Source organism: Nocardia sp. NPDC058480 (assembly GCF_042720495.1).
GTDB lineage: Bacteria > Actinomycetota > Actinomycetes > Mycobacteriales > Mycobacteriaceae > Nocardia.
This window is the reverse complement of record NZ_JBHXMN010000012.1, coordinates 55,715-111,614: the sequence shown is the minus strand read 5'-3', so window position 1 is coordinate 111,614 and position 55,900 is coordinate 55,715. Positions and strand designations below refer to the sequence as shown.

General features: G+C 67.3%; 53 protein-coding genes, 1 tRNA gene and 4 pseudogenes (2 of these 58 cut by a window edge). 28 read left to right on the top strand and 30 right to left on the bottom strand.

Going from position 1 to position 55,900, the window contains the following annotated elements; genetic code table 11:
- From ACFWO8_RS24985 to ACFWO8_RS24975, 3 genes are all read left to right on the top strand, one after another.
- On the top strand, positions 1-453 hold the final stretch of the coding sequence (locus ACFWO8_RS24985; protein WP_378963481.1) for an alkene reductase. Its footprint begins 621 nt before the window's first position; 453 of the gene's 1,074 nt are visible here — the last part of the coding sequence; the start codon falls outside the window, past its left edge; the stop codon is at positions 451-453.
- Positions 454-1,078: 625 nt separating this feature from the next.
- Positions 1,079-1,705, top strand: a complete 627-nt coding sequence (locus ACFWO8_RS24980) for a transglycosylase SLT domain-containing protein (protein WP_378963480.1) — start codon at positions 1,079-1,081, stop codon at positions 1,703-1,705.
- A 129-nt stretch (positions 1,706-1,834) separates the two neighbouring features.
- The gene (locus ACFWO8_RS24975; RefSeq protein ID WP_378963479.1) at positions 1,835-2,179 is read left to right on the top strand and encodes a hypothetical protein; all 345 of its coding nucleotides are present in this window, start codon (positions 1,835-1,837) and stop codon (positions 2,177-2,179) included.
- 10 nt (positions 2,180-2,189) lie between these two features.
- On the opposite strand, the gene ACFWO8_RS24970 is transcribed toward ACFWO8_RS24975, so the two are convergent.
- Complete coding sequence (locus tag ACFWO8_RS24970) at positions 2,190-2,810, bottom strand: LysE/ArgO family amino acid transporter (protein ID WP_378963478.1); 621 nt, start codon at positions 2,808-2,810, stop codon at positions 2,190-2,192.
- Between the two features lie 71 nt (positions 2,811-2,881).
- Here ACFWO8_RS24970 and ACFWO8_RS24965 point away from each other — a divergent pair, with 71 nt between their 5' ends.
- Positions 2,882-3,778 carry a LysR family transcriptional regulator ArgP gene (locus ACFWO8_RS24965; RefSeq protein WP_378963477.1) on the top strand — a complete coding sequence of 299 codons (897 nt, stop codon included), beginning with the start codon at positions 2,882-2,884 and terminating at the stop codon, positions 3,776-3,778.
- Here ACFWO8_RS24965 and ACFWO8_RS24960 read toward each other — a convergent pair whose 3' ends face one another.
- The 3 genes from ACFWO8_RS24960 to ACFWO8_RS24950 form a co-directional block, all read right to left on the bottom strand.
- Positions 3,779-3,916: a hypothetical protein gene (locus tag ACFWO8_RS24960; RefSeq protein ID WP_378963476.1), complete on the bottom strand. Its 138-nt coding sequence runs from the start codon at positions 3,914-3,916 to the stop codon at positions 3,779-3,781. It abuts the gene before it with no gap.
- A 23-nt stretch (positions 3,917-3,939) separates the two neighbouring features.
- A complete protein-coding gene (locus ACFWO8_RS24955) occupies positions 3,940-4,746 on the bottom strand; it encodes an alpha/beta fold hydrolase (RefSeq protein WP_378963475.1) in 807 nt (268 codons plus the stop codon).
- A gap of 113 nt (positions 4,747-4,859) precedes the next feature.
- Positions 4,860-5,324, bottom strand: coding sequence for a MarR family winged helix-turn-helix transcriptional regulator (locus ACFWO8_RS24950; protein ID WP_378963474.1), 465 nt, complete (start codon positions 5,322-5,324; stop codon positions 4,860-4,862).
- A gap of 66 nt (positions 5,325-5,390) precedes the next feature.
- Here ACFWO8_RS24950 and ACFWO8_RS24945 point away from each other — a divergent pair, with 66 nt between their 5' ends.
- Entirely contained in the window at positions 5,391-6,368 is a 978-nt protein-coding gene (locus ACFWO8_RS24945) for a pirin family protein (protein WP_378963473.1), read from the top strand.
- Positions 6,369-6,503: 135 nt separating this feature from the next.
- Entirely contained in the window at positions 6,504-6,800 is a 297-nt protein-coding gene (locus ACFWO8_RS24940; RefSeq protein WP_101464065.1) for an excalibur calcium-binding domain-containing protein, read from the top strand.
- Positions 6,801-6,867: 67 nt separating this feature from the next.
- Here ACFWO8_RS24940 and ACFWO8_RS24935 read toward each other — a convergent pair whose 3' ends face one another.
- Positions 6,868-7,101 (bottom strand): DUF3618 domain-containing protein, encoded by a 234-nt coding sequence (locus ACFWO8_RS24935; RefSeq protein WP_378963472.1) that lies wholly within the window; start codon positions 7,099-7,101, stop codon positions 6,868-6,870.
- Between the two features lie 75 nt (positions 7,102-7,176).
- Here ACFWO8_RS24935 and bcp point away from each other — a divergent pair, with 75 nt between their 5' ends.
- A complete protein-coding gene (bcp, locus tag ACFWO8_RS24930) occupies positions 7,177-7,650 on the top strand; it encodes a thioredoxin-dependent thiol peroxidase (RefSeq protein ID WP_378963471.1) in 474 nt (157 codons plus the stop codon).
- Here bcp and ACFWO8_RS24925 read toward each other — a convergent pair whose 3' ends face one another.
- The gene (locus tag ACFWO8_RS24925) at positions 7,651-8,379 is read right to left on the bottom strand and encodes a TetR/AcrR family transcriptional regulator (RefSeq protein WP_378963470.1); all 729 of its coding nucleotides are present in this window, start codon (positions 8,377-8,379) and stop codon (positions 7,651-7,653) included.
- A gap of 110 nt (positions 8,380-8,489) precedes the next feature.
- Between ACFWO8_RS24925 and ACFWO8_RS24920 the strand changes: the two genes are divergently transcribed.
- Both ACFWO8_RS24920 and ACFWO8_RS24915 read left to right on the top strand, forming a co-directional pair.
- Positions 8,490-9,452, top strand: coding sequence for an ATP-binding cassette domain-containing protein (locus tag ACFWO8_RS24920; protein WP_378963469.1), 963 nt, complete (start codon positions 8,490-8,492; stop codon positions 9,450-9,452).
- Complete coding sequence (locus tag ACFWO8_RS24915; RefSeq protein WP_378963468.1) at positions 9,449-10,216, top strand: ABC transporter permease; 768 nt, start codon at positions 9,449-9,451, stop codon at positions 10,214-10,216. The genes ACFWO8_RS24920 and ACFWO8_RS24915 overlap by 4 nt, the downstream gene beginning before the upstream one ends.
- A gap of 48 nt (positions 10,217-10,264) precedes the next feature.
- Here the strand turns inward: ACFWO8_RS24915 and ACFWO8_RS24910 are convergent, their stop codons facing one another.
- Positions 10,265-11,488 carry a hypothetical protein gene (locus ACFWO8_RS24910; protein WP_378963467.1) on the bottom strand — a complete coding sequence of 408 codons (1,224 nt, stop codon included), beginning with the start codon at positions 11,486-11,488 and terminating at the stop codon, positions 10,265-10,267.
- Between the two features lie 48 nt (positions 11,489-11,536).
- The gene (tnpB, locus tag ACFWO8_RS24905) at positions 11,537-12,973 is read right to left on the bottom strand and encodes an IS607 family element RNA-guided endonuclease TnpB (RefSeq protein WP_378963555.1); all 1,437 of its coding nucleotides are present in this window, start codon (positions 12,971-12,973) and stop codon (positions 11,537-11,539) included.
- 406 nt (positions 12,974-13,379) lie between these two features.
- On the opposite strand from tnpB, the gene ACFWO8_RS24900 reads away from it, so the two are divergent.
- Positions 13,380-14,000, top strand: a complete 621-nt coding sequence (locus tag ACFWO8_RS24900) for a TetR/AcrR family transcriptional regulator (RefSeq protein ID WP_082844012.1) — start codon at positions 13,380-13,382, stop codon at positions 13,998-14,000.
- A 13-nt stretch (positions 14,001-14,013) separates the two neighbouring features.
- Here ACFWO8_RS24900 and ACFWO8_RS24895 read toward each other — a convergent pair whose 3' ends face one another.
- Positions 14,014-14,442: a holo-ACP synthase gene (locus tag ACFWO8_RS24895; RefSeq protein ID WP_378963466.1), complete on the bottom strand. Its 429-nt coding sequence runs from the start codon at positions 14,440-14,442 to the stop codon at positions 14,014-14,016.
- An 11-nt stretch (positions 14,443-14,453) separates the two neighbouring features.
- Positions 14,454-23,777 carry a fatty acid synthase subunit beta domain-containing protein gene (locus ACFWO8_RS24890; protein WP_378963465.1) on the bottom strand — a complete coding sequence of 3,108 codons (9,324 nt, stop codon included), beginning with the start codon at positions 23,775-23,777 and terminating at the stop codon, positions 14,454-14,456.
- A gap of 373 nt (positions 23,778-24,150) precedes the next feature.
- Here ACFWO8_RS24890 and ACFWO8_RS24885 point away from each other — a divergent pair.
- A tRNA-Leu gene (locus ACFWO8_RS24885) sits at positions 24,151-24,232 on the top strand.
- Between the two features lie 483 nt (positions 24,233-24,715).
- Here the strand turns inward: ACFWO8_RS24885 and ACFWO8_RS24880 are convergent.
- Positions 24,716-25,183 carry a MarR family winged helix-turn-helix transcriptional regulator gene (locus ACFWO8_RS24880; protein WP_378963463.1) on the bottom strand — a complete coding sequence of 156 codons (468 nt, stop codon included), beginning with the start codon at positions 25,181-25,183 and terminating at the stop codon, positions 24,716-24,718.
- Between the two features lie 65 nt (positions 25,184-25,248).
- Here ACFWO8_RS24880 and ACFWO8_RS24875 point away from each other — a divergent pair, with 65 nt between their 5' ends.
- Positions 25,249-25,908, top strand: coding sequence for a class I SAM-dependent methyltransferase (locus ACFWO8_RS24875; protein WP_378963462.1), 660 nt, complete (start codon positions 25,249-25,251; stop codon positions 25,906-25,908).
- 152 nt (positions 25,909-26,060) lie between these two features.
- Here ACFWO8_RS24875 and ACFWO8_RS24870 read toward each other — a convergent pair whose 3' ends face one another.
- A complete protein-coding gene (locus ACFWO8_RS24870; protein ID WP_378963461.1) occupies positions 26,061-26,732 on the bottom strand; it encodes an ArsR/SmtB family transcription factor in 672 nt (223 codons plus the stop codon).
- 173 nt (positions 26,733-26,905) lie between these two features.
- Between ACFWO8_RS24870 and ACFWO8_RS24865 the strand changes: the two genes are divergently transcribed.
- The 4 genes from ACFWO8_RS24865 (at position 26,906) to ACFWO8_RS24850 (ending at position 30,428) form a co-directional block, all read left to right on the top strand.
- Positions 26,906-28,270, top strand: coding sequence for a rhodanese-like domain-containing protein (locus ACFWO8_RS24865; protein ID WP_378963460.1), 1,365 nt, complete (start codon positions 26,906-26,908; stop codon positions 28,268-28,270).
- On the top strand, positions 28,267-29,541 hold the full coding sequence (locus ACFWO8_RS24860; protein WP_378963459.1) for an MFS transporter: 1,275 nt from the start codon (positions 28,267-28,269) through the stop codon (positions 29,539-29,541). The genes ACFWO8_RS24865 and ACFWO8_RS24860 overlap by 4 nt, the downstream gene beginning before the upstream one ends.
- Before the next feature lie 69 nt (positions 29,542-29,610).
- Positions 29,611-29,946 (top strand): ArsR/SmtB family transcription factor, encoded by a 336-nt coding sequence (locus tag ACFWO8_RS24855; RefSeq protein WP_378963458.1) that lies wholly within the window; start codon positions 29,611-29,613, stop codon positions 29,944-29,946.
- 47 nt (positions 29,947-29,993) lie between these two features.
- Complete coding sequence (locus ACFWO8_RS24850; protein ID WP_378963457.1) at positions 29,994-30,428, top strand: SRPBCC family protein; 435 nt, start codon at positions 29,994-29,996, stop codon at positions 30,426-30,428.
- Between the two features lie 55 nt (positions 30,429-30,483).
- On the opposite strand, the pseudogene ACFWO8_RS24845 reads toward ACFWO8_RS24850, so the two are convergent.
- Together ACFWO8_RS24845 and ACFWO8_RS24840 are read right to left on the bottom strand one after the other, a co-directional pair.
- Positions 30,484-31,698: pseudogene (locus tag ACFWO8_RS24845) on the bottom strand (EF-Tu/IF-2/RF-3 family GTPase); the annotation flags it as partial.
- A pseudogene (locus ACFWO8_RS24840) lies at positions 31,695-31,856 on the bottom strand (MerR family DNA-binding transcriptional regulator); the annotation flags it as partial. The pseudogenes ACFWO8_RS24840 and ACFWO8_RS24845, both read right to left, overlap by 4 nt.
- A 166-nt stretch (positions 31,857-32,022) precedes the next feature.
- Here ACFWO8_RS24840 and ACFWO8_RS24835 point away from each other — a divergent pair.
- Positions 32,023-32,946, top strand: a pseudogene (locus tag ACFWO8_RS24835) (alpha/beta hydrolase family protein); the annotation flags it as partial.
- 149 nt (positions 32,947-33,095) lie between these two features.
- On the opposite strand, the gene ACFWO8_RS24830 reads toward ACFWO8_RS24835, so the two are convergent.
- Positions 33,096-33,293, bottom strand: coding sequence for a DUF1918 domain-containing protein (locus tag ACFWO8_RS24830; RefSeq protein WP_378963456.1), 198 nt, complete (start codon positions 33,291-33,293; stop codon positions 33,096-33,098).
- A 179-nt stretch (positions 33,294-33,472) separates the two neighbouring features.
- Complete coding sequence (locus ACFWO8_RS24825; RefSeq protein ID WP_378963455.1) at positions 33,473-34,141, bottom strand: DsbA family protein; 669 nt, start codon at positions 34,139-34,141, stop codon at positions 33,473-33,475.
- 137 nt (positions 34,142-34,278) lie between these two features.
- On the opposite strand from ACFWO8_RS24825, the gene ACFWO8_RS24820 reads away from it, so the two are divergent.
- Positions 34,279-34,623: a hypothetical protein gene (locus ACFWO8_RS24820; protein WP_378963454.1), complete on the top strand. Its 345-nt coding sequence runs from the start codon at positions 34,279-34,281 to the stop codon at positions 34,621-34,623.
- 262 nt (positions 34,624-34,885) lie between these two features.
- Here the strand turns inward: ACFWO8_RS24820 and ACFWO8_RS24815 are convergent, their stop codons facing one another.
- Genes ACFWO8_RS24815 through ACFWO8_RS24800 form a run of 4 tightly spaced genes read right to left on the bottom strand, consistent with a single transcriptional unit; the run spans position 34,886 to position 39,133 of the window.
- Complete coding sequence (locus ACFWO8_RS24815; RefSeq protein WP_378963453.1) at positions 34,886-35,665, bottom strand: acetoacetate decarboxylase family protein; 780 nt, start codon at positions 35,663-35,665, stop codon at positions 34,886-34,888.
- Between the two features lie 2 nt (positions 35,666-35,667).
- A complete protein-coding gene (locus tag ACFWO8_RS24810) occupies positions 35,668-36,468 on the bottom strand; it encodes an SDR family NAD(P)-dependent oxidoreductase (protein WP_378963452.1) in 801 nt (266 codons plus the stop codon).
- Between the two features lie 16 nt (positions 36,469-36,484).
- Complete coding sequence (locus ACFWO8_RS24805) at positions 36,485-37,729, bottom strand: NADH:flavin oxidoreductase/NADH oxidase family protein (RefSeq protein ID WP_378963451.1); 1,245 nt, start codon at positions 37,727-37,729, stop codon at positions 36,485-36,487.
- Between the two features lie 33 nt (positions 37,730-37,762).
- Complete coding sequence (locus tag ACFWO8_RS24800; protein ID WP_378963450.1) at positions 37,763-39,133, bottom strand: flavin-containing monooxygenase; 1,371 nt, start codon at positions 39,131-39,133, stop codon at positions 37,763-37,765.
- Between the two features lie 37 nt (positions 39,134-39,170).
- Between ACFWO8_RS24800 and ACFWO8_RS24795 the strand changes: the two genes are divergently transcribed.
- The 3 genes from ACFWO8_RS24795 (at position 39,171) to ACFWO8_RS24785 (ending at position 42,191) form a co-directional block, all read left to right on the top strand.
- Positions 39,171-39,872: a TetR/AcrR family transcriptional regulator gene (locus tag ACFWO8_RS24795; protein ID WP_378963449.1), complete on the top strand. Its 702-nt coding sequence runs from the start codon at positions 39,171-39,173 to the stop codon at positions 39,870-39,872.
- A gap of 235 nt (positions 39,873-40,107) precedes the next feature.
- The gene (locus ACFWO8_RS24790) at positions 40,108-41,334 is read left to right on the top strand and encodes a lipase family protein (RefSeq protein WP_378963448.1); all 1,227 of its coding nucleotides are present in this window, start codon (positions 40,108-40,110) and stop codon (positions 41,332-41,334) included.
- A 158-nt stretch (positions 41,335-41,492) separates the two neighbouring features.
- On the top strand, positions 41,493-42,191 hold the full coding sequence (locus tag ACFWO8_RS24785; RefSeq protein WP_378963446.1) for a lysoplasmalogenase: 699 nt from the start codon (positions 41,493-41,495) through the stop codon (positions 42,189-42,191).
- An 11-nt stretch (positions 42,192-42,202) separates the two neighbouring features.
- Here ACFWO8_RS24785 and ACFWO8_RS24780 read toward each other — a convergent pair whose 3' ends face one another.
- A complete protein-coding gene (locus tag ACFWO8_RS24780; protein ID WP_378963445.1) occupies positions 42,203-42,823 on the bottom strand; it encodes a TetR/AcrR family transcriptional regulator in 621 nt (206 codons plus the stop codon).
- 91 nt (positions 42,824-42,914) lie between these two features.
- Here ACFWO8_RS24780 and ACFWO8_RS24775 point away from each other — a divergent pair, with 91 nt between their 5' ends.
- Together ACFWO8_RS24775 and ACFWO8_RS24770 are read left to right on the top strand one after the other, a co-directional pair.
- Positions 42,915-43,748: an SGNH/GDSL hydrolase family protein gene (locus ACFWO8_RS24775; protein ID WP_378963444.1), complete on the top strand. Its 834-nt coding sequence runs from the start codon at positions 42,915-42,917 to the stop codon at positions 43,746-43,748.
- A 27-nt stretch (positions 43,749-43,775) separates the two neighbouring features.
- A complete protein-coding gene (locus ACFWO8_RS24770) occupies positions 43,776-44,576 on the top strand; it encodes an SGNH/GDSL hydrolase family protein (RefSeq protein ID WP_378963443.1) in 801 nt (266 codons plus the stop codon).
- 29 nt (positions 44,577-44,605) lie between these two features.
- Here ACFWO8_RS24770 and ACFWO8_RS24765 read toward each other — a convergent pair whose 3' ends face one another.
- The gene (locus ACFWO8_RS24765) at positions 44,606-46,036 is read right to left on the bottom strand and encodes an MFS transporter (protein WP_378963442.1); all 1,431 of its coding nucleotides are present in this window, start codon (positions 46,034-46,036) and stop codon (positions 44,606-44,608) included.
- 83 nt (positions 46,037-46,119) lie between these two features.
- Here ACFWO8_RS24765 and ACFWO8_RS24760 point away from each other — a divergent pair, with 83 nt between their 5' ends.
- The gene (locus tag ACFWO8_RS24760) at positions 46,120-46,890 is read left to right on the top strand and encodes a helix-turn-helix domain-containing protein (protein WP_378963441.1); all 771 of its coding nucleotides are present in this window, start codon (positions 46,120-46,122) and stop codon (positions 46,888-46,890) included.
- On the opposite strand, the gene ACFWO8_RS24755 is transcribed toward ACFWO8_RS24760, so the two are convergent.
- Positions 46,863-47,477, bottom strand: a complete 615-nt coding sequence (locus ACFWO8_RS24755; RefSeq protein ID WP_378963440.1) for a TetR/AcrR family transcriptional regulator — start codon at positions 47,475-47,477, stop codon at positions 46,863-46,865. The genes ACFWO8_RS24760 and ACFWO8_RS24755 overlap by 28 nt on opposite strands.
- A gap of 89 nt (positions 47,478-47,566) precedes the next feature.
- On the opposite strand from ACFWO8_RS24755, the gene ACFWO8_RS24750 reads away from it, so the two are divergent.
- On the top strand, positions 47,567-48,949 hold the full coding sequence (locus ACFWO8_RS24750; RefSeq protein ID WP_378963439.1) for an MFS transporter: 1,383 nt from the start codon (positions 47,567-47,569) through the stop codon (positions 48,947-48,949).
- Between the two features lie 103 nt (positions 48,950-49,052).
- On the opposite strand, the gene ACFWO8_RS24745 is transcribed toward ACFWO8_RS24750, so the two are convergent.
- The 4 genes from ACFWO8_RS24745 to ACFWO8_RS24730 form a co-directional block, all read right to left on the bottom strand.
- Entirely contained in the window at positions 49,053-49,529 is a 477-nt protein-coding gene (locus ACFWO8_RS24745; RefSeq protein ID WP_378963438.1) for a nitroreductase family deazaflavin-dependent oxidoreductase, read from the bottom strand.
- A 37-nt stretch (positions 49,530-49,566) separates the two neighbouring features.
- On the bottom strand, positions 49,567-50,295 hold the full coding sequence (locus ACFWO8_RS24740) for an alpha/beta hydrolase fold domain-containing protein (RefSeq protein ID WP_378963437.1): 729 nt from the start codon (positions 50,293-50,295) through the stop codon (positions 49,567-49,569).
- A gap of 146 nt (positions 50,296-50,441) precedes the next feature.
- Positions 50,442-50,888: an alpha/beta fold hydrolase gene (locus ACFWO8_RS24735; protein WP_378963436.1), complete on the bottom strand. Its 447-nt coding sequence runs from the start codon at positions 50,886-50,888 to the stop codon at positions 50,442-50,444.
- Positions 50,885-51,334: a hypothetical protein gene (locus tag ACFWO8_RS24730; RefSeq protein WP_378963435.1), complete on the bottom strand. Its 450-nt coding sequence runs from the start codon at positions 51,332-51,334 to the stop codon at positions 50,885-50,887. Before ACFWO8_RS24730 ends, ACFWO8_RS24735 begins: the two co-directional genes overlap by 4 nt.
- Positions 51,335-51,450: 116 nt before the next feature.
- Between ACFWO8_RS24730 and ACFWO8_RS24725 the strand changes: the two genes are divergently transcribed.
- From ACFWO8_RS24725 to ACFWO8_RS24715, 3 genes and pseudogenes are all read left to right on the top strand, one after another.
- Entirely contained in the window at positions 51,451-52,107 is a 657-nt protein-coding gene (locus ACFWO8_RS24725) for a TetR/AcrR family transcriptional regulator (RefSeq protein WP_378963434.1), read from the top strand.
- 100 nt (positions 52,108-52,207) lie between these two features.
- A complete protein-coding gene (locus tag ACFWO8_RS24720; protein ID WP_378963433.1) occupies positions 52,208-53,254 on the top strand; it encodes a catalase family peroxidase in 1,047 nt (348 codons plus the stop codon).
- Positions 53,251-53,778: pseudogene (locus ACFWO8_RS24715) on the top strand (cytochrome b); the annotation flags it as partial. The gene ACFWO8_RS24720 and the pseudogene ACFWO8_RS24715, both read left to right, overlap by 4 nt.
- 79 nt (positions 53,779-53,857) lie before the next feature.
- Here ACFWO8_RS24715 and ACFWO8_RS24710 read toward each other — a convergent pair.
- The 3 genes from ACFWO8_RS24710 to ACFWO8_RS24700 form a co-directional block, all read right to left on the bottom strand.
- Positions 53,858-54,880: a sensor histidine kinase gene (locus ACFWO8_RS24710; RefSeq protein WP_378963432.1), complete on the bottom strand. Its 1,023-nt coding sequence runs from the start codon at positions 54,878-54,880 to the stop codon at positions 53,858-53,860.
- The gene (locus ACFWO8_RS24705; protein ID WP_378963431.1) at positions 54,873-55,577 is read right to left on the bottom strand and encodes a response regulator transcription factor; all 705 of its coding nucleotides are present in this window, start codon (positions 55,575-55,577) and stop codon (positions 54,873-54,875) included. The genes ACFWO8_RS24710 and ACFWO8_RS24705 overlap by 8 nt, the downstream gene beginning before the upstream one ends.
- A 71-nt stretch (positions 55,578-55,648) precedes the next feature.
- A protein-coding gene (locus tag ACFWO8_RS24700; protein WP_378963430.1) for a TetR/AcrR family transcriptional regulator crosses the window boundary here: on the bottom strand, positions 55,649-55,900 show its end. The gene runs 393 nt beyond the window's last position; 252 of the gene's 645 nt are visible here — the last part of the coding sequence; the start codon falls outside the window, past its right edge — the gene reads right to left on this strand; it ends in the stop codon at positions 55,649-55,651.

The following is a 55,900-nucleotide window of genomic DNA, read 5'->3' as shown; positions in this document are numbered from 1 at the left end:
GCGGTCGCCGCCACCGTCGACGCCGTCGGTGCTGCCAGGACCGGCATCCGCCTGTCCCCGGGCGGGGAGTTCTGGGGTGTGGCCGAAACCGATGTCGCCGCGCTGTACAGCGAGTTGCTGACCGAACTCGCTCGCCTCGATCCGGCCTATATCCATCTGGAAGCGACCACCGACCACGAGGTGCTGCTGGAGTTGCGGCGGACGTGGCCGGGCGCGCTCATCATGAACCCGGTGCTGCCGATGGGACCGAAGCAGACCGGCCTCGACGAGGCCGAGCAGTGGCTGGGCCTGGGTGCGGACCTCATCAGTTTCGGTCGCGCGTTCCTGTCCAACCCGGATCTCGTCGAACGGTTGCGCAACCACTTGCCGCTGGCCCCGGTAGACGAATCGACCTACTACCAAGGCGGCGACAACGGTTACCTGACCTACCCGGCGCATCAGTACGCCGCCTGAACGTCCACACAGCCCGCATCCCGGCAGCTACCACAGCTGCCGGGATGCGTTCTTTTTGCTCAGGGTCGACTGCCAGGCACCGGTCACGATCTCGTTATCGAACCGCCATGGAAATCCCGCGCTCGAGCGCTCAGACCCCGATTCAGACTCCCCCGAGCTGCGCAAACCCTCACAAAACCAGATTCGGACGAACTTTTTTTGTGACGGCCGCCACGCAGATCGGAGTTCTAAACCTCCTGCATACATAACGATTCTGCAACTGCCCGGCAAGGAAACAAGATCGGCAACGTTTGCCGTTCAAGTTTCGTTTACCTTGCGTTAACCCTTCGTGACCATTCTGTCATCAGGTCACAAACGGACCTGCGGTTTGGTTAGCCCGGAAGTATCCAACCTCCGATAGCACCGAACAGCGCGTGGTCTCCCCGCAGCCAGCTGTGGAGCGCCGTGCGACGCCAGCGATGAACCGCCACCGAGCGTTCGTCCCCCGACAGTGTCGCACCTTCCCATACACAGACAGAAACAACGCATCGCCTGACCGGCGTGTACTCCCGTGCGCGCTGCGCGATCCATCGCGCCCTCCTCCAGGGCCTGCGTCGCCAGACAGAGATGAAGGAACAGAAAAACCATGCTCATCAAAGACAAGCTCAGCACCGTTGTCGGCCGTCGCTCGCGCCGTGAGGCGTTCACCGTGGCAGTCGCCGCGGTCGGCCTGGTCGCCGTAGCCGCGTCCTCCGCCGTCTCGTTCGCCGACGACAGCGTTCCCGAGCGTGCCGCCATCGTCGAGCAGGCGGAGAACATCCCCGCCGTCGGCGCCGCACCTGCTGTTCAGGCCATCCCGGCGCCCGCGCCGCAGGCCGCTCCCGCCCCCGCACCGGAGGCCGCTCCTGCTCCCGAGGCCGCCCCGGCGCCGATGCCCGAGGTGAAGTCCTACGAGGACAACCTGCACGGCTGGATCACCGAAGCTCTCGACATCATGGCCGCCAAGGGCATCCCCGGCAGCTACGAGGGCATCCACCGCAACATCATGCGTGAGTCGACCGGTAACCCCCAGGCGATCAACCTCTGGGACATCAACGCGATCAACGGCATCCCCTCCAAGGGCCTGCTCCAGGTGATCGACCCCACCTTCGCGGCCTACCACGTCGAGGGCACTCCCTTCGACGTCTGGAACCCGGTGTCCAACATCGTCGCGGCCTGCAACTACGCGGCCAACCGCTACGGCTCGATGGACAACGTCAACAGCGCGTACTGATCCAAACCGTCACCAGGCACGTACTGAACAAAACGTACGACAGCGCCTACTGATCCTTCTGACGGGTGAACGCCCCCACTCCGGTCATCGCCGACCGGAGTGGGGGCGTTCCGTCGTAGAATCGCCGTCGTGCCAGACAGCGCCGATCAGGCATCCGATCACGCGCATTCCGACGCGGCCACCGCCAGCCGGGTCGCCAAAGCCCGCCGCATGGCCGCCTACGCCTGGTCGCGTGACATTCGCAGCGCCGAGCTACTCGCCCTGCCCGCGGCCACCCTGCGCAAGTTGGCCCGCGCCGCCGACACCAACCCGCCGAGCACCGGCGAGACCTGGCAGGTGGTCGCCGACCTCCTCGACCAGAAGGACGCCTGGGCCGCCCGCAACCCCGACCACGCCGCCGCGGTGCGCACCAACGCCGACGAGAAGCTGCTGTGGGTGAAGCCCCCGGTGAAGCCGTGGACCGCGGAGTCCTAGCGATCCCGCCTCAGGCGAGCAGCAGCCCGACGGCCAACGCGAGCATGACCACCGCGATGAGCGAATCCAGGACCCGCCACGCCATCGGACGCGCGAAGAGCGGACCGAGCCGGCGAGCACCGTAGCCGAGGGCCACGAACCAGATGACGCTGGCGAGCATCGCGCCCGCGGCCAGGAACCAGCGGTCGGGCGAGGCGTAGGTGCTGGCGAAGGAGCCGAGCAGGACCAGCGTGTCGAGATACACATGCGGATTGAGCCAGGTCAGCGCCAGGCAGGTGAGCACGGACGCGCCGACGGCCACCGAGGCGCCCGCCGCTTCGGCGATCAAAGCCGACGAACCGAGGGCGCGTCGAGCCGCCAGCAGCGCGTAGCCGACCAGGAAGGCCGCCCCCGCGTACCGGGCAACGGTCAGCACCGCCGGAAACGACTCGACGACCGTCCCGAACCCGGCCACTCCCGCACCGATCAACACGATGTCGGACACCGCGCACACCGCGATCACCGGCAACACGTGCTGCCCACGCACCCCTTGGCGCAGCACGAACGCGTTCTGCGCGCCGATCGCCACGATGAGCGAGAGCCCGAAGCCCAATCCGGAGAGGGCGGCCAGCGCCGCCGATGATGCCGTCACCCCTTCGACGTTAAGAGAACGTCAATTTTCAGTCCAGCTAATGATTCTTCACAACCATTAGAGTTGCTTATGTGGATCTCCAGCTGGACCAGTTACGCGCGCTCAACGCCGTCCTCACCGAGGGCACCTTCGATGCGGCCGCGCGCAGGCTCAACCTCACACCGTCGGCGATCAGCCAGCGGATCAAGGCACTGGAGGAATCCGCCGGACGCGTGCTGGTGCAACGCTCGAAACCGGTGCGCCCCACCGAATCCGGACTCGCGGTGCTGCGTTTGGCCAGGCAGGTGGAGTTGCTCGCCGGCGACACCGCGCGCGAACTCGGCGATGCCGACCGCCCCGCCGACCGGCCGATCCGCATCCCGATCGCCGTCAACGCCGACTCACTCGAATCGTGGGTGATGCCCGCGCTCGCGAGCGTGCCCGCCGGGATCTCCTTCGACCTACACCGCGAAGACGAGGAACACACCACCCAGCTGTTGCGCGACGGCACGGTGACAGCCGCGATCACCGCGACCGCGACGCCGGTACAGGGCTGCACCGTGACCCCGCTGGGCGCGATGCGCTATCGCCCGACAGCGACACCCCGATTCGTCAGCACCTGGTTCCCCGACGGCCCGACCCCGGCCGCCTACACCCGCGCGCCTGTCGTGCACTTCGACCGCAAGGACGATCTGCAGTTCCGCCAGCTACGCCGCCGCACCCGTCGCCAGGTCGACCCGCCGGGTCATTACGTGCCGTCGTCGAGCGCGTTCGCCGATGCGGTGCGGCTCGGACTCGGCTGGGGCATGCTCCCCGACCTGCAAACCGGGAAAGACCGCACCGCAGGCACTTTGGTGAATATCGACGGCGACTCCCACATCGATGTCCCGCTGTACTGGCAGCAGTGGAAACTCCACTCCCCCGCCCTCACCGCCGTCGCCACCGCGATCGCCGCGGCCGCGGCATCCGCGCTCACGACGCCGGCTTAGCTACCGAACCGTCTCGTCGAGATCCGGAACCACGCTCAGCCCCCACTGATTGGCACAGCCGGTACACACCCACGTTCCGTTCATCTCCTGATAGGTGTACTCGTAGTCGCAGGCGGGGCAGTTCAGCGAATCACGCATGACAGATCCTTGTGAGTGGTGAGTTATCGAGCAGCGGAGAGGAATTCGATCAGGATGCGATTGACCTCATCGGGCCGCTCCAGATACCCGTAGTGCCCACACCGCTCGATCTCGGTATAGGTGGCCGTCGGGATCGCCTCGGCGACCTCCCGACAGAACCGCGGCGGCACCATCTGATCATCGGCGAACCCGACAACCAAGCTGGGCACCGAAATCCCCCGATATGCCTGCCGCCGATCCTGCGACCGATCCATCCCCGCCTGCGCCCGCGTCCCGGGAGTTCCCTTCCCCGAAGTGAATTCGAAGATATCGAGCCACTCCTGCGCCTTGGCCGGATCGGCCAGAGTGTGCGGCGACAGATTCTGCATCGCCTTCACCGCGGCCGCGTACTCCGGCGGCAACTGGATCCCCTTGTCGAACAACGCCTGCTCCCCCTTGCTGAGGGTGCTCGTCACCGGATGCGGACGCGCGGTAGCGGCGAACATCACCGCCTTGCGCAGCAACTCCGGCCGAACCAACGCCAGCTCGGCGACGATCCGCGACCCCATCGAGGTACCGACCACATGCGCCGGGGCACCGAGGTGCTCGATCAGCGCGGCGGTATCACCGACCAGTTGCGCCATGGTGATCCCGGACGCCGACTCCGACGACGGCGCGATCCCCCGATTATCGACAGTCGCGACGGTGAACCCCGCCTTGACCAGGGCAGGCACCTGATAGGTGCGCCAGACACGTCCAGGACTCCCACTACCCATCACGAGCAGGACAAGCGGTCCCGAACCGGTGACGTCGTAGTTGAGCTGAATGCCGTTGAGCGAGGCGATGGGCATATCTCAACTTACCGCCAGAGCAGGACGGGTCGGCAGCGAGGATGACCACGCAGCCGACTCAGCTCGTCGCGACGAGGGAGGCGGCGCGAACAGCGACTGTCGCGCCTGAATCGTTAACCGGCCGAATCGCTTCGGGCCTCGCCGGCCGCTGTCACCTTCGCGGCCAGCGAGCGGAGTGCCGCGCTTTCCGCGTCGGTCATCCGGTCGATGAACAACTCCCGCACCAACTCGACATGCTCGGGCGCGGCCTCGCGCAACACCGTGCGTCCGGCCTCGGTCAGCGAGACGACGATTCCGCGCGCGTCGTCCTCGGCGGGCACTCGATCGACGAGTCCGCGCGTGGCCATCCGGGCCAGTTGCTTCGATAGCCGGGACTTGTCCCAGCAGACCTCGGCAGCGAGCTCCTTGGCCCGCAGACACCCTTCGGGTGTCGCCGACAGCGGCACCAACAGCTCGTAGTCGGCCATCGACAGTCCGTGTTCGGCCAGGCCGGCGGCCAGGACGGCGTCGAGTCGCTGGCGCATCAGGATGTAGGACTGCCAGGTCTGCTGCTCTTCTTCGGACAACCATCGGGGCACGGGAATGATTCTAGAGCTTAGTTGGTTGACATGGAAACCAACTACGTAGCACCCAGGAGGCACCCCATGCCCGCTATCACCGTCGATGACATCATGGTGCTGCCCAGGCTGCCCCGTCCCGATGTCACCGAGACCCAGCGTCCGGTTCGCCAGATCGTCACCGCCGCGCGCCAGCGCGAAGGCGCCGGATTCGAGGTGACCCGGCCGTTCCCCAGCGTCGACCTGCGCTCGGCCGACCCGTTCATCCTGCTCGACCAGATGGGCCCGGTGGCCTACGAGCCGTACGAGGCCAAGGGCGCACCGTGGCATCCCCACCGCGGCTTCGAGACCGTCACCTACATGCTCGACGGCACCATGGTCCACCACGATTCCCAAGGTGGCGGCGGTGTGATCGGCGAGGGCGACACACAGTGGATGACCGCGGGCTCCGGCATGCTGCACGACGAACTGCCCGAGGAGAAGCTGGTCATCTCCGGCGGTACGTTCCACGGAATCCAGCTGTGGGTGAACCTGCCGCGATCGAACAAGTTCGCCACCCCGCGCTACCAGGACCTGCGCGCGAGTGAACTGACCCTGGTGAGCTCGCACGACGGCGGTGCGCTCGTGCGCGTCATCGCCGGTGAGTTCGCCGGATTCGCGGGCCCCGGGTCCACCTACACCCCGATCGCCTACGCCCACGCCTCGCTCGTCCCCGGCGCCCAGCTGGCGACGCCGTGGCCCAAGGACTTCACCGCGATGGCCTACGTGCTGTCGGGCAGCGGCACGGTCGGCGTCGATCGCAGGCCGATCAGCGCCGGGCAGCTGGTGGTCTTCGGCAAGGGCGATGCCATCACCCTGACCGCTGACCTCACCCAGCACAGCACCACCGGCGATCTCGAGGTACTGCTGCTCGGCGGAACCCCGTTGCGCGAACCGGTGATTCAGTACGGGCCGTTCGTGATGAATACCCGCGAAGAAATCATCGAGGCGATGGAGGATTTCAACGCGGGCCGAATGGGTACCATCCCGGCTGAACACCTGACCGGGCGCAGGCTGGGCGAATAACCGACCACGACTCGCGGCGAATCCCCCTCCGCGTGCGGTTGACAATCGGTCGCCCCGTCATCAAGGTGGACGGGGCCTACCGGCCATCATCGTGGCCGTGACCACACCCGAACCGCAGCAGACATAGAGGAATTCATGAACGTTCGCCGGCTCACCGTCAGCCTTGCCGCCGTAGGGCTCGCCCTGATCGCCGCACCCGTCGCCCACGCCAACCCGTTCGCGGGCTCGGCAGGCACCGGTTCGTCCAGCTTCGACTCCATTCTCGGCGCCACCGGCTCGGCCAATCTGGTCCAGTCCGGCTCGGCCGGTGGGGCGTTCCGTAGCTGCGACGATGCGATGGCAGCCGGCCGCGCGCCGTTGTTCCGTGGCGAGGCGGGCTACTCCCCGCACCTCGACCCGGACGGCGACGGCCTGGCCTGCCCCACGCAGTAAAAGCACAAAAAACACCCGATGTGGCTCGTTGGCACATCGGGTGTTTTTTGTTGTCCGGCCGGCTGATTCAGCGGCGGAAGATCTTGATCAGGACCAGGCCGGCCACGAGGGCGCCCGCTCCGATCAGCGTGTACTTGACCTTCGGCTCGTTGAACTTGGCGACCACCATATTTTTGGTGTCGTCCGCGATCCGTTGCGGATCGGCGCGCACCGCCAGTTCGTCGAGCGTGGTCGCCAACCGGGTACGCGCGATCTCGATCTCGCGCTCGATCCGGTCGGTGTCGTCCTTGGCCACCGTCACCTCCAGGTAAATGTCTGCTGCTCGTCACCGAGTCTATCCATGCGCCTCGCGGACCCGGTCGGTTACCGTGCGGTGGTGACCGACAACCATCGCCTCTCCCCCGGAGACACCGCCCCCGAATTCACGCTGCCCGACGCCGACGGCAACGACGTGTCGCTGTCGGACTACCGCGGCCGCAAGGTGATCGTCTATTTCTACCCGGCCGCCAGTACCCCCGGCTGCACCAAGCAGGCCTGCGATTTCCGCGACAGCCTGGCCGAGCTCGGCGGCGCGGGCCTCGAGGTCATCGGCATCTCGCCCGACAAACCCGCCAAGCTGGCGAAATTCCGCGACAACGAGGGCCTGACCTTCCCGTTGCTTTCCGATCCCGAACGCGAGGTGCTCAAGGAATGGGGCGCGTTCGGCGAGAAGATGATGTACGGCAAGACCGTGACCGGCGTGATCCGCTCGACCTTCGTGGTCGATGAGTTGGGCAAGATCGAAGTTGCCCAGTACAACGTTCGAGCCACCGGACACGTCGCTAAGTTGCGCCGCGATCTGTCGGTGTAGTCAGTCGCCGAAGGTGGCGATGAACACCTCGTAACCGTCGAGCAATCGGGCCAGGCCGAATTCGAAATCGGCCTGCTCCCACTCGATATCGCCATCATCATCGAACGCGGCGGAGGAGAGCGCGGCCGACACCGAGGGGAAGCGCTTCGGGTCGAGCACCCTGGCCATCACCGAGGGGAAGTCGGCGCCCTCTTCCTCCTGTAGGTCCCGCAGGAACCGCCGTTTGCCCACCACGAACATCGACACGTTCATCACCAGCTGGAGCTTGACCGGGTCCGGCACCGCCGTCTCGGCGAGCACGCCCAACGCCGTCTCGAGCCACGCCATATTGTTCGGTCCCATCGGTGGCCGACTCAGCGGAATGTCCATCCACCAGGGATGACGACCCAGCCGCGCGAACTCGGCCCGCGCCCACTGCTCCAGCCCCGACCGCCATGGCGTCCGCGGCGCGATGACGGGTGGCACACCGACGACCCGGTCCATCAGCAGGTCGACCAGCGTGTTCTTGCTGTCGACATAGCGATACAGCGACATCGCGGTGAAGCCGAGCTGCTTGGCGACCTGGTTCATCGACAGCGCCGCGAAACCCTCCGCATCGGCCACTTCGGTGGCGGCGTCGAGAATCTGATCGAGGGTGAGCGCCCGTTTGGGGCCGCGGCCGCCGGGTTGCCCGAGTCCCCACATCAGCTCGACCGCTCGCGGTAACGCCGTGTCGCCGGACGTCGTCATCTGCCTCCTCTGCTCGCCTCGACTCTAACCCGCCCGCTCTTGCCATCAAGAACTGTTTAGCCTATAAACTGTGTTTATCACATAAACAGTTTCTCGATCGGAGAGAACCCATGGCACCCGAACGACCACCCGCGCTCTCGATCCGCCACCTTCACAAGGCCTTCGGCGCCCACGTCGTCCTGGACGACCTCGACCTAGACATCAGCGCGGGCACCGTCTTCGCCCTCCTCGGCCCCAACGGCGCGGGCAAGACCACGCTGGTCCGCATCCTGGCGACCCTGGGCCGCCCCGATCGCGGCGACGTCACGGTCTTCGAGCACGATCTGCTGCAAGCCCCCGATACGATCCGGCGGCTGATCGGCGTCACCGGCCAGAACGCCTCCGTCGACGGCGTGCTCACCGGCTCCGAAAACCTGCGGCTCACCGGCAGGTTGCTGCACCTCGGCAAGGCCGAAACCGCGCGTCGCGGCGCCGAGCTCCTGAGGCGTTTCGATCTGCTCGACGCCGCCGACAAGCCGGTCGCTTCCTACTCCGGCGGCATGCGTCGCAGGCTCGACCTCGCGATGAGCCTGATGGGCAAGCCGCGCATCGTCTTCCTGGACGAGCCGACCACCGGCCTCGACCCACGCAGCAGACGCGACTTGTGGGCTGCCATCAGGGAATTGGCGGCTGAGGGGACGACCATCCTGCTCACCACCCAGTACCTGGAGGAGGCCGACCAGCTCGCCGACCGGATCGCCGTGCTCGACGACGGCCGCATCGTCGCCGACGGCACGCCCGAGGAGCTCAAACGCCTGGTGCCGGGCGGACATATCCGATTCCGCTTCGCCGACCGCGGACTACTCGACGCCGCCGCGCGAGCACTCGACAGCAGCTCCGGTGGACATGCCGACCCCGAACAGCTGACCCTGCAGGTGCCATCGGACGGCAGCGCCGTCGAGATCAAACAGCTACTCGACCATTTCGCCGAACTCGAGATCGCGATCGAGCAGCTGACTGTGCACACCCCCGACCTCGACGACGTGTTCTTCGCGTTGACCGGTCAGCCAGGACGAACCGAGGTCGCCGCATGAATGCCACCCGCACACTCCAGGATTCGGCCACGATGCTGGACCGCAATATCCGCCACACCCTGCGCAGTCCCGACACCATGATCATGACGGTCGTGCTGCCGGTGATGATCCTGCTGATGTTCGTGTTCGTGTTCGGTGGCGCCATGGATGTGGGCCCCGGCGCCTACATCGACTACGTGGTGCCAGGAATCATCTTGCTGTGTGCGAGTTTCGGTGCGTCCACCACGGCGGTCGCACTGTCCACCGACGTGGCCGAGGGCATTATCGACCGGTTCCGCACCATGGCCATCGCCCGGTCCGCGGTGCTCACCGGGCACGTCGCCGAGAGCGTGATCCGCAATCTGATCACCTCGGGGATCGTGATCGGGGTGGCGGTGCTGCTCGGTTTCCGCCCGACCACCGATCCGCTGCGCTGGCTGGGCGTATTCGGTGTGCTGGCGATGTTCGTGTTCGCGCTGTCCTGGTTGGCGGCCGCACTGGGCTTGCTCGCCCGAAACCCGGAGGCGGCCAACGGCTTCACCTTCGTGTTCATGTTCCTGCCCTATGTGAGCTCGGCGTTCGTGCCTGCCTCGTCGATGCCGACGTGGCTGCACTGGTACGCCGAGAATCAGCCGGTGACACCCGTGATCGAGACGCTGCGCGGGTTGTTGATGGGCACACCGATCGGCAACAGCTGGGTGCTCGCGGTGCTGTGGTGTGCGGGCATCGGGCTCGTCGGGTACATCGCGGCGGGCGTGCTGTACCGGCGACACACCAGGGTCTGAAACCGACGAAGGGGCAGCGCACGCGCTGCCCCTTCGTAGTCGAGCCGATCAGTCGGCGGACGCCGTATACGGGCCGTCCGGCACCCCCGCCTGCGCGGGCTGCATGCTGAGCGGAATTCCGGTACCGGGCACAGTCGGTGCGGCGGCGGGAATCTGCGGAACCCCGGGAACAGCGGGTTCGAGCGGCAGCGGATCCTCCTGCGGTGCATCGCCGTACAGCTGGGTCGGGTAGCCGAGCGGGAACTCGCCCGGATTCACCAGTTGCGGATTCGGCGACACCGTCTCGTACGGCGAGGTGGCCGACTCCTCGGCCGGGCTCACCTGCAAACCGCTACCGGAACCGAGCCCGCCGCTCGACCCGGTCTCCGCCGCGGCGGCTTCGTGTGTCTGGGGGGCTTGCGGAATCATCGGCGCCGACGCGGCGCCGGGCTCCGACGACACGGCGGTGTTGTCGACCACCGGCGGCCCGCTGTTCATCACCGCATACGAACCACCCGCGACCAGCCCGCCCGCGAGCACACTCGCCGCCGCGGCGACCATCGCGGTCCCCCGCTTGGGCCGCGAGCCGGTCGAGATCGGCACCACGACCGTGTCGCCGAACGCGACCAGTGCGGCACCGGCGGCCGGCGCGAACGGCGCCAACCGGCAGGGCAGCACCGGCACCCCGAATCCGGCCACCGCGTCGCGCACCGCGGGGGCGTCCGACGACGAACCGACCAGCACCACCGCGCCGGGCTTCACCGATGCCGCCTCGAACTGGTCCCACGCCGCGGACACACCGGTGCGCAGCGCGTCAGGCGTTGGCGCGCCGGTCTGCGAGTAGGCGGCGAGTACACGCTGACGACCCGGGTCGATCAGTGTCATCGCCTGGTAGCCGGGCACCGCCTCGTAGACGAGCAGATTCTCGAACTCGTCGAGCCAGGTCATCGCGCCCGCGACGAACAGATGCGCCGACTTCGCCGAAACCAGCGAGGCCGTGCCCCATTCGGTCTCCGCCAGCCGGGTGACGATCGCGCGCCGCTCATTCGCGTCGCGGTAACTCACCGCCACCCCGGCGATCTCGTGCTCGTCATCGAGTTCGGCGGCGATCGCGTCGAGCGCGGTGTGTACCGCCACCGCCACTTCGGCCTTACCGTCGCCGTTGGCACGGACGGTGCGCCGCAGCAGCATCCGATCCGTGAGAGTGACGCCCGATTCGGCGAACGCCACCGCGTGCACGGCTCCTCGCTCGGTGCTGACGCCGAGGGTTACCACAGATCCTGCTGCTGCCACAAGTCTTGCCTTCCGTTACCTTTTGGTGAGCAAATGCGTGCGCGCCCATCAGGCAGCCATCCCTTCCGAGGCGACGGTCCCGGCCTCACCACCACTGGCGGTGTAGAGCCGGGTGGACGCTTCACAGCCGGCCGCGTCTCCCGCTTGCGCGGGATCGGTCTCCTGCCTGGCTCCACGTCCTGCCACCGACCCACTGTCGGCGGGACCCTGTTCACCCACGCTTGCCTGGGTGTCGCCGAGTCTGGCGAGGTTGATCGCGGCATTACGATCACGATCGATCGACACACCGCATTGTTCACACTCATAGACGCGGTCGGCGAGGGTCAGGTTTGGCTTTCGCCCACCGCACCCCGAACACGTCTTCGAACTCGGAAACCACCGATCAGCTTCCACCAGGACCGACCCGTACCATCTGGTCTTATACGAGAGCATCTGCCGGATCTGCGCTAGTGCCGCATCAGCGAGCGCCCGGTTCAAACCTTTCTTCCGGTCACCACCCGCCGATCGCATCCCGGCCGCGTTCAACGTCTCCACGGCGATGACCTGATATTGCTGGGCCAAGGTCGTGGTCGCCTTGTGTAAAACATCCTGACGGATCGCGGCGGCGCGACCGTGAGTACGGCCTATCCGAGCTGTGGTGACTTGCCACCGCTTCGACGGAAGCCGCCTTGTTTTCGTGACCGAGTCGTACGGGCCGTGTTGACGTGCGGCCCGGCGTTGCAACGCCCTCAGCCGGGTCCGCGACGCTGCCAACGGTTTCGGGGCAGGAACCCGCCACAACTCACGCCCATCAGCAGCCGCGACCACCATGAGAGCGTCGGCTTTGACACCGACATCCACCCCGACCACTCGGTCAGGTGACCGCGGCACATGCCCGGGACGCGTCTTGGCCGCGATGAGGGTCTGGAACGACACATACCAGCGGCGACGTGAATCCTGTGACAGAGTCGCGGACAGAATCCGCGCGGAGCCAGCCTCCACACGGCGGGCCAGCTTTCGGGTGGACTCATGCGTTTTGAGCCGCCCGACCCGCGGCAAGACGATGTGGTGGCGGTCGGGTTCGACCCGAATCGTTCCGGTGGTGAACCGGACCGATCGTCGGGACCGGGCCGCGATCTTGAATCTCGGGAACCCGACCGGTTTGCCTGCCCGCTGGCCGGTTCGGGAGGCGGCCCAGTTGTCCAGGGACCGTGCGAGGGCATCGAGTCCGGAGTTGTAGGCCTCTTTCGAGTTCTCGGCCCACCACGGCGCGTACTCGAACTTGCGCTGGTTCCAGATCTTGCGGAGCTTGGGTAGCGACCAACCGATCGACGGGGTCAGATCGGTGTCAGCGACGCCATACGTGCGTTCAGCGGCCCGTTGATCCAACACCGCTGTAACCAAGGCAAGCATGTGGTTGAACGCAAACCTAGCTGCACCGCAATGAGATCGGAGCATCGGGGTTTGTTGCTGGGTCGGGTCGAGCGCGAACCGGTAGGCCTGCACTGTCCATCCGTCGGGGATGTCGAACCTAGCCACCAGCGATCAACTCCTTCCCCAGGTTTCGTCGTCAGTCACCAACACACGCCACCACGCCAGAGCGATCTGGACAGTTCCTAACCGTGACAGCAACCAAGCCTCGCCGTCAGTCCCCAGCCCTTCGAGACGGGTACGGCGAGAAGATCACCGCGAATAAGCGTGCAGATAGACGCACACTTATCTGATGATTCGTCACCGGTCAGAGCATGGATGGGTCGGGATTTCGGCCAGTTGTTGACACGCTGTCGGTAGAGGCGTGTCGCGGATGTGTGGATACCGCTAGCCTGGATGGGTGGAAGTACACGCGCAGGCCCGGTCACCGCAGAGCCGTCCGGACCCTGCGCTGGAATTGCAGGACGACCCGCAGGAGTTGATGCCGCGCAAGCGGCCGACGCAGGAGCGCAGTAAGCGCAAATTCGACGCGCTGCTGGCGTCTTCGCGCGAGCTGCTGGTCGAGGTGGGGTTCGAATCGTTCACCTGCGAAGAGGTCGCGCAGCGCGCCGAGGTGCCGATCGGCACCCTGTATCAATTCTTCGCCAACAAGTACGTGATCGTCTGCGAGCTCAATCGACAAGACCTGGTTGCGGTTTCCCGCGAGCTGGCCGACTTCCACGGTGAAGTGCCCTCGCTGGACTGGTTGCGGCACATGAACCAGTTCGTCGACCACATGGCGAACCTGTGGACCACCGACCCGTCCCGGCGCGAGGTGTGGCTGGCGATGCAGTCGACCCCGTCCACGCGGGCTACGGGCGCGCTGCACGAGAAAGAATTCGCCGCGGTCGTCTCGCAGATGCTGCGGCCGCTCACGCCGCGCACTCCGCGCGCCCGGCGCACGATGATGGCCGAAGTACTGGTGCACGTCGTGTATTCGATGCTGAATTTCTCGGTGCAGGAAGATCAATCGAACACCGATGCGGTCGCCGAACTCAAGCGGCTGATGGTGGCGTACTTGCTGGTCGCGGAAAAGGAATCGCGAACCGCCGAGGAGAAGTAGCGGTTCGCGATTTCTAGCCCCGGCCGTCGATGAGGTCAGCCAACTCGCCTGGGTCCTCCAGCACCACCATCGCCGCGGCGGTGTCACCGTCGTGAGTCAACGACAGGTGTACTCGCACGCGGGGCAGGAACTCCGCGGCCAGACCGTGCAGTTTGATGCTCGGCCTGCCCCAGGCGTCGTTGACGACTTCGATCAGTGGATACGGGTTGTCGCCGATCTGTGGGCTGCGGGCGAAGCGAGACGATGCCCAGGCTTTGAGCACCGCCTCCTTCGCGGCCCAGCGTGCGGCGAAGCTGCGGTCCGGGTCGGTTTGCTTGCTCTGGCAGTAGCGACGTTCACCAGCGGTGAATGTCTCCCTGAGCATGGTCGACCCGGGCCGTTTCAGCTGTTCGGAGAACTCGGAGATGGTTACCAAGTCCAAGCCGATACCGAGAATCGTCACGAAGCGGCAGCCTACGACGCTTCGGTCGGCTGCGGAGCGATTTGCCCAGTGCCGCAACCCCATCCGTTCGCACTGTAGACACCGTCGCTGTCCAGGCGGGCCTGCGGCGAGAGCAGCATGTCGGCCTCGAGCTGACGAATCTGCTTGGCCGGCGTGCCGTCCGCGCCCAGCCGGCGATCGGCGGGCTTCTCGTACAGTGCCGACCCGCCGCACATGGCCTCGGCGAACCGCTGCCTGCCCGCGAGCTGACGCGTCTGCGCCCGCTCCTGGTACTCGGCCCGTGCGGCCGGTTCGATCGCGGCCAGGAACGCCTGCGGATGGACCACCGCGAGCAGGCCGGACACGTGACCGAAGCCGAGCGAGGTCACCAGGCCCGCCTTCAGCGCGAACTTCTCACCGAAGCGCAGTGGCTCGCGCGCCCACACCAGGTGCGGGAAGCCTGCCATCTTCTCGTCGACACAGTCCAGGCTCCGGTTCGGCGGCACCACACCGTTTTCCAGCACCTGGCACAGGCCGATGAGCTGGAACGCCGCCGCGCCGCCCTTCGCATGGCCGGTGAGGCTCTTCTGCGAGACCACGAACAGCGGTGCGCCGTCGGTGCGACCCAGCGCGCCCGCGAGCCGCTCGTGCAGCTCCGACTCGTTGGGGTCGTTGGCCGCGGTGGAGGTGTCGTGCTTGGAGATCACCGCGATGTCGTCGGGGGTCACGCCGAGCTTGCGCAGTTCGGCCGCCAGTCGCGACTCGCTGCCGCCCCGCCCCGCACCCAGCGCGCCGAGACCCGGCGCCGGGATGGAGGTGTGCACGCCGTCGGCGAAGGACTGAGCGAAGGCGACGACGCCGAGCACCGGCAGACCCATCTCCACCGCCACATCACCGCGGGCCAGCAGCACGGTGCCGCCACCCTGCGATTCGACGAACCCGCCGCGGCGACGATCGTTGGCGCGGGAGAAGTAGCGGTCGCTGATTCCCTTGGCGCGCATGCTCGCCGAGTCGGCGGTGGCCGACATGTCACCGAAGCCGACGATGCCTTCGATCCCCAGGTCGTCGAAACCACCGGCGACCACGACCTCGGCCTTACCGAGCCGGATCTTGTCGACGCCTTCTTCCACCGACACCGCCGCCGTGGCGCACGCCGCGACCGGGTGCACCATGGCGCCGTAGCTGCCCACGTAGGACTGCACCACGTGCGCCAGGGCGACGTTGGGCAGTGCCTCCTGCAGGATGTCGTTCGGGCGCGGTTCGCCGAGCAGGTTGTCGACGTAGAGCGAGCGCATCGAGGACATGCCGCCCATACCGGTGCCTTGGGTGTTGGCCACCAGGCTGGGGTGTACCCAGCTCATCAGCTCGTCGGGGCTGAAGCCCGCGCCGACGAACGCATCGACGGTGCAGACGATGTTCCACAGCGCGACCCGGTCGATCGAGGCGGCCATATCGGCCGAGACGCCCCAGATGGTGGGATCCCAGCCGGTCGGGATCTGGCCACCGACCACGCGTGACAGCTTCGCCTTGCGCGGCACCCGGATCTCGGTGCCCGCCTGACGAGTCACGGTCCAGTCGCCCGAACCTTCGACCGGGCTGATCACGGTGTGCTCGGGATCAGCGGTGGCGAATGCCCGCGCCTCGGCCTCGCTGGCGACCGTGAACGACAGGTCCTGATCGAGGAACACCGAGGTGAGCAGCGGGGCCGCGTTGTCGAGCATGGCGCCGTCGTCTTCGTAGCGGCGCACACCGCAGCGTTCGACGACGGTGTCGTGATAACGCTGCGCCACTTCGGCTTCCGGTACCAAGTCGCCGGACTCGGTGTCGTACCAGCCGGGCTTGGGATCGTTCTCCCAGCGGATCAGACCGGTCGTCCACGCCAGCTCGAGCACGCCGGCGGCCGAGAGCTGGTCTTCGACCTCCATCTCGAAGCGAGTCCGCGAGGAGCCGTACGGGCCGAGCTCGCCGGCACCGACGATGACGACCATGTCGCTGAGGTCAGCGGTGACCGGAGCCCAATCGGGCACGGGCAGCGCGGAACTCAGGGTCGGCGGCGCGGGCAGTGCGGCGATGGTCGCGGTGGTGGCGGCTTCTTCGATCTTCTCGGCCGCGGCCTCCTGCGCCTGCTTGGCGAGCGCGGGCAGGTCGAGCTTGGCGCGGGCCAGGCCACCGGTGAGGTCGATCTGCTGCGGGGCGGTGATCGTCACCTGACGAGCGCGCGAGGTGCACCACTTGAGCAGTTCGTCGGCCATCTCGGCGGTCGACCAGGTCTGCACGCCCGCCTTCTCGACGGCCTCGACCATGGGGTCGTTGTGACCCATCAGCCCGGTGCCGCGCACCCAGCCGATCAGCGCGTGCACCAGCGTCACCCGTGCGGCCCAGGACTTCTCGGCCTTCCATTTCAAGACCACCGCGTCGAGCGCGGCCTTGGCTTCGCCGTAGGCGCCGTCGCCGCCGAAGAGGCCACGGTTAGGCGAACCCGGCAGCACCACATGCAGTTTCGCGTCGACGTCGTGGTCGGCGCCGAGGGCGGACAGGCCGCCGATCAGCCGTTCCACCGACCAGAGCAGCACGCGCATTTCCATTTCGGCGCGGGCGCCCGCGTCGGCGAGGTCACCGGCGACGCGCGGTGCCGCGAACGGCAGCAGCATCGTCGGGGTCATGGCGTCCTTGACCTTGATCTTGGCGCCGCCCGCGTTGTCGACCTGTTCGGTGCCGACCCACTCGATCAGCGCGTCGAGGTCCTGATAGGAGGCCATATTGGCCGGGACCACCCACAGTGCCGCACCGTGGCGGGCGTTGTCGCGGTAGAGCGAGCGGTAGAACCGCAGCCGCTCGTCGTTGAGGCCCGACGTGGTGACCACTACGGTCGCGCCGCCGGACAGGAGCTTGCCGGTGACCGCTGCCGCGATGGAACCCTTACTGGCACCGGTGATCACGGCGAGGTCTTCGGACCACAGGCCCGGCTCGGTGGTGTCGAGCGCGGTCTTCGCGATCTGCGCGTACACCCCGGCCAGCACCGAACGGGCCTCGTGCATGGCCCGCTGTCGCCACCAGTTCGCCTGGGCGGCAACAGCTTCACCGGCACCGGCGAAACCGTCGATCGACTGCTCCGCGGTGGTGGCATCGTCGCCGAGCCACATCTTCGCGAGGTCTTCGCGGGCGGTGGCCCAGCGGTCGTCGATGAGGACGGCCTTGCGGGCATCGAACGCGGGAGCGACCAAACGCGGCCAGTCCGAACCCAATTCGGCCGAGACGAGGTCCGCGAGAGTATCGGGAGTCGCCTCGGGTGCGCTGATCTTCTCGCTGAGGCCGAGCTGTTCGAGCACGACCCGGGCCGCGGTGGCGAGCACGCCGTCGCGTCCGGTGATCTGCTCGGTGAACTCGCCCAGCGCCGCCGCGTCGACGGTGCCGCCTGCCGCGCCACCCGCCGAGGGCATCGAGACCGCGACACCGCGTCGTGCGGCCACGGCCTGCACGGCCGCGTCGATGGCCGCGTCTACCGACGCCGCGTCGCTGAGCGCACCACCGGCGAGACCGCCGAGGTCGCCGCCGCGCACGCTGGCACCTTCACGGGTACCGAGGGAAACCTCCGCGGTGACGTGGCTGGCCCAGCCGTCGCCGAGTTCCCAGACCTTCTTGACCCGGTCGGCGATGGCGGCGGGCCGCTTGCCCGACGGGCCGAAGACCTTGCGCAGGTGATCGCCGATGGCGTCGGTGAGCACGGTGCCGAAGGGCTTGTAGGTGCGGGCCAGGCGCTCGACGGTGGCCGCCAGTGCGCCCATGTCGGCGTCGGCGGCGCCGTCGATGGCACCGAGGGAGAGTTCGGCGCCGAGGTCGACGAGCAGCTGATTGCGCCGCGAGGAGACACCGTCGCAGAGGCCTTCGATGGTGTCGACCGGGCCGATCTGGTCCATGCGCAGCTTGGTCCACAGCGCGATGAGCACGCGGGTGGCGTCGGCGGCGCTGAAGGCGATGTCGTCGGGGCGCGGGCCGCCGGTGGAGACCGGAGCGGCGGCAGCGACAGGTGCCGCGGCGGGCGCGGCCGTGGCCTCGGCGGGGGTGTCGTCGATGTCCTCGACCGGCGCCGGATCGGTGTCGGTGGAGTAGACGACGGCCGCTTCACGTTCGACGTTGACGACCTCGACGGTCGCCCCGCCGAACGCGGGCAGCTTCAGCGTCTGCGAGGCCAGGTTCGCCACGGTCGGGGTGGCGCCGAGGCCGATCTCGACGAACCGTTCCACACCGAGACCACCGTGCGCGGTGTCGGTGAACAGCAGGTCCTGGGTCTCGATCCAGCGCACCGGGCTGGCGAACTGCCACGCCAGCAGCTCGATCAGCACCACGCGGCACAGCTCGGCATCGCGCTGCGCCCAGCTGTCGAAGTCGGCCAGCACGGCCACCAGAGGCTCCGACGGCACGAGTTCGGCGATCTCGGTGAGGAACGCGCGGTCGAGCGAGAACGGCCGGGGTACCAGGTTCGGAATGTAGCGTCCGACCAGGACTTCCGGGTGAACTTCGGCGGGCAGCAACTGCTCGAGCTTGTGCCGGAACTCCGGCACGCCGTCGCGCAGCACCGAGGAGTGGAACGGCACGTCGATGCCGGGCACCACGATGAAGGCCCGCTTGCCACCGAATTCCGCACGGCGGCGGTCGATTTCGGTTTCGAGCGCCTCGAGCCCGGCGACCGTGCCCGCGATGGCGTACTGGGAGCCGCGCAGGTTCAGGTTCACCACCTCGAGGAATTCACCGGTCGCCGCGCCGATGCCATTGACGAAGTCGATCACCTCGGTGTCGGGCAGCCCGATCTGCGACGGGCGGATGGCAGCCATCCGATAGTCGCTGCGGCCCTGCGCATCACGCGGCACCAGTTCATGCATGGCCGAGCCACGCTGGAACACCACCTCCAGCACGGCCTCCAGCGGCAGCACACCGGCGACGGCGGCGAGGGCGTTGTACTCACCGACCGAGTGACCGGCCAGCATCGCGCCTTCGACGAACGCGCCCGCTTCGCGCAGCTCGGCGACCTGGGCCACGCCGAGGGTGGCCATGGCGACCTGGGTGAACTGGGTCAGGTGCAGCACGCCGTCCGGGTGCCGGTGTTCGACACCGCGCGCCTTGAGGTAGGTCGGGTTGTCGCGCACCACCGCCAGGATCGAGAACCCGAGGGCTTCGCGGGTGTGCGTGTCGGCACGCTCCCACACCCGCTTGGCAGCCTTCGAACGGGTCAGCGCGTCCAGGCCCATCCCCTTGCGCTGGATGCCCTGACCCGGGAAGGCGTACACGGTCTTCGGGGCGGCGGTGCGCCCGGTCGCGGTCATGACCAGGTCACCGTCGACGCGGCAGGAGACCTCGATGATCTCGGCGCCCGCGTCCACCGCGATCCGCTCCACCCGCACGTCCACGGTCGCGCCGGGGCGCACCATGCCGAGGAACCGGGTGGTCCATGCGGTGAGAGTGCGTGCGGGAACGGAGCTTTCGGGATCCACCGCGACTACCGCGTGCTGGGCGGCGGCCGAGAGCCACATGCCGTGCACGATCGGGCTACCGAGGCCGGCCAGCTTGGCGGCGGCGTCGGAGGTGTGGATCGGGTTGTGGTCGCCGGAGACCGCGGCGAAGGCGTGCATGGCGCGCGGGGCGGCCATGCTGACATCGCGGCGACGGCGGCGCGGGGTGTCGGTCGCGCCGTCGGAGACCGCACCGGCCGCGCGCGGCGGATCGGTGAGCTCGCCCGCGCCGTTGCGGCCGCGGATGGCGAACCGTTCGACGAGACGAGCCAGCGGGGTGGCGTCGAGTCCCTGATCGAGGATCAGCCCGACGTGCACCTCGACCTCGACCACGCGGCCCATGTCGGTATCGACCACCGCGCCGCCCTCGGCACGGACGACGAGAATGCTCGTCTCCGAAGGCAGTTCGCTGAGCAGGTCGATCTGATGGTCCAGGTGGACCAGGTCGAGCATGCCCTCGATGACAGAACCACCCACCGGGGTGCGGGCCGCGCCGAGCACCGCGAACACCGCGGGCCAGCAGGCACCGACCAGCACGTCAGGAGCGGTACGGCCGAGGGTGCTGAGCGTGTCGGGCAGGCCAGAGCCGGTGACACCGGCGTGGTCGGCGATCAGATCCGGCATCCAGGCCAGGTTGAGGTGTGCCACACCGGCTTTCACCTCGGGCAGCGACTTCCCGGCGGCGACGCCGAGCAGTGCCGACATCGCGGTTTCGGCATCCGCCTCGGTGATCACCGGCGCGCCACCGGAATACACGCTCGCGGGCACGGTGATGCGAATCCGGACGTTGTCGCGGGCGAGCGGCACCGTCAGCTCCACATAGCCGAATTCGGCTTCGGGACCGGTGGTTTCGGTCAGGGTGGCACCGGTGCTGTGATGCACCGCGCTCCCCTGCTCGATGGTCCACTCCGAGATCTCGCCGAGGCGGTGCACCGGGTTGACGGTGGTGCGCCCGGCCCACTGCACGTCAGGGGCGGCGAGCACGGTGTCGATCGGACCCGCCACCACGCCCGCGACGCGACGCGCGTCCACTGCCTCTGGCACGACTCCGGCCCGGACCAGGCTGTACGCGGTGTCCTGTTCGAACCGGTCGAGCAGCTCGCCGACCGGCTCGTCCACGCGGGTGATACCGGCGACGGCGACGGTGCCGGGAATGACGCACACCTGATCGGCCGAGTAGCGCGGATCATGGGCCTGCCACAGCGAATCCGAACGCCACCAGCGCCGCACATCGGCGTCGACGACAGGCACGAAGTTCACCGGCTTGCCCGGTGTCTTGCACAGCGAGACGAAGAACGGCACGTCGGCCGGGTGCAGCACGGCGTCGGCGACGCTCGGGTACTGCTTCTTCAGCGCGCACAGCGCCTGCACCGGGTGCTCGAAGGCTTCGTCGTCGGCGAACAGGGTTTCGATCTCGCCGCTGTCGGCCGGGTTGAGCCGGGATTCGGTGCGGCGCATCATCTCCGCGAACCGGTCGCGCCAGCTGATGTCGAGCCAGTCCGAGCGGGTGGCGTCGCGGATCGCGTCACCGATATCGCTGCCGCAATCGAACGAGATCGGCACGTCACTCGTCACGGCAAGGGAGACATAGCGTTCCAGCCACTGCTGGTAGGTCATGGTGGCGACGTCGCCGAAGTAGGGCTTGGCGGTGGCGTCGAGCGCCGCGATGATCTCGGCGCGACGACTCGCCACGGCGTCGGCATCGCCTGCGACCTCGTCGAGCAGGCGGCCGGTGCGCGAGGCGGCATTGTCGATCTCGTGGATATCGGCGCCCAATTGGCTTCGCCCGGACGCCATTCCGCCACTCGCGGTACCCGCACCGACCCAGTCGGGGGTGCCGGGTGTATCGACGAGCAGCTGCTTCACCTCGGGCGCGGTGGTCGCTTCGAGGGTGGCCATGGCCGCGGTGCCGACGAGCACACCGTCCAGTGGCATGAGCGGGTAGCCGTAGCCGGTGGACCAGGTGCCGGTGAGGTAGTCGGTGGCGCGCTCGGGGGTGCCGATGCCGCCACCGACGCAGATCACCACGTTGGCGTGGCCGCGCAGCTGGGCGTAGGTGGCCAGCAGCAGGTCGTCGAGGTCTTCCCAGGAGTGGTGCCCGCCGGCCTTGCCGCCTTCGATGTGCATGATCACCGGGTAGTCCGGCACCGCGTCGGCGATGCGCAGGACGGCCTTGATCTGGGCGACGGTGCCCGGCTTGAACGCGACGTGGCTGATGCCGGCCTCGGACAGCTCACCGATCAGCGCGACGGCTTCATCGAGTTCGGGGATACCCGCGGTGACGATCACGCCGTCGATCGGCGCACCCGCCGCCCGCGCCTTCTGCACCAGACGCTTGCCGCCGAGCTGCAACTTCCACAGGTAGGGGTCGAGGAACAGCGAGTTGAACTGCACCGCGCGACCCGGCTGCAGCAGCTGGCGCAGCTCGGTCATCCGGTCGGCGAAGATCTGCTCGGTCACCTGTCCGCCACCGGCCAGCTCGGCCCAGTGCCCCGCATTGGCCGCGGCCGCAACGATTTTCGCGTCGACGGTGGTCGGGGTCATGCCCGCCAGCAGGATCGGCGAGCGGCCGGTGAGCTTGGTGAAGGAGGTCTCGACGACGATGCGGCCGTTGGGCAGGCGCACCGGCTTCGGCGCGAACGCCGACCACGGCGTCGACGGCTCCGGCGCGGCACCCGGCGTGAGCAGGCTGCGCTGACCGGCGCGGGTGGCGGCGGCGATCACGCCGACACCGGTGCCCTTGAGCGATCCGCCGGTCACCCGCGAGAGCAGGTCGCCGGGGCCGAGGTCGAGGATCCACTGCGCGCCCGCGTCGACCACGGCGTCGACGGTGGCGACCCAGTCGATCGGGTCGACGAGGACCTGCTGGGTCAGGGCGGCGGCGAGGTCGGCGTCGATCTCGCACTGCCGGGCCCAGCCCGCGACCAGTTCGACGGTCTCGGCCAGCGCCGGGTGATGGAAGGCGACGTCGACGGAGATGTCCTCGAACACGGGCGCGAATACCGCGCCACCGCGGGCCTTGCTCTCGCGCTCACGGGTCTGCTCGTCGTGCAGCTGCGCGCAACGCGTGCGCACCCGATCGATCTGCGCGGGCGCACCCGAGAGCACAACGCGCCGACGTCCGTTGCGGATCGACACGACCGCGGCGGTCGCGGGATCAACGCCTTCGGCGACCTCGGTGACAATCGCCCGCAGCTGTTCGGGATCCACATTCGACACCGCGACCATCGGCGAGCGCTCGCCCACCGGCATCAGTCCACGCCTGCGCGCGACGAGCCCGGCGGCCGCACCGACGAGCTGGGCGATGGCCAGCAGCTCCGCGTCACGCGTGCCGCCCGCTTCGACCGCCGCGGCGGCGAACAGTCCCTGCGAATGTCCGACGATCGCGACGGGCGCGTGCTCGGCCAGGTCGAGACCCTGCAAGCGCAACGCCCTGGTCGCGGCGAGCTGGGCCAGCAGCACACCCGGCATGGAAACGGCCACCGACCGCAGCACCGAGTCCGCGGGCGCCGAGGAGGGCTCCTCCGGCTCGTCGAGCTCGCTCTCGAGCACCCAGCCCATCGGATCGAAACCACCGGGGCGCACCACCAGCAACTGCGTCGCAACCGGCTCGATCAGCGCGGACGCGTCATTGACCAGCGCGGTCAGCTCGGGCTCCAGCGCGCTGTCGCGCCCGATCTCCTCGAGCTCGCGCAGCCACTGCGCACCCTGTCCACCGAACGCCAACGCGTATCCAGCCCCGTTGCGCAGCTGCTCCAGCAGCGCCGCGCGCGCACCCCTCGCCGGGCCACGACCATTCGTCTTCGTGGTCGCTTCCGTGCCGATTTCGGTGCTCTCGTTGATCGTCAAGACGCTCGACTTCCTTCTCCTGGCGTGTCGCCCACCGACGGCACGCACACGTTTCCGGCAGCCCCTCGGGCCTGTTGAGAGCCACAATCGCACAAAATCATGAGGAAAGCCTCACGTTTCCGGTCCAGCCAAGTGCTACCGCCCAGTATTTCCGTACGCCCGTACCAAAATCATCTGAAACATGATGGATCCTCATGTTTGAACGCGCAGGTCCGGCCTGTTACTCGGATTCTCAAACATGAGTGCCCCTCATATTGAGGTTTACCGAATCGTTATAACCCCAGGTCGTGTTACCCACGAGTACGCCACGCCGCCCCAAGGCTTCGCTCAGCCCGATTCGCCCGGTAGAGTTTGGACGGTCGTACACATCCAAGCGCGAGTGGCGAAATTGGCAGACGCGCCAGATTTAGGTTCTGGTGTCCACGGACGTAGGGGTTCAAGTCCCCTCTCGCGCACAGATTTGTGGCCTTCGGGCCAGATCAAGGCTTCTGCGTGTTCGAGTGCACTCGCACACTCAGGAGAGCCCCTTGTATGACCGCGACCTGCGTAAACAGGTTTCACCGGTGGCAGCTGTGCCACGCTTCGGTGATGATCGATGTTCCTCGAAGCTGGCTTGTAGGCTCGATTTTCGAGCGCGAGTAGCGCTCGCGCACCAGCGGGTGTCGAGTGCCCGTGTAGACACACAAATTCGGCAACATAAGCGCCTGACCTGCGCGAATATGATTCACAGGGTGGCAGCTGTGCCACTTTTGATCATCTACGCCGAAGCCCAAATGCACGAAGTCGCGGCCGCCACGGCCCGGAGCCGCACGTCTCACCATCTGTACCCCCACAGCTCACACGAGGCCAGACGACCCAGGCGTTGCGAATCGCCGACTTCCCGATCAGGGCGCCGGGTTCGGCGTACACCCGAAGTCATCCGCCCGATCAGCGACGAGTCAGCATGCGGGCGCGATGCCGCGGAGCCGGTCGACAACGATGTCCAAGGTCTGGAAGAAGTTCTGGACCTGATCTCGGGTGAGCCCTTCGAGAAGTGCCGCGGCCATCTCGCTACGTTGTGTTCGTAGCGTCTCGGTGAACGTCGCGCCATGTTCGGTGAGTGTCACCAGCGTGGCACGGCGGTCGGTTGGGTGTGGTCGTCGTTCGACGTAGCCGTCGTCGGCGAGTCCGTCGAGCAGTCCGGTGACGTTGCGAGGGGTGACCTCGAGGAGATCGGCGAGAGCGCGTTGGGTGAGCGGCCCGTGGTGGTGCAGCCGCCACAGCAGTCGTGCGCGGGCCTGGGTGAGTCCGCGCTCGGCCATGCCGCGTTCCATCATCGCTCCGAGGACCTCGGTCAGTTCGAACAGTTTGTCCGTCGCGGCACTAGCGGTGCTGCGCCCATCGGCATTATCGTGAAGTGACTTCACTATGTATCGACCTCCTTACTTGCAGTGTAGCGAGGCGATGCCGAACAGTTAGGCGGTGAGGTGCCATGCCGCAGCGATGGAAGAGTCGTCCGGTCTTCGCCCGGTTCTATGCGAGCCTGGCCGGCCCCGGCCTGGAGCGGGCCGGGGTGAGTCGATATCGCCACCGACTCACTGAGGGGTTGGTCGGTGACGTCCTCGAGGTGGGCGCCGGTCCGGGCGCGAACTTCGAGTTCTACCCGCCGACGGTGACCCGGTTGGTGGCCATCGAGCCGGAACCGCTGCTGCGCCGCGAGGCTGAACGCGCCGCAGCGGCAGTACCGATCACGGTCGAGGTGATCGAATCGGACGCCGAACACATTGCGGCTGAAGATGGTTCGTTCGACGCGGTCGTAGTGAGCCTAGTGTTGTGCTCGGTGCCAGACCAGCGCGCCGCACTGACCGAGATCGTGCGAGTCCTCAAACCGGGCGGAGTCCTGCGGTTCTTCGAGCACGTCCGATCCGAGTCGGCGCGGATGAGGCGAGCGCAACGAGGCGTCGACGCCACGGTTTGGCCACTGCTGAACGGAGGCTGCCACACCGGGCGCGACACTCTGCGCGCGTTCGCCGATGCGGGGTTCATCCTCACCGACTACGAGCGAGTCCGATTCCCCGACACAGCTTTCCCTTTCCCGGCGGCCGAACACATCCTCGGCACCGCCCTAACACCCGATCGGCGAGCGTCATGAATCAACCCGTCATCCCCACGGCCAGGTCGACGTCGTCGTCCCACTGGCCGCGATCGCTGCCGGGGTGAGCGCGCCGCAGCTGATTCGCGCCGCCATGCGGCTGCGCCGAGCTCGGCGGCGCTGAATTCCAATGCCAGTGCAACGCGGTGGCGTCAGGCGGGCGTGGTGGCGAGGGGCAATTCGGCCAGGCGCCATTCGAGCATGCCGTCGTGGAGGCGGATCGCACGACGACCGTGGTCGGTGAGCAGCCGCACGGCGTCGTAGGCCAGCACGCAGTACTCGCCGCGGCAGTAGACGACGATCTCGCTGTCGGCGGGGAGTTCGGCGATGCGGTCGGCGAGCTGGTCGACGGGGATGTTGACCGCGGCGGGGATATGGGCGGCCTGATACTCCGGTGCGGGGCGCACATCCAGGACGACTATCTGTCCGGCCTCGGCGCGGGCCAGTAGTTCCTCGCGGGTCATCTCCTGGCCGTCGGCGGGGCCCAGATAGTTATCGCGGGCTGGTGTCACGGCAGGCTGGTGGGCTTCGGCGACTTTGCGTAGCAACGCGAACAGTTGTGCCACGTCCTCGCCGGCGAGGCGGTAGTGGATCCGCACGCCCTCACGGCGGGTGGCGACGAATCCGGCCTGCTTGAGTGTCTGCAAGTGCGCCGACGCGGTCGTGAGGTTCAACCCGGCGGCAGCGGCGAGGGACTCGACGGTCCGCTCACCTTGGGCGAGTAGATCCAGCAGTTCGAGACGTTTGCCGCTGGCGAGAGCTTTGCCGCTGGCAGCGAACGCCTCGTACAGTGCCGCCTTCGCGGCGAATCGGTCACCACTCACGACTCCTCCAATCATCTTTGGAATAGCGTACCCGCCAGCAGAGAAGCGGTGGTTTCGCCGCCGGCTGCGGACCGTGCGGTTGTCTTCCATGAAAACATGGAATAGTCTCATAGTATTCCATGGTTGATTGGAATATTGTCCGTGGCTGAACCCGTCGACCCAGGAGTTGCGCGATGCCGACCGACTTCACCCTCATCCCTGTCATCGACGAGGGACTGGGCAACTCGACCTACCTGCTCGACCTCGGCGACGGGCGCGCGCTGGTCCTTGACCCCGAACGCGACGTCCGCGAAGTTCGCACCGAAGCGCAGCGCCGTGGTCTACAGATCGCCTTCGCGGTGGAAACCCACCTGCACGCCGACTTCATCTCGGGCGTGCGGGAACTCGCGGAAACCGACGGCGCGACCGTCATCGCCCCCGACGTCGGCCCCCGCGGGTTCGCGGTGACCGCACTCGGCGATGGAGAAAGCGTCACCATCGGAGAGTTCGTCCTCGAAGCGCTGGCCACCCCGGGGCATTCCCCTGAGCATCTGTCGTATCTGCTGCGCGAGGGTGACCAGCTCAAAGGCGTGTTCACCGGCGGCTCGCTGATGGTGGGGACCGCGGGGCGCACCGATCTGGTCAGCCCCGACCAGACCATCCCGCTCGCCCGAGCGCAATACCACTCGCTCCAGCGGCTGATGGAACTGCCCGACGACACCCCGGTCTGGCCCACCCACGGCGCAGGCTCGTTCTGCTCGGCAGCCACCGGCACCGAACGCGTCAGCACCATCGGCCGCGAGCGCGCGACCAATCCGCTGTTGCAGGTCGAAGGAGAGGATGCCTTCGTCGAGGCCTTGCTCGCTTCGCTCGGGTCCTTCCCCGACTACTTCCTGCGCCTGGGTGTGATCAACCATCAGGGCCCGGCTGTCCTGGGATCCACCCCGACCCTGGCACCGCTGACCAGCGAGGAGGTCGGCAAGCTGATCGCCGACGGCGCGCAGGTCGTCGATGCCCGCGCCGCAGCCGATTTCGCCGCAGGACACCTCCCTGGAGCGTTGTCGATCACCTTGCGGCCGGTGTTCGGGACGTGGCTGGGCTGGTTGGTCGATCCGGACCGGGCCGTGATCATCGTCCGCGACAGCTCCCAGGATCGTGTCGACATCGCCTGGGAGGCAGCCAAAGTCGGGTTCGACACTCTGGCCGGCGAACTCGACGGCGGGATGACCGCCTGGACCGGGCCGACCGACACGGGGGATCTGCTCGATGCCGACGACTTGGCCGTGCGCCCGGCGCCCACAGTGCTCGACATCCGCCAACGCGGCGAGTACACCGCCGGACACGTCCCCGCCGCCCACAACATCGAACTCGGCGCGCTCGCCACGCATCTGGTCGACGTCCCGGCCGGGCCGGTGGCAGTGATGTGCGGACACGGCGAACGCGCCATGACCGCGGCCAGCATCCTGGAACGCAGCGGCCGCACCGACATCCGAATCCTGGCAGGCTCACCGGCCGACTACGCCGCCGCGCTCGGTCAGGACCTGGCGGCCGGGGCATGAGCCTGCGCCCCAGCGCACGAACCCCGGTCCTGGGACTGCGGGAAAACGCCGCGCAGTTCGCCCTGCTGGTCGCGGTCAACGCCCTCGTCGGTGGCATGGTCGGCCAGCAGCAAACCGTGCTGCCGCTACTGGCCGAATCCGAATTCGGGCTCACCGGCTACACCTACATCTTCACCTACGTCGCCGCCTTCGGGATCACTAAAGCGATCGCGAACTACTTCGCAGGCACCTTCTCCGACCGCTACGGTCGCAAACCCGTTCTACTGATCGGCTGGCTGTTCGCGATCCCGGTGCCGCTGATGCTCATCGCCGCACCCAACTGGGGATGGGTCATCGCGGCCAACGTGCTCCTCGGCATCAACCAGGGCCTGACCTGGTCGACCACGGTCGTGATGAAGATCGACCTCGTCGGACCCACCCGGCGCGGCCTCGCGATGGGCCTCAACGAAGCCGCCGGATACGGCGCGGTCGCGATCAGTTCCCTGCTCGCGGGCTACCTCGCCGAACGCTACGGGTTGCGCCCGGCGCCGTTTCTACTCGGCCTCGCCTACGCCGCACTCGCACTGGCGATCTCAGGATTGTTCATCCGTGAAACCCGCGACTACGCCCGCCTAGAAGCCGCCGGACACACCCCGCGCGCCGACGGACTCCATGACCACCTCCACGCGGATCTGACCGATCGCCAGATCGCGGTGGCGACCAGCCTGACCGAACCCGCCCTGTCCTCGGCCAGCTACGCCGGGCTGGTCAACAACCTCAACTTCGGACTGTCGTGGGGGCTGTTCCCGCTGCTGTTCGCCACCGCCGACCTCACCGTCGGCCAGATCGGATTGTTGTTCGCCCTCTACCCCGGTGTGTGGGGCGCCGGTCAACTGATCACCGGGGCATTCTCGGACCGGTGGGGCCGCAAGCACCTCATCACCGGGGGTATGGCCCTGCAAGCCTGCGCGCTAGCGGTCATCGCCGCGTCCGACGGGTTCGCCGTATGGGCTGCGGGCGCGATCCTGCTCGGCGCTGGTACCGCGATGGTCTATCCCACGCTGCTCGCGGTGATCGGCGATGTCGCCCACCCGCTGTGGCGGGGGCGCGCGGTCGGGGTCTACCGCGTCTGGCGCGACCTCGGCTATGCCGTCGGCGCGATCCTGGGCGGCATCGTCGCCGACCTGCTCGGCCTGCACGCCGCGGTCTGGGCCGCCGCCGCTGTCAGCGCCGCCGCCGCGGTGGCAGTCGGTATCCGGATGTACGAAACCCACCCTCCGGCACATCGATAATCGGCCGGGTTGTTCCGGTATCGCCGCAAGGTCTTGCGCATCACCATACGAAAGCGCACACTTACGAAAGTGGAGGCTTTCAAAGATGTGGATCTGGCGACATTGGGCGACCCGACCCGCAAGGCGATCTTCGAACGTCTCGCCCGGCGACCCTCGTCGGTGGGCGAGCTCGCCGAATCATTGCCGATCACCCGCCAAGCGGTGTCACAGCATCTGCGTGTCCTCAAAGAAGGCGGTCTCGTCGTGGCGACCCCGGACGGCACCAAACGCATCTACCGCATCAACCCCGAAGGCCTCGCCGCGATCCAGGCCTACTTCCAGAACATCTGGGACGAGGCCTTGACCGCTTTTCAGAAGGCCGCCGACGCCGCGGCCACCGAACCCGAACAGGAGAATCGACCATGAGCACCACTGGATAACCGCCTGTCCTGGAAGGCAAAGCCACCGTCGCGATGAGCCCGGACCGCGCGTTCGCGTTCTTCACCGAATCCTTCGGCAGCTGGTGGCCTGCGGCCTACCACATCGGCAAAACCGAGATGGCCGACGCGATCCTCGAACCCGGCGAGGGCGGACGCTGGTACGAGCGCGGCATCGACGGCACCGAATGCGATTGGGGCCGGGTGCTGGTGTGGGAACCACCGCACCGGTTGTTGGTGACCTGGCAGATCAACGGGCGTTGGGAATACGACCCCGACCCGGCCCGCGCCAGCGAGATCGAGGTCCGCTTCACCGCCGAAGGACCCGAGCAGACCGCTGTCACCCTCGAACACCGCCACCTCGACCGGCTCGTCGACGGCAAGGCCATCCAGGACACCATCGTCGAACGCGGCGGCGGGTGGAGCACCCTGCTGGAACTGTTCGCCAAGACCGCGCAATCCCAGTCCTGACCGCCAGTCGGCATCCTCGGTGGCTGCAATTCGAATTCACCGAATGCCCGGCGATTCAGGCCGACGCCTCGGCGCCTTCCTTGCGTGCCCGCTCGGCGACGGCGGCCGGCATCGGCTCGTGCCGCAGATACCCGCGGGCGAACGACCCCGCCCCGTGGGTGAGCGATCGCAGGTCGATGACATACCTGCTCAGTTCGAGTTCGGGTACCTCGGCCCGGATATGGGTACAGCCGGTCTCGGCCGGTTCGGTGCCGAGAATGCGGCCGCGCCGAGTGGACAGGTCGCCGAGGACGGCGCCCAGATGGTCGTCGGGGACCGTGACCCGCACCGCGGCAACCGGTTCGAGCAGCAGGGTCCCGGACGTGTCCGCCGCGTCGCGAAGGGCCAGGGCACCCGCGGTCTGGAAGGCGGCGTCGGAGGAGTCCACCGAGTGCGCTTTCCCCTCCACCAGTGTCACCCGCACATCCACCAGCGGATATCCGGGAGTGACCCCGCGCGCGGCCTGCGCCCTTGCCCCTTTCTCCACCGATCCGATGAACTGCCGCGGCACTACCCCACCGACCACCCGGTCGACGAACTCGAATCCCGTCCCCGTCGGCAGCGGTTCCACCTGGATCTGGCACACCGCGTACTGCCCATGCCCGCCGGACTGCTTCACCAGCCTGCCGCGCCCCTCGGCCGCCGCGGCGAGCGTCTCTCGCAACGCCACCCGATACGGTTCCACGTCCACCCGCACGGCGAACCGCCCGCGCAACCGTTCCAGCGCGACATCCCGGTGGGCTTCCCCCAGACACCACAGCACCAGCTGATGGGTGTGTTCGTTGTGTTCCAGCCGCAGGGACGGATCCTCGGCGACGAGCCGGGTCAGGCTCTGCGAGAGCTTGTCCTCATCGGCCTTCCCCTGCGCCCGAATAGCCACGGGCAGCAGGGGTTCCGGCAGCTGCCACGGCTCGATGAGCAAGGGTTTCCCGGTGCCGGAGAGGGTGTCGCCGGTTTCCGCGTGGCCGAGTTTGCTGACGAACGCGATATCGCCGGCGACCGCCTCGGTCAGTGTCCGCTGTTGTTTCCCCAACGGCGCGGTGACCCCGCCGACCCGGTCGTCGGCATCGTGGGAGGGTCCGCAGACGCGGACGGTGTCCTCGCTGTGCAGCGTGCCGGAGAACACCCGCACCAGCGACACCCGTCCCACATACGGGTCGGACGAGGTCCGGATGACCTCCGCGGCGAGGTCCCCCGCCGGATCGCCGCGCAGTGTGGTGGGCGTGGCGCCGTCGCCTGCTGGATCAGAAGGACCTGGTCAACAGCGGTTTCAGGGTAGTGACGCTGGCCGCTGGGGCTCCGTTCGGCCTGGAGCAGGTGCTGCTGTTCGTAATACCGCAGGGCGCGGGCAGACACTCCGGTCCGGCGAGCGAGTTCTCCGATACGCATTCGAACCTTCGAGTGATCCGTGCCGCAACTACTTGCCCTTGACACCAACGTCAGGTTTTAGCGTAGTCGATGCGCCCCTCATCCAGGCAAGTCCTCGCAGTAGGGCGACCGCGCGCACAAACTCCGAGCCTCAACGGGCGTACGGAATCGTGCCCGAAAGGTTTACTCCCGCATGATCACTCACCCCACCCCGACACCGGTCGTCACAGTCAAACCACTAACTTTGCCTACACCCGGCCGCGGGGAGAACCTGCAGGTACGAGTCTCCGCACCAGTCACCGGCGCAGATCTGCCCGTCGTCCTGTTCGCTCACGGATTCGGCTCGAGCCTCGACGGCTACGCGCCGCTGGTCGATCACTGGAGCTCCCATGGCTTCGTCGTGGTCCAAGCCACGCACCTGGACTCGACGCGGATCACCCTCGCTACGAACGACCCACGCAAGCCACAACTGTGGCGCTACCGCGTGCAGGACATGAAACGAATTCTCGACGACCTCGGTGCGCTGGAAGCAGCAGTGCCCGGGTTGCGAGGCCGGGTCGACCGCGGCCGGATCGTCGCCGCAGGGCATTCCTTCGGCGGCCAGACCGCGGGAATCCTGGTGGGGTTGCGCGTCACCGATCCACAGACCGGCAGCGCCGAGGACCTGTCCGACCCGCGAATCATGGCCAGTATCCAACTGGCCACCGCGGGACACGGCGGTGCCGAACTCACACCCTTCGCTCACGAGCACCTTCCCTGGCTCCGCGCACAGGACTTCTCCCACATCACCGCCCCTGGATTAGTGGTCGCCGGCGACGACGACGACCTCCCCCTGTCCACTCGCGGACCTGCGTGGACAACCGACCCCTACACATTGAGCCGAGGGAACAAGAGCCTGCTCACCGTCTTCGGCGGCCAGCACTTCCTCGGCGGCATCTCCGGCGAGCATGTCACCGAGACCACCGACGAGAGCCCCGACCGGGTAGCGCTCGTCCAACAGGTCACCCTTGCCTACCTGCGCCACGTCACCGGCATCGACCACAGCGACTGGACCACAGCTCAGACCCTGCTCGCCGCACGACACCCGCTGGGACGGCTGGAATCCAAATAGCGCAATGCACACTGCTGGATACGTAACGAGGAGCCGGTCTGGAACAGCGTTTGCCGCGCCCACCGAGCCGGTCCAGCCGAGCGCCACCTCCTCGACGCGCGGCCTTGGTGAGAGCGTCTTGGCTAGCAGTCAGGTAGTGCGGCGGGCAGTCAGAGCTCCGATCCCTTGCGATGGTCCACAACGGAGTCCGGACCGGGGGACATGATGGACTCATGGCCGTTCTCGGCCCGGACCCGGTAGGGCGGCGTGCCGTTGGGGCCGAGCACTTCGACGATTTCGACAACGTGATCCTGCGCACCGACAACCCGGCCATGCGTGACCAGCCGGTCGCCCTTTGATGCCCGCATGAGTAGCCTCCTTGTCACCGTTCGCTGACCTTCCTGGTTCAACGGTACGGCTCTCAGCTTGTTGTTTCGCCGGTATCGACGGAGCTGTTCGGCGTCCAGGGACAGACTCCGCCCCGGCACGGTCTTGAAACGACTCGCACCGTGCAGCAGTCCCCGTCAACGACGATGAGGAAGCTCACCTACAGGACTGCATCCAGTGCCGCGGCGAGGTCTTGATAGTCGCGGGCGGTGACCTTCTCGCCATTGACGAAGAAGGTCGGTGTGCCCTGGACGCCGAGCGCCAGGCCGTCGTCGGAGTCCGACAGCACCCGGGCGGCGGTAGCCGGGTCGTTGTAAGCGGCGTCGAATGCGGCCATGTCCAAGCCCAGTTCGACGGCGAAGCCGCGGAACACCGCGTCTTGGGGAACCCGTTTCTCACCCCACCCGGCCTGAGTCTCATACATCCGCTGATACATCTGCTCGAAGCGTCCCTGACCCGCGGCAGCCTCGGCGGCACGGGCGGCGCGCTCAGAATTGAAGTGCGACGGAATCGGAAAGTACCGAACCACGAAGGTGACCCGGTCCCCGTAATCGGCACGCAACTGCTCCACGACCGGGAACATCGCCCGGCACGCCTCACATTCGAAGTCCAAGAACTCCACCAGCGTCACCCGCGACCCGGCCGGATCGGTGAGCCGGTGGCTGTCCGGGCGCACCACCACCGCTGATCCAACGGCCGATTCCGTGCTGCCAGCGACCCGGTCCTCACCACGGGCAGCGACCAATACGATCGCGCCGACGACGATGACCAACACCGCGGCCACGGTGGTGAGGATCCGGGTGCGGCGCGACGCCGAGCGCGCGGTCACCGATTCCAATTCCGTACAAACAGGACAAATCGGGAAGTGTTGACCATGGCCGCCATCGTAGCAACGGAGCCAGCCGCCGAATCCGGCGCAGATTCGACCTCGCATCCGGTACCCAGGTACAGGCTTACCGTGGATTCATGACGATCCCACCAGCACAGGACGACTGGGTACCGGACGCGTGCACCCTGCCCACCGTCGAGCAACCGATCCGGATTGCCGAATTCGACCGCTTCTTCGCGCAGTCGGTACGCAGCGCGAGCCGACCCACGTCGACCCGCCTGGAGCTACATCTAGCCCTTGATGGTGGAGCCACCGGGCGAGAACTCGCGGCGAGGGAATCGGGCTGCTGCTCGTTCTTCACATTCGAGTTCGATACCTCCGACACCGGGCCGGTGATGCAGGTCAGCGTCCCCACCACCTACGTCGACGTGCTCGATGCGTTCGAGGCCCGGGTCGACGTCGCGATCGGCGGGCACCGGTGACGACCAGCACAGGTGCGGCCGGTCAGCTGCGTGCTGAGTTGGTGCGGCGGGCGGAATCCCGAGCCCCTGAGCCAGGGCGCCGGTGGGTGCGGCGAGGTGTTCTTCTCCGAGATTCGTATGCGAGCCCCTCTCGCGCACAGATTTGTGGCGTACGTGCCACTTTCGGGCGCCGCAGCCGGGCGTGATCGGGGCGGAATCGACGTGTGATGACGTTCCACGCTCGATGCCCTGCGGGATGGCGAGGGACTCGGTGGCGCGGCGATCACAGGGTCCGGGGCCGCAGTCGGCTGGCGGTGAAGAGTGGGGTGAGTGGCCGGAGCGGGATCGGGGGCGCCCACACACCCTGCAGGTCGACCCGATGGAGCCTGGCTTCGAGCACGCGGCCGATGCCCAACTGGTCGAGGGGATCGCGCTCGGAACCCAGCACCGTCAGCTGGAAGTCGTCGATCCGGCGGACCTCGACAACGCGCTCACGCGGGGTGAAACCCACCAGCCAGGACGGGAAGACACCGGCGAGGCCGACCACATTGCGGTGCGGGCGGGCCAGGATCGGCGGTGGATCGGTCAGGATCGCGCCGAGCGAGCCGCTCATGCTGAGCAGCTTGTGCCCACGGCGGGTGGCCTCCGCGCGGATCTCGGTGTCGGTGACGGTCCAGTCGATCTGACCCAGCTTCTTCGGGTACCCGAGCAGTTCCCGGCCGATGATCAAGGCCACATCGTCGTCGAGAATCATCCAGGGGCAATGGATTCCGGTGCCCTGCAGGGTTTTGATGTGCACGAACAGCCCGGCCTCGTGGTAGCCCGGCGAGCCGAAATTGTTGTCGGGAAAGCATGCGGTGAACAGGTCCGCGCGCGCGGGTTCGGTCAACCGGACCCCGGCGGGCAGCCACTGTCGCAACCGATCCGGGTCGATCTCGACGGTCGCGCTGAAGTAGTGGGCGTCCCGGTAGAGGCTCCGGCGCGGGTCGCCCATCGTGAACGCGCGACGCAGATCCGTGCTCAGGGAGCGTCCGACGGTGCGGATGGCGGGTTCCCAGCCCACGACTACTTCACCTTTCGGTAGACGGCGCGCAGCAGCGGTCCGACGAGCACGCGCGGGGTGTACTGGCCGCCGATGGTCTGCGCTTTGGCGAACAGGCCTGGCACCACCCGGCGCCGACCGGCCGACATGCCCGCGATCGCCTGCGCCGCAGCCTGTTCCGCGCTCACCCACAGCGGGCCGGGAACCAAGCGGTCGAGCTCGGGAACTTCGGCGACCTCGGCGTATTCGGTGCGCACCGGTCCGGGCGCGAGCAGGGTGCATTGCACCCCGGAACCGGCCAGCTCGCCGTGCAGGGACTCGGCCAAGGTGTTGGCGAACGCCTTGGACGCGGCATAGGTGGCGTTGCCAGGGCCTGGCTGATTGCCCGCTGTCGAGCCGGTGACCAGGATCGCGCCCGCGCCACGCGCCACCATGCCTGGCAGCACGGCGATCGTGAGGTCGTGCACCGCAACGGTGTTCACTTCGACCTGCCTGCGTTCGCGAGCCGGATCGGCGGCGGCGAGGTCACCGTAGGTGGCGAAGCCCGCGTTGTTGCAGAGCACGGCGATGTCGCGCCCGGCGAGCTCGTCGCACAGCTTCGCGCGTTCGCCGCGGTCGGCCAAGTCGACGGCGCGGACCTCGGATTCGACGCCGTGGCGCGCGGCGAGCCGGTCGGCCAGCTCGCGCAGCCGGTCCTCGCGCCGCGCCACCAGGATCAGTGAATATCCGCGCTGCGCGAGACCTTCGGCGAGCGCGGCACCGATACCGGACGACGCTCCGGTGATGACGGCCCTGCTGGTCGGAATGGGGGTGGGTAGCGACATGGGTTCTCCTCGGAAGTCAGAACTGGGTGAGTGCGCGCGCGGTCACGGTGGTACCCGCGGCGGCCAGGGTGCGTACCGCCCCGGGGCCGGTCACCTCCTTGTCCCCCGCCGCGATGCGCCGGAAATTCGCTGCGTGCCAGGCAAGCTGGAGGTAGGAATTGACCGGGGTGGCGGACGCGAGGGGAATGCGCGGTGCTGTGGGCAGGCACTGTGGTTCCCCGGCCCCGGCCAGCAGATCCCCCGCGATGTCGGGCCGCACTGCGAACGGGCGGCCCAGCCCGATCACGTCGACCGCGCTGTCAGCGAGCACCTCGTCGATGAAGGCGCGGGTACGGACGCCGCCGGTGAGCATGAGCGGCATCGCCGAGCGGGCGCGCAGTTCTCGCGCGTAGCGCAGGAAGTACGCTTCGCGCTCCCTGGCACTGTCCTGCACGACGCCGGTCATGGCGGGAGCTTCGTAGTTTCCGCCGGAGATCTCCAGCAGATCGATGCCCGCCTGTTCGAGCACGAGGGCGACATCGAGGGATTCGTCTTCGGCCAGTCCCCCGCGCTGGAAGTCGGCCGAGTTGAGCTTCACCGAGACAACAGTGCCGGGCCCGATCGCCCGTCGCACGTCGGCCACGACTTCCAGCAGCAGCCGACGACGGTTCTCGGGACTACCGCCGTATCGGTCGGATCGCTGGTTGGCGACCGGTGAGAGGAACTGCGACAGCAGATAGCCGTGGGCGGCGTGTACCTGCACTCCGGAAAAGCCCGCTGCCACCGCGAGTTCGGCGGTACGGGTGTAGCGGCGGCGCAGATCGGCGATGTCGTCGAGGCTCAGCGCCCGTGGCTTGCGCAGGTTGAAGCCGAGCGCCTGCGGCCGCAGTGCCGAGGGGCCGACCGGGCGGCGGTGCAGTGGTCCGACCGCGACGCGTCCGGGGTGGTTGATCTGCATGACCATGACCGAACCTTCGCGGGATCCCGCTCGAGCCCAGTTGCCGACGGCCTCGAGGTGGCGATCGTCTTCAAGCGTCACATTGCGCGGCTCGACGTAGGCGCGGCGGTCGATCATGACATTGCCGGTGATCAGCAGACCCGCGCCACCGCGCCCCCAGGCGCTGTAGAGCCTGGTCAGCGTCGCGCTGGGCGCGCCGGTGACCTCACCGAGCTGTTCGCTCATGGCGGCCTTGGCGATCCGGTTGGGCAGGGTCACCCCGCACGGCAGCGTCAACGAGCTGCCGACGGCGACGATCCGGGGTGAACGATTCTTGGGTGGCATGGGAACTCCTGGTGTGGCGGAAGGGTTTCGGGGTCAGGCGAGAAGACGGGCGGCGGTGCCGATCGGTCGCGGCAGGCGACGGCCTAGCGCGCTCTCGGCGAACGGTGCCTCCCGGGTGCGCCCGGCGGAACCCGGGAGCAGGGCTCGCGCCGTCAGCAGCTGGGCAAGCGCGCGAACCAGCCATCGGCCACGCACTACCTCCCAGCGCAATTCCGGTCCGCCCGCGAGGATTTCGGCGGACGGCTCGGAAATGCGCTCGTAGAGATCGCCGACCGGGGTGCGCATCTGCTGTTGGAGAAGTGCGGCTTCGGCGAGTAGCCGAGAGCTGTTCATCAGCAGCATGCCCGCGCCGGAGCGCGGCGCGACCAGTCCGGCGAAGTACAGGTTGGCTACGCCGGGCGCGAAGGTGTGCGACACCAGTCGTGGCTGCCCGTTCTGCCATTCGAGTAGGCCGTCGCGCAGGAACGGGAAGGTGGTCTTGAACCCGGTCGCCCAGACGATGGTGTCGTAGGTACCGCTCGTGCCGTCGGTGAATTGCACTGTGCGACCGTCGAAGCGCGCGATTTCCGGCCGGACGGCGATCCGGCCGTGCTTGAGGAAATACGGGAGCTGCTGGTTGACCACGAGATCCTGATCGAAGATCCGGTGCTCGGGCTTGGTCAGTCCGAAGCTTTCATACCTGCCCATCCCGATGGTGACGAGCGAGCGGAAGATGGCTTCCTGCACCAGCCGAGGCACCGGCACCGAACCGACGTCGAAGTTTCCGCTCGGGATTCCCAGCACGTATTTCGGGATGAACCAGTAGCTGCGGCGCAGCGAGATGTCGGCGTTGTCGAATGTCACCGCGGCCTCGACAGCCAGATCACAGCCGGAGTTGCCCGCGCCGACCACGAGCACCCGCGAGCCGTCGAGGTCGGCAGGACGCTTGTAGTCCTTGGAGTGGATCTGCTTGCCGGTGAATTCGCCCGGATAGGCCGGGATATTGACATCCCAGTAGTGGCCGTTGGCGACGACGACTCCGTCGTACTCACGCACCGCGCCATCGGCGAATTCGACCCGCCAGCCGGCCAGGCCCGCGTCGTCGAGCGGCGCGACATCGGTCACCAGGGTGTCGAACTCGATGCGGCGGTCCAATCCGAACTCCGTTGCGAAGCCGCGCAGGTAGTCGCGCATCTGCGCCGCGCTGGGGAAGTCCGGGTAGTCGTCCGGCATCGGGTGGTCCGGGTATTCGGTGACCCCCTTGGAGCTGATCAGGTACGTGGAGTCGTACACGCCATGCGACCAGTTGCCGCCGATCGCCGCCGTGGCCTCGACATGGTCGTAGTCCAAACCCAGATCCGTATAGGCCTTCGCCACCGCCAACCCGGTGTATCCGGCCCCGATGATGCAGTACCGCCGCGCCATTGCTACCTCCGAAAAAGCTACAGTCAGTGTAGCTACAGTGAGTGTAGTATTTGCGCAGGCACTGCTGGATGTCAAGCAGTCCCTCGATAGGGAGAGGTGGTCGGCGATCATGGCCGAACGACGAAACCGCGCTTACGCACCGCGAATGGCACCCGAGCAGCGGCGCGAACAGCTGCTCGACGCCGTCTTGCGCGTCATCGTCGAGCAGGGCGTCCACAAGGTGTCCATCGACACCGTGGCGCGGGCAGCCGGCGTCAGCCGCCCCGTCATCTACGGCCTGTTCACCGATTCCGACCAGCTGCTGCGCGCCTCACTCGACCGGGAGGAAACCGCCGCGCTGGCGCAGATGGCCGAGGCGGTGCCGGTCGCCGCCATGGGCGATCCGCCCGCGGCGATCGCGGAAAGCCTCGAACACTTCCTCACCGCCGTATTGGCCGCGCCCGACCGCTGGCGGGCCATCTTCCTCATCGCCGATGCCAGCACCCCGGCCTTCCGCCATCGAATCGACCGCGGACGGCAGTCCTTCATCGCCGCACTCACCACGTTCGTCCGGGAATCCTGCCCACCCGAACGCCTGCCCACCCTCGATGTCGAACTCACCGCCCGCACCCTGTACGCGATGTTCTGGGAAGCAGGCCGCCTCGCCCTCGCCGACCCCGAAGCCTTCCCTCCACAGCGCATCCGCGACTACGCAGACACCCTCATCCCAGCCCTTCCGGCCTTCCACGCGGCCCGCTGACCGACCCGATCCTCCACACACGAGGGCCGATAGGCAGCCTTCAGAAACGCCTTGGACGCCCGGCCGGTGACGCGTGTCGCCAGCTGTCGCCGAACCGGCGCCACCGGAGGGGTGGCGGCGCTGCTGGTTGCCGGGCCTAGATCAGGATTTCTCTGCCGCTTGGGTGTCAGGTCCCATCGAATGCATTACGCTCGCGGACGCGAACTAGAACAGGTTCTCGGGGCGGGAGTTTGCCATGCGGGTAGTGGAGATCGCGACATTGCGCGCGACGGTGGTCGGTGCGGTTTTCGCGCTGGTCACGGCGTGCGCGGGTTGGGCTGCGGCAGTGCCGCTGCCGGAACAGGATTCGTTCTACGCCGAGCCTGCTGGTCTCGCGGACCTAGCCAACGGGACCGTGCTCGCGTCCCGGGCGATCGAACCGGAGTCGTTCCTGCTGCCGCTGCCCGCAGAGGCGTGGCAGGTGCAGTACAAGACGGTCGACAATCATGGGGCGCCCCGTGCCTACGTCGCGACAGTTCTGGTACCGCACCAGGAATGGACTGGAGACGGGCCGCGTCCGCTGCTGTCGTACCAAGTCGCCGAAGACGGTGTTGGCTCGAAATGCGCACCCTCGTACGCGCTGCGCGGTGGGATCGAGGGCGGCCCGAGCAACGCGTATTCCGAGACCGGCACGATTCGGCTTGCGCTGCAACAAGGTTGGGCTCTTGTCGTGCCGGACTATCAGGGGCCTGACTCCGATTTGTTCGGTGCCGATGGTTATGTCCACGGCGTGCTGGACGGTATTCGCGCCGCCAGAGCGTTCGCGCCCGCGGCTGTCGACCCCGCGGCGCCGATCGGCATGTGGGGATACTCCGGCGGGGCGCAAGCGACCGCTATCGCAGCTCAAGCGCACAGCACCTACGCCCCGGATCTGCGATTGAGCGGTGTGGCGCTGGGCGGGATCGTCGCGGACCTGGAGTCCACCATGTCCGGCTTCAGCGGTGGAATCGCCGGTGGGGCGACTGTGGTGGGCCTGGTGGGGTTGAACCGGTCCTATCCGGAAGCCGATGTGGCTCAATACCTCAACGAATCCGGCCGCGCGATGTTGGCCGCCAGCCAAGCCGATTGCCTGCTCAACGCCGCTCTCGCCTATCCCTTTCTCCATGCGGCTGCGCTGGAAGCGTGGCCCGGATCGATCACGAACAACCCCGAATTGAGCAAGGTGGTGCGGATGGCCAGTCCCCTGTTCCGCCCGGGCGCACCCGCCGTACCGGTGCTGCTCCACCACGCTGTCGCTGACGAATTCGCCCCTATCGGCGCGACGCGGGCCCTGGCCGAGAAATACTGCGGCGCTGGAATTCCGGTGCAGCTGGTGGAGAATCCGGTCGGCGAGCACGGCACCGAAGCTGTGGTGGGATTACCGACGGCCCTGACCTATCTGGCCGACCGGTTCGCCGCGAAGCCCGCGGCAAGCACCTGCTGAGCGGCATCAGGCCTCGCTGCGCAACTTCCGAAACAAGCCCGGCTGATCGGCTCATCCGCAAGTCGGCAGCCAGCCTCTATTTCGCGTCCGGCGTGTAACCCCGCCGAAGGTCTGAACGACGATTCACTCGGGGCCCGCTCGGCGGTACCGTGATTCCCATGAAGAGTCCCTGGATCATCGCTTTCGGCGTGGTGGCGGTGGTGCACCTCGTGCTCAACGGCGCTGAGGTGCAGCCGTGGGACAGTATCTCCAAGTGTTTGCTCGCTCCCCTGCTTCTCGGCTGGGTCATCGAGCAGAAGGGGCCGCGGCTGCTGGCGGCGGCGCTGGTGTGTTGTTTCCTCGGGGATCTGTTCCTCGAGTTCGATGGCCTGTTCATCGTCGGCATGGCGGCGTTCGCGGTCGCTCACCTGTGCTTTATCCGGTTCTTCATCTCCCGCGGCGCCATCGGCCGGCTCGCGCGCAAACTCTGGCTGGTCGGTCTCTACGTCGTCGCAGGCATCGCGATGATCGCGTACGGATGGTCCGGCCTCGAGGCTGGGCTCAAACCGGTCGTCCCGCTGTATGCGGCGCTGCTCGTCGGCACAGCAGCGACCGCACTCGCCACTGACGTCCGTGCTGGTATCGGTGGTCTGCTGTTCCTGATCTCCGACGGCATCATCCTGCTCGGTGAAGCCGGCCGGATCGACAAGGACGCCACCGGCACGGGCCTGGCGATCATGGCCACCTACATCGCGGCGATCTTCTTCCTGACCTCCGGCATCTTGAACCGCGAGAAGGTCACCATCGCCGCCGGACCCGGATTCGACCCGACCGTCCGTACGGACTGCTGGCCGGTCTTCCCCACCGCCGAGCCCTGACCGTTCAATCCTCAGCGAGCGCGCTGATCGCCGCGCGCTCGGTGGGCATCAGGGACGAGGGGTTCGATGAGGGTGCGGGCGAAGTTGGCCGCCGCTTCACGGTCGTCGCGGTGGCCGGGTGTGGACATGTGGCCGAGGAAGGCGTGCTGGAAGCAGGCGCCGAGCAGGAGTCCCGCGGCGGCCCGAACGTCGGCGTCCGGTCGCAGGCGGCCCTGCTGCTGTTCGGCTCGCAGGTATTCGGCGACTGCCTCGTTGACCTTGTGCGGTCCAGCGCCGACGCGCACCAACTCCGCCTTGTGGGTCGCCAGCGTCTCCGGATCGGCGAACATCGAGGCGAACAGCGGAAAGCCGTTGCGGTAGAAGGCGATGGCGCCTTCGGCGACAGCGGCGAGGTTGCCCACCACGTCTCCGGTGCCGGCTTTGTCGCGGAGCACCTCATCGAGCCAGCCGAAGCCGGGTGACCGTTCGCGCATCACCGCGACGAGCAGGTCAGCCTTGTTGGCGAAGTGTTTGTAGAGGGTCGCCTCGGTGAACCCGGCGGCCCGCGCCATCTGGCGCGTGGTCACGTTGGCCAGACCTTGCTCGGCCATCACCTCGGCGGCCGCGTCGAGGATCACGTCCCTGGTACCCATCCGCTCCTCCTTCAGCACTTGACATGGTCAGTAAACGCTCACTAACGTCACCTAGGCAAGTTAGCGAGTGTTTACTAACCAAGGAGTTCCGATGAAATCGCTGGGGGTACCGACCATGAAGCGAAAGATCATCGTCTTCGTGTGTCTGCTGCTGGCTGCCGCGCTCGCGGGCACCGGCACCGCCGGCTACCTTGCCTTCCTGCGCGCGGCAGACAATCCACCCGCCGAGGCCTGTGCGCCGACAAGCACATCCGATACGCGCCCCATCGCGGTCGCGGCCGGTGCGAGCATGACCCAGGGCACGCTCGGCGCCGACTGGGTGGGCGCGCTGCGTGCCGATCCCCGGCACCGGGGCTACCAGTTCGTCAACGCGGGCATCAACGGCAACACCACCGCCGACCTGCTCGAACGGATCGACGACGACATCGTCGCGTGCCGTCCCGCCGCGGTCACACTCCTGATCGGCACCAACGACGTCCGCGACGGCCTTGGGCTGGAGCAGTACAGGGAGAATCTCCGAGCGATCATCGAGCGCGTCAAGGCCCGAACCACCGCCCAGATCGCGCTGATGTCCCTGCCGCCACTCGGCGAAGACCTGGACGCGACGATCAACCACACCCTCGCCGGGTACAACGCCGCGATCGAACAGATCGCGGCCGACACGGACGTGAACTATCTGCCTCTGCACGAGCGGATGACCGAGGTGCTCCGGCAGGCCGACACCCCCGGGCCGGAGTACTCCTTCACTTTCGTCCGCGCCCTCGCCGCGGCGACCCAGCACTACCTACTCGGACAGAGCTGGGATCAGGTCGCCCGCAACGGCGGCATGCGGCTGCTCATCGACCACATCCACCTGAACGACCGAGGCGGCGCGATCGTCGCCGATCTCACTTCGACCTGGCTCTCGTCCCTCCCCCGCCCCTGAAACATCTCGCCACACCAGGAGAACACCATGGCCCTCGTCATCACACTGGTCCTGCTCGCGCTGCTCGCCGTGGGACTGTGCGCACTCATGTACGCCGCCTTCCGGCGCCCGGCCACCAACGCGCCGAAGAAGTTCCTCGCCACGGGTCGCCGGCCCGGCGCCCACACCGTCGTGGTCGCCTTCGGCGACAGCATCACGCATGCGACGCTCAGCGCCGACTGGGTCGGCGCTCTGCGCGACCGATTCGATGCCGACGGCTACGACTTCGTCAACGCCGGCGTCAACGGCCACACCAGCACCGATCTTCTCCACCGGCTCGATGAGGTGGTGGCCTGTCGCCCGGACGCCGTGGCGATCATGGTCGGTACCAACGACGTCCGTAACGGGATACCGCAGGCGCAGTTCCGCACCAACCTGGAAACGATCATCGGCCGGCTTCAGACCAGCGGCACCGCTCAGATCGCACTGTTGTCGGCCACGCCCCTTGGCGAGAACCCGGCCGACCCGGCCAACCGGACACTCACCGACTACAACATCGCCGCCGAGCAAACCGCCGATCGCATGGGCATCAGTTATCTGCCGGTATACGAGCGGATCGCCGAGCACCTCGGCCGAGGCACCACACCCCCGAAGTTCGCGTTCAGCTTCGGCCTGGCACTGAGGGTCGCGGTGCAGCACTACGTGTTCCGCCGCTCCCTGGACGACATCGCCCGAGGCAACGGCCTGATCATGCTCACCGACCACATCCACCTCAATGATCAGGCGGGCACGATCGTGGCCGACCTCGTCGCGAACTGGCTGTCCCACATCCCAGCCCCCGCGCGTTGACTGACATCGAAGTGCAAGAAGATCACCGGCTACGGTGCCGACCGGTGATCGCGCAACATCGTGGCGATGAGGATCGCTGCCAGAATGACGAGGGCCGCGGCGATGGTGAGTGCGTAGGAGAACGCTTCTGACGCGGCCTGTTGATCATGGATCGAGTCGCCCAGCTCGTCATCGCGTCGGGTAGCGAGAGTGACCAGAACGGCCAAACCCACTGCGCCGCCGAGTTGTTGGACCGAAGTGAGCACAGCGGAGCCGATGCCGGCGTTCTCCTCGGTGGTGCCGGTGAGCGCGGTGACGGCCAGGGCGGGCAAGGTCATCCCGCAGCCGAGGCTGGTGACGAGCAAGGCGGGCAGTACGCCCGAGGCGTAGGCGTCGTGGCCGTCGATGCCCGACATCAGCAGCAGACCGGCCGCGCTGATCAGCAACCCGATCACGATCGCCGAGCGCGCACCGAGCCGCTTCACCGCCCGTCCCGACACCCACATTCCGGCGAGAATGCCCGCGCCGAACGGCAGATACGCCAGACCGGCGGTGAACGGCTCGTAGCCGAGGACGGTCTGGATGTGCAGCATCAGCAGGAAGGCCATGGCGTAGAAGGCCGCGGAGAACAGCAGCGTGGCGGCATTGGCCACCGCCCGTGGCCGATAAGCCAGAAAGGACAACGGAACCAGCGGATCATCGGTGCGCTTCTGCACCGCGACGAATGCCACGGCCAGCAACGCCGCGGCGATCATCGCCACCGTGGAACCGACTTCGCCCCAACCGGTTTCGGCTGCGCGCAACAGTCCGTAGACCAGCAGTACCGGGGCGCCGGTGATGAGCACCGCACCGGGAAGGTCGATGCGCGTTCGACGGCTGCTTCTGCTCTCCGCGACCGAACGTGGCAGCAGTACCGAGACCACCACGACGACCGGCACATTGATCAGGAAGATCCATCGCCATGAGGCGAACCCGGTCAGCGCACCGGAGATCACCAATCCCGAGGTGGCACCCACCGCGGCGGTCGCACCCCAGACGCCGATCGCCTTGGCCCGTTCCCGCGCACCCGGATAGAGCAGGGTGAGCAACGCGAGCGCGGCCGGACTCGCCATCGCGGCCCCGGTTCCTTGGATGAATCGGCCCGCCACCAACTGCCAGGGTTCCTGTGCGAGGGCGCACAACACGCTCGCCACCCCGAAAAGCGCAACGCCACAGAGGAATATCCGACGCCGACCGAGCAGATCGGCCACCCGTCCGAACAACAACAGGAATCCGCCGAAGGCGAGGATGTAGCCGTTGACCACCCATGCCAAACCAGCGGTGCCGAACCCGAGGTCATCGCGCACGGTGGGCAGGGCGACACTCACCACGTTGTCGTCCAGATTCAGCATGAACTGGACCAGGCAGAGCATGATCAGCACCGCGCGGCGGCGGGCGGCGCCTCCTGCCGAGGCTGATTCCATCGTGGAAATCGAAGTCATCCATCGACGGTAGGCAGCGACGTCGATGGCCGATATACGTCACCGGGCCAGGTAATAGCGCGTTGAGGACATAGCCTGGTGGCATGTCCGCACCTGCTTTCGAACCTGCCCCGCTCGGCGTCGGCGCGATCGTGGTCGGCAGCTTCCCGCTCGCGGCCGGACAGTGGACCCATGAGCACTATCACCCGCAGCACCAGCTGGCCTGGACACGCACAGGCGTACTAGGAGTTGCTGTGGGAGAGGCGAATTGGGTTGTTCCACCGACTCGCGCGCTGTGGCTGCCCGCGGGAGTCGTGCACAAGACCGGTGCCAGCCGCGATGCCGTGCTGTGCAGTCTCTATTTCGAACCGGACCGATGCGAGGTGCCATGGACCGAGCCGACAGCGGTCCGGGTCGACGGTCTGCTGGCGCACTTGATCGCCCACCTCGCCCAGCAGCAATTGGTCGATGACCAGCGGATACGCGCGGAGGCGGTCGTCCTCGACCTGCTGCAACCGCTGCCGGCAACACCGATCGACGTGCCACGCCCTGCCGATGAACGAGTACTCGCGGTCGCGGACGCCCTGCTGGACAACCCGGCCGATCCACGCAGCCTGGAAGCACACGCCCGGACCGTCGGTGTCAGCCGACGCACCATGACGCGCTTGTTCGTCCAAGACACCGGGATGAGCTTCGACCGCTGGCGCACCCACGCCCGACTCCAGGCCGCACTGCCGCTGCTCGCCGACGGCCAGCCCGTCTCCCGCGTGGCACACACCGTCGGATACTCCACGGCCAGCGCATTTCTCGCTGCCTTCCGGCGAACGGTCGGCACCTCGCCGAGGCACTATCTCGGCGGCGATTCCTCCAACTGAGGCGGGTTGGACAGAATGGACCGCACGGTAGCATCGACAATCCGCGCGACATCCTCGATATCGATCCGCCCGGCCCGCCCTTCCTCCGCCGCGCCGTTGAGGATGTAATGCACGGCACTGACCAGCCAGCCGGCGGGAAGGTCGGTGCGGAACACGCCTTGGTCCTGGCCCCGGCGGATGAGTTCCTCGACTCGTGCGGCCGGCGTCCCGTGCAATTCGCGAAGGCGGCCGGCAGGCAATACGCCCTGAGCCGCGGTCAGCAGTGCGGCGGACTCCGCGACGAGTGACCAACTCGATGCGAGCAGCCGAGTGAAGGCGCCCTGCGCATCACCGGTGAGATCGACCTGGGCCAACGCCTCTTCGCCGACACGAATCGCGTCGACCAGCGCGGCCTCGACGAGTTCTGGCCGGTTCCGAAAATGCCCGTACACCGTCATTCGGCCCACACCAGCGGCTTTGGCGATGTCGTCGACGCTCGCCTCCGGGTTGATGCTCAGCTGTTCGCGCGCCGCGGCCACGATGCTGGCGATGCTGCGTTCGGCATCGGCGCGCCGCCGCGGACGCCCGGCCGTGCTGGAATTCGACACCTCACCACCCTAGCTCGTATAGCTGTGCATGAGTTACATTGGGCTCATAACTCGTATTGACATGTACTGGTTAGCGAGAGAGGTTGAAAATGACACAAAGCCCGCACCCGTTGCGATGGCGCATCCTGGCATTGCTCGGCACCGCACAGTTGATGCTGATCCTCGACATCACCGTCGTGGCAATCGCGTTGCCGCACATCGAGATCGATCTCGATCTCAGCCGCGAGGCACTGACCTGGACCGTGAGCGCCTACACGCTCGCCTTCGGCGGACTGATGCTGCTGGGCGGACGCATCGCCGACCTGGTCGGACCGAAGCGGGTGGTTCTGGCCGGGCTGCTGATCTTCACCGCAGCGTCACTGGTGACCGGATTCGCCGAATCGGCACCCATGCTGCTGAGCGGGCGCATAGCCCAAGGTGTCGGCGCGGCGCTGTTGTCGCCCTCGGCACTGTCGTTGGTCGTCACCTTGTTCACCGGCGAGGAACGCAATAAGGCCCTCGGCGTGTGGTCCGCACTTGGCGGTGGCGGCGCGGCGTTGGGCGTGCTGCTCGGTGGCCTGCTCACCGCCGGGCCGGGTTGGGCGTGGGTGTTCTTCATCAATGTGCCGATCGGACTGGTGATCCTCATCGGACTGGCACGGATGCTGCCGAACCATCGACCCACCGCCGAGTCCACCAACCTCGATGTGCTGGGCGCGCTCCTGGTCACGGCATCGTCGACCGCCCTGATCTACGCCCTGATCACAGCCGGTGAGCACGGCTGGCTGTCCAGCACCACCGGCTGGCTCGCCCTGCTGGCGGCGATCGGCTACCTCGCCTTCGCGGCGCGACAGAAGACCGCCCGCTCACCACTGATGAACCTCGCACTGCTCGGCCGTCGCCCAGTAGCGACCGGCACCTTCTTGATCACGATCGCGACAGCGCTGATGATCGCGGTGTTCTTTCTCGGCACCTTCTACTTCCAGAACGCGCGCGGCTACGGCGCACTGCACACCGGACTGCTGTTTCTGCCGGTGGCGCTGGCAACCATGCTCGGCGCCGACCTCACCGGCCGCATGCTCGCCCGCCTCGGCGTTCGCCTACTCGCCGTCGCAGGCTTGGTCATCGCGGCGGTCGGCATGGCGCTGCCCGCGTGGTCGATGACCCCGGTCACCGTGACATTGGGCGTCACGATCGCGGCAGCCGGAACCGGCGCCCTGTTCGTCGTCGCCTCCGCGACCGCGCTCGGTCAGGTCGATCCGCGCGAGGCGGGCATTGCGGCAGGCATCGTGAGCACCTTCCACGAATTCGGCGCATCACTCGGCGCCGCAGCGGTTTCCAGCGTGGCAGCCGCCAGCCTCATCGGCGATACCCTCACCGGATTCACCGACGGATTCACCGGCGCCGCTATCACCGCCGCGGTCGCGGCCATCGTCGCAGCGCTGCTCACAGCACCGGCGACAGCGAAGGAGAGCGTCACGAACAAAGTCTGAATATTGCTGTATCCAAACTGTCGAATCGCGACTATTCGGCGCAGGTGGCGGACATCGGCACACTCGCCCGGTGGATGGACCTGGACGAACCGGAGTTGGTGATTCAGCGCGGCGACAGGCGGACGAAGGGCAGGTGACGCCCGACCTCGCGGTAGTCCTCCTGGGAGCCGTCGGTGGCAAAGCCCATGAAGCGCACTAGTTTTCGGGCCGCGCCGGGGTGACGAGGAGCATAGCGAGCCATGAAGTCACCGCCTTCGTCCGTGCCGAGGGGGTGGGCGGTGACCGGGATCGTGCGCATGCCGGCCCGGATGCTGGTCTCGGGCGCGGCCAGAATGTTCTGGTACCAGGCGGCTTTGGGGCCGAAGCCGGAGCAGACCACGTAGCTGCCGTCGGTGCGGTCGTGTTCGACGACCTCGAGAACGACCTGGCGCTGCTTGCCCGAAACGCGTCCCACGTGGTTCAACAGGAGCAGCCGATCCCCGAAGACCCAGCCGAGCCGGAGTCGGTACAGATGGATAGGGGCCCGGAACAGTAGGCGCCGAATACCGGTCGGCGGCGCGGGGCGTTTGACGATCTCCATGGTGGCGCCTTTCAGTTGTGGACGGGCGCAGATCAGTTCACCCTCCCCATCCTATTTCGCGCACGATCGCCCGGGCCGCCGCCCGACCTTCCGGCGCGGGCACGAGGGGGTAGACGTGAATGGCGTCCTGGCAGACCGTCAAGGTCAGCTCGGCATCGACGGCGTCGGCGCGGCGCCGGAGCCGAACGGCGTCGGGGTACAGAATGTCGCGGGTGCCGAACCAGAGTGACTTCGGCGCGAGGCCACGCAGTTCACCGTGGATCGGGCTCAATCGAGGATCTGTCAGATCCGCCCCCGCGGCCCAGACGAGTCCGGCCCTGCGCGCACCCGCGCCGACCAACCACGGGTCACGTCGCTGCACAGCTGCGACGCCGGGCTCGGCCAGTGCCAGGTCCAGCCAGGGAGCGATGAGGACGATCCGCCGCGGCTGGGGCAGCGGACTGTCGAGCAGCGACTGCGCGAAGCCGAGCGCCAGGCCACCGCCCGCGGAATCGCCTGCGACCGTGATGGCGTCGAAGCGGTCGAGCACCTGTCGGTATACGGTCGTCACCAGGCCGTAGGCTTCGCGCCAATGATGGTGGGGCGCAAGGCCGTACAGCGGAACTTCGACATGGACGCCCGCGTCCGCGAGCTGGCCGATCAGTCGCCAGTGCTGGGACACGATCTGTTGAAAGTATCCGCCGCCGTGCAGATATACCACCGCGGTCGTGGCCTTTTCGGCGCGTGGCGCCACTGTCCAGCAGTCGAAACCGTCGATCGTACGCATGCCGACCTGGTGGCGGGCGCGTAGTCGGGCCGGTGGCCGTCCGGCCCGCGGTCGGCGTCGCATCGCACGGTCGACGGACTCCGCCGTCACGTATGTCCGTCGTCTCGTCGCGCGGACGAATATCGCGGCCGCGTGCATCATCAAGCTCACTGTCGGCTGCCTCTCCAGTAGTCGGGATCGGTGGGCGCCTCGGGGTAGTCGGCGGCGAGGCCGTTGAGCGCGAACCCGATGAAGCCCTTGCCGATCATGAGGTCGACCGCTTCGAGCACGGCCAGCGGATCGACGGCGGGTGCGCCGAGGTAGGCGCCGCGCAGGTCCAGCTCCGGCGCGTAGGTGGGTTGCAGCTCGGCGGCGGCCGCGGCCGCGCCACCACCTTGCGAGTAGCCGAACAGGCCGACCGGACCGGAGCTGTCGATCGTCGTTCCGGCGAGTCGTTGTGCGGCCCGCACGGCGTCGAGAACGGCGTGCGCTTCGGCGAGCCGGTTCAGCCAGTCATGGGTCGCCGGTGTGCCGAGGCCGTGGTAGTCGGTGACGACCACGGCGATGCCACGCACCACCAGCGCGTTGACGGCGACGGTCTCGAACTCGGTCATGACATCGAGTAGCGGCGTGTAATGCGCGATCTTGTCGAACAAGCGCGAGGGCGCGCGCAGTGATCGCCTTGCCCGTGGGTACCGACCGCGAGACTGACCAGCGGTCGGGGCCCAGGTCCGCTCCATGCGAGGGCCGGATCGAAGTAGGTGCCGGTGACAGCGACCGGTTCGCCGTGAGTGTCGTTGCTGCGGTACATGATTCGGGTAGCACTGGCCGGCATCGGCCCATTGGGGCCGGGTACCGAGAGCGCTACCGACATCGGTTCGGCTCGCAGGATGTCGCCGGGTGCACCCGCCGGGAGCGGGACCGGCGGCACGTAGAAGTCCGTCCCGGACGCCGGACACGCACCGGCGAGGCCGGCGACCATCAACGGCAGCACGAGCGCGACTGCCGCGAGAGTCACCGCAGTGCGGACCGTCGCCGCACAGCCTTCGGGGTTGATCATGAACGTCCTTCCGGGGCAATCGCCTGATTCGCGAGACCGACTCCGCACCAGCACGCAATTGGGAATCGGCTGTCGTCACTTTAACGGCAGGGACGTCCCAGTGGTCAAATATCGGAATGGCAGACAATCCTTCGACGCCAGGGCGCCCCTACGCGGGCGAGAGCCACACCGACCGGGCCGCGCGACGCTCCGAACAGCTACTCGATGCCGGGTTCGAGCTGTTCGGGACCGTGGGCTACCGCGCGACGACCGTGCGGGCGCTGTGTCGCGAAGCGAAGGTCACCGACCGCTACTTCTACAAATCGTTCACCGACAGCGAGGACCTGATCGCCGCCGTCTATCGGCGGTGCATCGACCGCCTCCAGGACGCGGTCCTCGACGGCTTGCGCGCGGCGCCGTCGACCGACCCGGACGACCTGATCACCGCCGGGCTCGATGCCTTCTTCGCCGCGGTCGAGGATCCGCGGCTGGCCCGAATCGTCTGGCTGGAGGTGCTCGGCGCGAGTCCACGACTGGACGAGCTGTATATCGCCACCCTGAGCACCTTCCTCGACGTCATCCCGCCCACCGTTCTCGATGCCTTCGAACAGCAGGGACTGGACCGCGAACACACCCAGCTCGTCGCGATCGCGCTGGTCGGCGCGATCAATACGACGGGGATGGCATGGTTCCTGCGCGGCTACGACACACCACGATCGGCCATCGTCGCCGCGGCGAAACGCGTGATCGGATTCGCGAGCGGGCCAGGTCGACAAATAATGAACAAACCATGACGGACCCCGGTGATACCGGTGGATCGATTGATTCTCACGGTCATTGATGAATACAGTCTGGGCGAGGTTGTCAGGCATGACAAGACGAGCACAGAAACGGATGTCTACTGTGGACAGGCGAACACTCCTCGGTGCGATGGCAGTCGCGGGCACGGGGGCAATGACCATCGGCGGATTTCTCTTCACCGAAAGTCTCATCGGACCGGAACGGCTCACCGCGCGGCGAGTCGTCGATCGCCTGCAGAATATCCATGGCACCCATTCTGGATTTCGCCGCAATCACGCCAAGGGCGTTGCCGTCGAGGGCTATTTCGAAAGCAATGGGAATGGCGCGCAATTGTGTGCCGCGTCCGTTTTCCGAACGGGCAGGTACTCGGTGCGGGGGCGGTTCTCGTTGTCGGGCGGCAATCCCCACATCGCCGAGGATCCGGGCGTCGTGCGCGGTCTCGGACTGCAGTTCAGACTGCCCGCGGGCGAGCAGTGGCGGATGGCGATGATCAATCTGCCCGTCTTCCTCGACCCCACACCGCAGGACTTCCACGACCGGGGCCTGGCCTTCGCCAAGGACCCGGCGACCGGCAAACCGAACCCTCAACTGGTGTCGGACTACCTCGCCACCCATCCGCGCACCGTGGCGGCGATGAAGGTCGCGAAATCCGACCCCCCGGCTCCTACCTTCGCGACGAGTACGTTCCACGGCCTGAACGCGTTCGAATTCACCGACCCACACGGCACGACCACCCCGGTCAGGTGGAAATTGGTCCCTGAGACCGAGGCGACCCCTGATCTGCGCCCCGAGAGCCTGTTCACCCAGCTCACGACGGATCTGCGACACGGTCCGCGCCGTTGGACGATGCTGGTGGTGCGTGGCGTTCGAGGCGAGGACCGAACCGACGACGCCTCCGTACCGTGGCCGAGCACGCGTCCCGCGGTGAATGTCGGCACCGTGGTGCTGACCGGTATCGCCACCGAAACCTCGGACAACGTCCGCATGGTGAATTTCGATCCGCTGGTATTGCCCAACGGCATCGCGCCGTCCGACGATCCTTTGCTGTCGGCGCGATCGGCCGTCTACGCCGAGTCCTTCCGCCGACGGGCAGGCGAGCCCGACAACCGCGGCTCGGTGGAAGCGCAGGGCCGGGCGTGAACCCACCCACACCACAGGTCCGGTTCGGCATCGTCGCGCGAATCCTGCACTGGACAATGGCCGTACTCATCGTGGCAATGCTTTTTCTCGGCGCCGCGCTGGTCGGCTCGCTCGGCCATTATCACAGTATTCTGGTCCTGCATGAGACCGTCGGCGCGTTGATTCTTGTGCTGGCGCTGATCAGAGTCGTCAACCGAATCCGCGATACACCACCGCAGCAACTGGATTCGATCGCTCGGCCCGAGCGGATAGTCGCGACCGTCTCCGAATATTCGATGTACGCCTTGTTCATCGCCCAACCCGTCGTGGGATGGGCACTCGCCTCGGCATCGGGCATACCGATTCGCTTGCTCGGCGGAATTCGGCTACCGGCCATTACACCGACCGATCCGCATCTTTATCACGCGCTGCGGAACGTACACACCGTGCTCGCTGTCGGTTTACTCCTGGCATTCACCGCGCATATGTGCGCCGTGCTCGCACACACCCTGATCCTGCGGGATCAACTGTTGAACCGCATGCTGTTGGGCACACGCCGACGATCGGCGCCACCGGCCGTCGACGATCTCCGACCGGCCGACGGACCCGCGCCGGAGCCGCTGGTCAGTGCGCCATCAGCGGTAGCCGCACCTCGAACCGACAACCCGGGTCCCGATTCTCCACCGTGATATCGCCCCGGTGGGCCGCCATGAGGCCAGCCGCGATCGCCAGACCCATCCCGCTGCCGGTCGGCGCCCCCGCGGCAGCGACCGGCGAGCGCGCCGAGGTGCCCCGATAGGCGACTTCGAAGATGCGTGGAAGGTCCACTTCGGCGATCCCCGGTCCCGTGTCGTCGACGCGGGCCCACGCATGGCCGTCGCGCGACCCGGCGGAGATCGAGACCTGACCGCCGGGCGGGGTGTGGGCGATCGCGTTCGACACGAGGTTGGTCAGTACCCGGGTGAGCGCGCGGTCGCTGGCCGCGACTTCGATCCGCGACGCCGGTTGCTCGGCGGCGAGCGCGACGCGCGCGCGGTCGGCGCTGGGCCGGTTGGCGGCGAGCACTTCGTCGACCAGCTCACGCAGGTCCACCGGTTCCAGCTCGAGCCGCAGCGCGCCGGCGTTGATCTTGGACATCTCGAACAGATCGTCCACCATGGCCGAGAGCCGATTGGTCTCGCAACCGATCTGATCGGCGTAGCGGGCGACGTCGGTCGCGCTGCTGACGACACCGTCCGAGAGCGCCTCGGCCATCGCCCGAATACCGGCCAGCGGTGTGCGCAGATCGTGGCTGACCCAGGCGACCAGTTCCCGGCGCGAACGCTCCGCTCGTCGCTCCTGTTCACGGATCTGCTTTTCCCACACGGTCTTTCGTGCCTGTTCGCGGCCGAGCAGGAGCGCGGCGGGCACCGTGACCGCAGCTACCACAACCAGCACGATCGTGGTCCGCCTGAGCCCGTTGGACATCAGTCCACTCACCCCGATGATGCCAGCCAGCGCCGACAGCGTCGGAATCAGCACCAGCACAGCCATGCTCGTGGTCAGGGAACGATTGCTGGTGGCACGCAGAATGAGAGCGCCGATCAGCACTACGGGCACCGTGCAGGCCAGGGTCAACAGGATCAGCTCGGCGGTATCCTCAGGCATCGTCGCCCTCGGCGGGGACGGGGTTGCGGGCCCAGGCATAGCCCCGGCCCCATACCGTTTCGATCCGATGCCGGTCGCCGAGTTTGGCGCGCAGCCGCTTGATATGCACGGTGACCGTGGACAGATCGCCGAACTCCCAGCCCCACACCTGAGCAAGCAACTCGGTGCGGCTGAAAACTCGCTGGGGGTTCTCCAGCAGGAATACCAGCAGATCGAACTCGCGGGCGGTCAGTTCGACCGCCTGCCCGGCCACCGACACCGACTGGGAGTCGAGGCGAACCTGGACCGCGTCGTCGCCGATGACCTCGCGTCGAGGCTCGTGCGCCGTGTTGGATCGCCGCAGCACCGAGGCCACCCGCAACGCCAGTTCACGCGGGCTGAACGGCTTGGTGACATAGTCGTCGGCACCCGCCTCCAGCCCGAGTACGCGATCGTCCTCGTCGCCGAGCGCGGTGAGCAGAATGATCGGAGTATCCGGACGCGGGCCGGACCGCACCGCACGACAGATGTCGATACCGTCGGGCGCGGGCATCATCACATCCAGCACGGCCAATTGGACCTCGCCGCCCTGCTCCGCCAACGCGGCCAGCGCGGCGGGACCGTCGGCGGCCTCGACAACAATGCGGCCATCGCGTTCGAGATAGCGGCGCACCACATCCCGGACCATCGGGTCGTCATCGGCGATCAGAACAGACATCGGATTGCCATTTTCGTCAGATCGTGCGGGCATGAATCAGCGGTGTTGTGGCGTGCGGGCCACACCGCGCGCTACGGGTCCTGAGACCACTCGAAGGCGGCGGTGAACAGAGACGCGCAGGTAGCGGTGAGTTCGTCTGGATCCTCCTGCCTGCCCGCCATCAGCCAATACACGAGTAGGTGGTTGACGGCGCCGACGAGCGCGACCGCGGTGAGGTGCCGGGCTTGCGGTGTCTGCTCGGCCTCCATGGCAGACCAGACGTTCATCACGATGTCGGCGAATTCGCGCAGGACACCGTGTCGCCGCTGCTCCATGGCCGGTGA

Excerpts from the sequence above, each read along its gene's own strand:
- ACFWO8_RS24900 (WP_082844012.1), top strand. The coding sequence starts at position 13,380 with ATGCCGCGCAAGCGGCCGACGCAGGAGCGCAGTAAGCGCAAATTCGAC.
- ACFWO8_RS24735 (WP_378963436.1), bottom strand. The coding sequence starts at position 50,888 with ATGACCGAGTTCGAGACCGTCGCCGTCAACGCGCTGGTGGTGCGTGGC.
- ACFWO8_RS24760 (WP_378963441.1), top strand. The coding sequence starts at position 46,120 with ATGTCCGCACCTGCTTTCGAACCTGCCCCGCTCGGCGTCGGCGCGATC.
- ACFWO8_RS24940 (WP_101464065.1), top strand. The coding sequence starts at position 6,504 with ATGAACGTTCGCCGGCTCACCGTCAGCCTTGCCGCCGTAGGGCTCGCC.
- ACFWO8_RS24980 (WP_378963480.1), top strand. The coding sequence starts at position 1,079 with ATGCTCATCAAAGACAAGCTCAGCACCGTTGTCGGCCGTCGCTCGCGC.
- ACFWO8_RS24945 (WP_378963473.1), top strand. The coding sequence starts at position 5,391 with ATGCCCGCTATCACCGTCGATGACATCATGGTGCTGCCCAGGCTGCCC.
- ACFWO8_RS24725 (WP_378963434.1), top strand. The coding sequence starts at position 51,451 with ATGGCAGACAATCCTTCGACGCCAGGGCGCCCCTACGCGGGCGAGAGC.
- ACFWO8_RS24730 (WP_378963435.1), bottom strand. The coding sequence starts at position 51,334 with ATGATCAACCCCGAAGGCTGTGCGGCGACGGTCCGCACTGCGGTGACT.
- ACFWO8_RS24960 (WP_378963476.1), bottom strand. The coding sequence starts at position 3,916 with ATGCGTGATTCGCTGAACTGCCCCGCCTGCGACTACGAGTACACCTAT.
- ACFWO8_RS24915 (WP_378963468.1), top strand. The coding sequence starts at position 9,449 with ATGAATGCCACCCGCACACTCCAGGATTCGGCCACGATGCTGGACCGC.
- ACFWO8_RS24705 (WP_378963431.1), bottom strand. The coding sequence starts at position 55,577 with ATGTCTGTTCTGATCGCCGATGACGACCCGATGGTCCGGGATGTGGTG.
- ACFWO8_RS24850 (WP_378963457.1), top strand. The coding sequence starts at position 29,994 with ATGAGCCCGGACCGCGCGTTCGCGTTCTTCACCGAATCCTTCGGCAGC.
- ACFWO8_RS24710 (WP_378963432.1), bottom strand. The coding sequence starts at position 54,880 with ATGCCTGAGGATACCGCCGAGCTGATCCTGTTGACCCTGGCCTGCACG.
- ACFWO8_RS24820 (WP_378963454.1), top strand. The coding sequence starts at position 34,279 with ATGACGATCCCACCAGCACAGGACGACTGGGTACCGGACGCGTGCACC.
- ACFWO8_RS24810 (WP_378963452.1), bottom strand. The coding sequence starts at position 36,468 with ATGTCGCTACCCACCCCCATTCCGACCAGCAGGGCCGTCATCACCGGA.
- ACFWO8_RS24720 (WP_378963433.1), top strand. The coding sequence starts at position 52,208 with ATGTCTACTGTGGACAGGCGAACACTCCTCGGTGCGATGGCAGTCGCG.
- ACFWO8_RS24865 (WP_378963460.1), top strand. The coding sequence starts at position 26,906 with ATGCCGACCGACTTCACCCTCATCCCTGTCATCGACGAGGGACTGGGC.
- ACFWO8_RS24775 (WP_378963444.1), top strand. The coding sequence starts at position 42,915 with ATGAAATCGCTGGGGGTACCGACCATGAAGCGAAAGATCATCGTCTTC.
- ACFWO8_RS24830 (WP_378963456.1), bottom strand. The coding sequence starts at position 33,293 with ATGCGGGCATCAAAGGGCGACCGGCTGGTCACGCATGGCCGGGTTGTC.
- ACFWO8_RS24765 (WP_378963442.1), bottom strand. The coding sequence starts at position 46,036 with ATGACTTCGATTTCCACGATGGAATCAGCCTCGGCAGGAGGCGCCGCC.
- ACFWO8_RS24875 (WP_378963462.1), top strand. The coding sequence starts at position 25,249 with ATGCCGCAGCGATGGAAGAGTCGTCCGGTCTTCGCCCGGTTCTATGCG.
- ACFWO8_RS24745 (WP_378963438.1), bottom strand. The coding sequence starts at position 49,529 with ATGGAGATCGTCAAACGCCCCGCGCCGCCGACCGGTATTCGGCGCCTA.
- ACFWO8_RS24780 (WP_378963445.1), bottom strand. The coding sequence starts at position 42,823 with ATGGGTACCAGGGACGTGATCCTCGACGCGGCCGCCGAGGTGATGGCC.
- ACFWO8_RS24770 (WP_378963443.1), top strand. The coding sequence starts at position 43,776 with ATGGCCCTCGTCATCACACTGGTCCTGCTCGCGCTGCTCGCCGTGGGA.
- ACFWO8_RS24805 (WP_378963451.1), bottom strand. The coding sequence starts at position 37,729 with ATGCCACCCAAGAATCGTTCACCCCGGATCGTCGCCGTCGGCAGCTCG.
- ACFWO8_RS24790 (WP_378963448.1), top strand. The coding sequence starts at position 40,108 with ATGCGGGTAGTGGAGATCGCGACATTGCGCGCGACGGTGGTCGGTGCG.
- ACFWO8_RS24800 (WP_378963450.1), bottom strand. The coding sequence starts at position 39,133 with ATGGCGCGGCGGTACTGCATCATCGGGGCCGGATACACCGGGTTGGCG.
- ACFWO8_RS24920 (WP_378963469.1), top strand. The coding sequence starts at position 8,490 with ATGGCACCCGAACGACCACCCGCGCTCTCGATCCGCCACCTTCACAAG.
- ACFWO8_RS24740 (WP_378963437.1), bottom strand. The coding sequence starts at position 50,295 with ATGCGTACGATCGACGGTTTCGACTGCTGGACAGTGGCGCCACGCGCC.
- ACFWO8_RS24860 (WP_378963459.1), top strand. The coding sequence starts at position 28,267 with ATGAGCCTGCGCCCCAGCGCACGAACCCCGGTCCTGGGACTGCGGGAA.
- ACFWO8_RS24785 (WP_378963446.1), top strand. The coding sequence starts at position 41,493 with ATGAAGAGTCCCTGGATCATCGCTTTCGGCGTGGTGGCGGTGGTGCAC.
- ACFWO8_RS24750 (WP_378963439.1), top strand. The coding sequence starts at position 47,567 with ATGACACAAAGCCCGCACCCGTTGCGATGGCGCATCCTGGCATTGCTC.
- ACFWO8_RS24955 (WP_378963475.1), bottom strand. The coding sequence starts at position 4,746 with ATGCCCATCGCCTCGCTCAACGGCATTCAGCTCAACTACGACGTCACC.
- ACFWO8_RS24925 (WP_378963470.1), bottom strand. The coding sequence starts at position 8,379 with ATGACGACGTCCGGCGACACGGCGTTACCGCGAGCGGTCGAGCTGATG.